This window comes from Bacteroidales bacterium, assembly GCA_035342335.1.
GTDB lineage: Bacteria > Bacteroidota > Bacteroidia > Bacteroidales > JAGONC01 > JAGONC01.
The window spans coordinates 60562-116790 of the sequence record DAOQWY010000010.1; the positions used below are offsets into that span (position 1 = coordinate 60562).

The window sequence follows — 56229 nt, forward strand, 5'->3', positions numbered from 1 at the left end:
TTTTGTATTTCTGCCTACTACAATACTTGAACCCCTTCGGGGTAATTGAATTTTTTGTATTTCTGCCTACTACAATACTTGAACCCCTTCGGGGTAATTGAATTTTTATTCATGCTGACTGTCAACCGTCAACCGCCAACTGATTACCGCGGCGGCCAGCAGGTCTTCAAAAATTCCTTCTGCACAAGTTTAGGATCATCAATGATCTCGTAAAACCTGTCTAAGTAGCTCAATGACCAGTTCAGGCTGCGTTCATCCAGGTAGGGAAGATCCCGGTAAAGTGCATAGATTTCTTCCTTTTTGGATCTGAACAGGTCGAAACACGCATTAAACTCTTCTTTTGTCCGGCAAAAACCCAAAAACACACGCTGGGTGACCGAGGCAATGTCGAGCTCATCCGCCGGTGCAGCGTAGGAAGTGTTGACAATGCCGCAGTAATCAAAATCGTAGGGAATGGCCATGGGTTCGAGGAACGGGCTGGTCTGGATGATCTTTACGTTATGCTGAACGGAAACCGACCAGTCGGGATTGCCCACCAGGTACATATACACCTCCAGAAGATCCGTGTGCTTTTGATCCGTCCGGTCCTGGTGGATGTTTTTTACTTCAATGACCTTCCCCCCTACCCGTTCCGCCATCTGGTCATCGTTTTCGATGAAAAAGGCGAATCGCTGCAAAGTATCCATCTCCCCTTCCGTGTCAACGTAGGTGATCCTTGCCAGCCTGACCCGGAAAGCTGTGTCGGTCAGTACGTTAAAGATCCTGTACACCAGGTATTCACGCAGGACGTACTGTTCGAATATCTTTTCCGTATTGCTGCAATGTGTGACCAGTTTCAGGCGTTTCAAGTCCTCAAAAGGCGTATTTTTGGATTGCTTTTTATTGAATTTCACGGATAACGGCGGAAATACACAATGTGAGGGATCACGGCGGTAGTTGCCTCTGGGCCTTATTTCAACGCCCAGGGTGTCCCAGGATCCGTCAGGCCTCTTATAGACGGCGGTGCCATCGTGATTGACCGTATCCGCATTCGTCCTGATTTCCCTGAACATGCTCCTAAAATCCGTGAATAGCTTCATTTCAATAAGGTCGTGGGAAGAGAAAAGTGAGCTCCTGTCATATTTGAGGAGCTTAACTTCCTTTGGTTCAACATTCTGGCTAAGTGTCACCAGCGGAAAAGCAAGGAAGAGGACCAGGGCGAAAAGAAAGAAATAAATGATCGCTCGATTTTTCATTATGATCGTTTTACAATCAGTTCATCCTGACAGTTTAACAAAAATAAACAAAAAATGTTTGGGACAGAAGTTTCTTCCGTCGATTAGAGGTTCTCAGGTCTTCGGGTTCTCGGGTCTTCGGGTTCTCGGGTCTTCGGGTTCTCAGGTCTTCGGGTTCTCAGGTCTTCGGGTTCTCAGGTCTTCGGGTTCTTATGCAGACCTGCAGACCTGTAGACCTGCAGACCTGCAGACCTTTAGACCTGCAGACCTGTAGACCTTTAGACCTGTAGACCTGCAGACCTTTAGACCTGCAACTCAAAGGCAAATCCTGGTCATTTCTGTAAATATTTTATTTTTGCCGGACATCTTTTACACTTCATGGCAACAAATACATTCGAAAAAGCATATACTCCCATTCGCATCCGGGGACTGGAGCTTCGCAACCGTTTCATTAAGTCGGCCACTTTTGAGGGGATGACCGAAGAGGGGTACTCCACAGCGCAGCTTGTGGAGCATCACCGCCGGCTGGCGCAGGGAGGAGTTGGTCTGACCACCGTAGCTTACGGTGCGGTGAGTCCGGAAGGCCGGACCAACCGCAGGCAGCTTCTTATTGATGACCGTGCTGTTCCTCCGCTGCTGGATCTGTCAGCCGCTGTTCACGCAGAGGGAGGTGCCGTCATGCTGCAGCTCACACACTGCGGTTATTTCACCAAGAACCAGGAGTTACGTTTCAAGCGGTCACTTGCTCCCAGTGCGAGGATCAACCTTTACGGGATCCTGGGGGGTATCTTTTTTTCGCGGAGTATGACCAAAGAGGACATGCATTACCTGGCGAACCGGTTTGCGAATGCTGCCCTATTATCCAGGAATGCCGGCCTGGACGCTGTGGAGATCCATATGGGACATGGGTACCTGTTGAGCCAGTTCCTGAGTCCGGGGATCAACAAAAGAATGGATGAATATGGCGGTTCAGTGGCCAACCGGTTACGGTTTCCGCTGGAGGTGGTTGAAGCTGTCCGCCGTGCGGTTGGAGAGGATTACCCCATCTTCTGCAAGATCAACCTTGAGGACGGATTTCGGAACGGGCTCACGATCAATGATGCTGTGGAGGTTGCAAAGGCCCTGGAAAAGGCAGGCGTGGATGCGCTGGTGCTGAGCGGCGGATTTACGAGCATTACGCCCTTTTACCTGATGCGGGGGGATGTGCCGATGCGGGAGATGATCAAAGCCGAGCGGGACGTTGCGCAGAAGATGGCCATGGCGCTGTTCGGCAAGTTCATCATGCGCAGGTTCGCTTTCGAGGAGAATTTCTTCATGCCAATGGCGCTCAAAATCCGGGAGGCCGTGACCATGCCGCTGGCTTACCTTGGAGGAGTATCCTCCAGGGAAGGGATTGAACGGGCGATGACAGCTGGCTTTGACCTGATCGCCCTGGCCAGGGCTGTGATCCACGATCCGGACTTCCTGCTAAAGATCAGGGATGGCAGGGTAAGCGTGTCGGAATGCAACCACTGTAATATCTGCGTGGCGGAGATGGACCGGGGAGGGGTGAGATGTGTTCTTTAGTCAGCAGTCAGCAGTCAGCAATTGACAAATGAAATCATTTCCAGTAATCATTATCGGTGGCGGGCCGGCAGGGGCGGTTTGCGGGATTGAGCTGCAGCGGGCGGGGATCAGCACGTGCATCTTCGATAAGGCCTCATTTCCCAGGAATAAAGTATGTGGCGGATTGCTGACGAAAAAGACGGTGGACTTGCTAAAAGATTATTGCCCGGAGATCGGACCTGATGAATATGTCGTTGAGGTAACTGATTCTGTGGAATTTTATTACAGGGGCGAACCTGTCATCCGTTTTAAAACACGTATACCTCTTTATTTGACAGAACGAACCGTCCTGGATGACAGACTGATTAAGCTCTACCAGAGACTGGGGGGTACCGTGTTCGAAAACACCACCGTTCGTTCCCACCATATTGATTTGGCCTCCAATACGATAAACCTGGACACAGGAATTTACCACTATGATGTGCTTGTCGGCGCCTACGGGTGCCGGAGTCTGCTGGCCAAACTGCATTCCATCGAGCTGGATCATTGCTTTTGTATGGAAGGCCACACTGACAAAGATTCGCCGGAAAAAACGGTGAAGATTTACTTTGGCTTTGTCCGTGGCGGTTATGGATGGGACTTTCCCAAAAAAGACCATACCACGGTCGGGACGCTGGAAGAAGAGAAAGGAACGAGGATCTCCGGTCCTTTTTTCAGGGACATCATCCGGAAGGAGGTTCATTCCATACAGGGAGCGCTGATCCCGTCGGGCCGAAAGGTAAAATTGAAAAAAATGCGGCAGAATGTTTTGCTGGTTGGTGATGCAGCCGGTTACACCGATCCCGTTACCGGCGAGGGGATCTATTTTGCCTTCCTGTCGGCCAAAGCAGCGGCTGACTCCATACAGAAAGCTATCCGGACGGGCGATGGCAGATACCGGGACATCTATCTGCAGAACACACGAAAAATTCGGAGAAATATCCGGGATGCCTATCTTCTGAACAAGATCCTTTACAATCCCTTCATCATAAGACACTTCATGAATTACATCCGCCGGCACCGGTCGTTTGCCCTGTTCTATGTGGAGGCAGTGGTGTCGCAATACAACTATCCGTACAGAAGTTTTATGTGGCATTATTTGAGGGAGCGGTTTGAGAGCGGGAAGGACTGATGAATGAACTCCTCTGGTTTCATTCACTGAATTCCAACCGGATCCGCCCACCTGGCTTCTGCTTGCATCGGATTTCAATGAAGTGATGCAGCAGCTAAACGCGACCTTACAGCCTTCCCTTAATTGTGAAATGTTTTGCGTCGTAATCAAGTAATTTATATATTTGTAAATCATAAACATATTTAAAATGGATATTGCACATCGCTTCCCCTCAAATCCGCTTCTGCGTCCTTCGGATCTGAAGCCCGGCATTGAAGGCATGGAAATCGTCTGCCTTCTCAATCCCGGGGTATTTATATTCAACGGAAAAATATGGCTGCTGCTGAGAGTAGCTGAAAGGCCCAAACAGATCGAAGGCAAGATCAGTTTTCCCATTTACAATGATCAGGGGAAAATCGAGATCCTGAACTTCGACAAAAATGATCCCGACCTGGATGCTTCTGATCCACGGGTAATCAATTACAAAAAGAAAGACTACCTCACCACCCTCTCCTATTTGCGCCTGGTCTGCAGCGAAGATGGTGTTCATTTTTATGAGCCGGAGGGCTATCCGCCCATTTTCGGCCAGGGGAATCTTGAGACTTTTGGCATCGAAGACTGTCGCGTTGCCACGATGAAGGATGGATTCAGCCTGTCGTTCACCGAGGTTTCTGAGTTTGGGGTTGGGGTCGGCCTGATCAGGACCACCGACTGGAAGGACTTCAGGCGGGAAGGGATGATTTTCCCGCCCCACAATAAGGATTGTGCCATTTTCGAGGAAAAGATCAACGGGAAGTATTACGCCCTGCACCGTCCGAGCAGTCCCGAACTGGGCGGTAATTACATCTGGCTGGCCGAATCGCCCGACCTGATGCACTGGGGAAGGCATACGTGCATTGCCACCACGCGGGCCGGCAGCTGGGATTCGGCGCGGGTTGGCGCCGGCGGGGCTCCCATCCAAACAGAAAAAGGATGGCTTGAAATCTACCACGGAGCCAACAGCGACCACCGTTATTGCCTTGGCCTGCTTCTGCTGGATCTTAACGATCCCTCCCGCGTGATCGCCCGGAGCAGCGAACCTGTCATGGAGCCCATCGAGGCTTACGAACAAACCGGATTCTTTGGCAATGTGGTGTTTACGAATGGCCACTATGTAAAAGGTGATGACATCTATGTATACTATGGAGCCAGCGACGAAGTGATTTGCGGCGCGCGGTTTTCAAAGGCTGAGTTACTTTCCGCCCTACTTTAATGTACCCTACCCCTGCACCCCTCCCCTGCCAGCAGGGGAGGGGACGGGGGAGGGGTAACTGTATAAACTTCCCGGGGCTTGCCCCGGAATTAAAAATACGTATATGATAAAGAAACTGACTTCCGAGTACCGCTTTTTCCTTTCACAACCGCGCAACATGCGGGTGCTGCTGATCACCAACATGCTGTACTCGCTGGTGCTGCCTGTTGTCGAGATTTTCATGGCAGCCTATATCATGCGTTCTTTCAACGACACGAGCTATGTTGCCATTTTTCAGGTCGGGATGTACTCAGGCATCATCATCACTTCCCTGACCAACGGATTCCTGCTTAAAAATTTCAAGGTCGCCCACCTCTACAGCTTCGGGATCCTGCTGAGCGGTCTGTCGATGGTCGGGATGATGTTCGTGAAAGATATTCAGCTGCCTGGTCTGATTGTAGCCGGTACGCTGATCGGGGCAGCCTCTGGCTTCTTCTGGACCAACCGTTACATGATGACCTTGAGCACCACCACGGATGAGAACCGCAACTATTTTTTCGGACTTGAATCCTTTTTCTTTACGGTTTCAAATATCGGCGTGCCGCTTGCGATTGGGGCACTGCTGACTTCGGTGGAAGGGCTGCGGATTTTCGGTAGGGTATTTGACATTTACAATGGATATCAGATCGTAACCCTCATCGTATGCGCCATAACGATCCTGGCATGCTTCTCCCTTTCCCGTGGCAAGTTTGAGAATCCCGTGCAGAAAGATTTTCTTTATTTCCGTTTCGACAGGCTCTGGAACAAGCAGATCCTATTGGCTGCCCTGAAAGGGCTGGTGCAGGGTTTCCTTGTCACCGCCCCTGCCATGCTGATCATGAAATATGTTGGCAAAGAAGGATCTCTGGGGCTTATCCAGGGAATCAGCGGTGGCTTGACGGCGATCCTCCTTTACCTGCTGGGCCGCTTTGCCAAACCCAAACACAGGATCTACATTTTTGGTGTCGGCATCACCATTTTCCTGATCGGCACCATTGTCAACGGCATTGAGCTTTCGATGGCGGGCGTGATGATCTTTGTCCTGTGCAAGGTCTTCTTCCAGCCCCTGCACGACCTTGCCTATTATCCAATCATGTTGAAAGTCATTGATGTTGTCTCCAAACGCGAAAACCGGAACCAGTATGCTTACATCCTGAACCACGAATTCGGGTTATATGCCGGCAGGGTACTGGGTCTGGGACTGTTTATCCTGCTGGCTTTTTACGCCTCCGAAACCTTTGCGCTCCGGTATGCGCTCATCATCGTGGCAACAGTACAGATGCTCTCCATTCCTCTGGCTAAAAACATCATGAAACACTCCTATCTGGCAGAAAAATGAAAAACACAGCTCTTTACATTCTTATCATTGCCGTAACGCTGGCAGTTTCCTGCACAAACGATCCGGGCAATCCCGTTTCGCAAACCTCCATCACACGCATTGACCAGATGCCTGATATGCCTGAGCCCTTTAAGATCATCGACTGGAAAAAGAAAGCACTGCAATTTGACAGCCTGGCATTCAATTTTAATGATACCGCATCTTTTGCCCCGCTGATCTGGCTCGACAGCGCCCGCCGCAATTTCGACCAGGTTACTTTCGGACTTTACACCGTTATAGGAGATGTACGTCAGGGCACTGAGCATTACAACGGGGAATTCCACGAAGCCCTTAATTCCCTCAGCGCGTTGCTGAGCGCCGGATTGCTCGGGATCGACAAAACCAGCCAGCACAGCCATAATTTTGTAAAAATGGCCCAGAATTATTTCAACAGTGATACCAGATGGAACATTGTGATGAACAACACCAATCCGGAAGTTGCCCTGGCGGGGGGCGGCTATGGACGCGACTGGTGGTATGATGTTTATCCCAATGTATTGTATTATGGCGTGGCTGCTCTCTTTCCCGGAGTGGAGAACACGGAATATATTCAGCGGACCGTTGCCGATCAGTTTTACAGGGCGGATTCGGTCCTGCAGGGAAATTACGATTACTCTTATTTCGATTATGCCCAGATGAAAGGGATGCGCAACAACATACCCTGGCAGCAGGATGCTGCCGGCGGCCACGCCTGGGTGTTGCTTTCAGCCTATCATCAATTCGGGGACGTACGGTACCTGGAAGGTGCCAAAAGTGCAACGGAGGCCTTGTTGGGCCAACAAGAAAGCCGGTTCTACGAAATCCTGCTACCTTTCGGGGCCTACGCTGCTGCACGGCTCAACGCGGAACAGGGAACCAGTTACGACGTCACAAAACTGCTGAACTGGACCTTCGACGGATGCCAGGCAAAGGATGGACGCACGGGCTGGGGAGTCATTGCTGAGCGCTGGGGCGACTATGATGTTCACGGACTTCAGGGCAGTATCACAGATGGCGGAGGGTTTGGTTTCTTTATGAATTCCGTTGCAATGGCCTGGCCACTGGTGCCGATGGTGAAATACGAGCCACAGTATGCAAAGGCCATCGGAAAGTATATGCTGAATGCGGTCAACGCCTCACGCTTGTTCTATCCTGATCAGGTGGATGATGCACATCAATGGCTCCCCGAATTAAAGGATCTCACCCATGGCATCATTGGATACGAAGGCATCCGCAAAACGGATGATTACAATAAGCCCGAACTGAAAGGGATCTCCCCCGTTTCCCTCGGGGATGGACCAAAATGGGTAGCCGGCCAGCCGGAGGAATCCATGTTCAGCCTTTACAGCACAGCCATTGCGGGCGTGTTCGGCGCCATCGTCCATACCACGGATGTGGAAGGGATCCTGGCACTCGATTGCAATGTCACTGACTTTTACGCCCCAAACATATACCCTGTTCATTTGTATTACAATCCGTATCCTGAAACAAAAACGGTCACCTATCCGTCGGCGGATGGTCTGGATCTTTTTGATCTTGTTTCAAAAAAATACCTTGCAAAAAATGCCAGGGGAACTGCGGGCATTGAGATACCATCCGGTGAAGCTGTGCTGGTTGTGGCCCTGCCGGCAGGACTGCGGCTTAAGACAGACGGCACAAAATTAAAGGCCGGTAATATGGTGATAGGATACCATTAAGCAAAGAATAATCTGAAGATCATAAAATTTTTTAAAACAAGCATAATGAAACGACTATTATTTATTGTAGTGATGCTTTCAGCAGCCGGGCTCAGTTATGCCCAGATGGTTGTGGAAGGAACCGTAACGGATGCCAAGACCAATGAAACCCTGATTGGTGTTACGGTAAGCATTAAAGGCACCACATCAGGGACAGTCACCGACCTTGACGGTCATTACCGTCTGGAATCGCCGCAGCTGACCGCTTCATCCGTAATTGTTTATTCTTATATCGGGTACACCACGGTGGAGCACATTCCGGGAACCCGGACGGTCATTGATGTTCCCCTGCAACCTGAGGCCTATGCACTTGACGAACTGGTCGTTGTCGGGTATGGCACCACAAAAAAGAGCAACGTGCTGGGGTCTGTCACCAAGGTAAGCAATACCGAGCTGACCCGGACGCCTGTTGCTACCGTTGATCAGGCGTTGCAGGGAAGGGCCGCAGGGGTGCAGGTCACACAGAACACGGGTGCTCCCGGTGAGGGAGTGGCGGTCAGGATCCGTGGCGCAGGTTCGATCAATTCGAGCAATGATCCCCTTTATATCGTGGATGGAATACCCACGGCCGATGCACTCAATATCCTGGCCCCGGGTGACATTGAAAATATTTCCGTTCTCAAGGATGCTTCGGCGGCTGCCATCTATGGGTCCCGGGCCAACAACGGCGTGATTCTGATAACCACCAAAACAGGATCCAAGGGAAAGACCAGGATTGCCTACCACGGACAGACAGGCTTCCAGCAGGCAACGGGGCTGACAAAAATGGTGAACACATCCGATTACATCACCATTTACAACGAAGCGGCCACCAACGACAATGCCTTTCTGCCGCCGACGCTGCAGCGCCCCCTGATCACTTCCGAAGATGCGGCGCGTTTTGACGACATAGACTATGTAAAGGAATTACTGAGAGCAGCTCCGGTCAACTCCCACGAACTTTCCGTTTCAGGCGGTAATGACCTGACTGATTTCATGATCTCTGTCTCGTTCTTCGACCAGAAAGGGATCATACAAAACACGGGCTACACGCGGGGGACAGCTAAGCTGAATGTGAACACAAAAGCAACGAAATGGCTCACGGTCGGGCTGAGCATGCTTACAGGTCTTTCCGACAACGATATCATTGGAAGCTCAGGCGACGGATATGGTGGCAATGGCGGGAGTGTCGTCAGGTATGCTTTTTTCCGCAATCCGGCTATACCAATACGATTCGATGATGGCACCTATGTTGACCGCCCTGCCGAATACTTCGGAAACCAGATCTACGATTCGTTCCTTGGCGATGGCTACAATCCTATCGGAATGGCCGATTATGTCGAAAACAACCGGAAAGACAACAGTTTTCTGGGCAGGACCTATTTCATTGCACAACTGACCGAAAAACTCAAATTCACGACCAATTTCGGTATTGATTTCCGGAATACGGACTCCCGTCGCTTCGACCGTACATGGGGAACAATGAATCGTATCAACGCTGTAAATAATCTGAGTGTCAGCACAGAACACATAGCAAATTGGACGGTCAACAACCTGCTGGACTATCAGACGACTTTCGGTGAATCGCATACTTTTTCGGCCCTGCTGGGATTTGAAGCGATAAAGAACAAGGGAAATGCGCTTTATGCAAGCGACATGGATTTCCCCATCCAGCAGGAAGAGCTGATCTATATTGGAAATGGCCTCGGAACAAAGCTTGCCAGCCAGAGTGAATATGCATCCACGCTGGCCTCGTTTTTCGGACGAATAAACTATGATTTCAAAGGGAAGTATTACGTGTCGGGGACCCTCCGCCGCGATGGATCGTCAAGGTTTACAGGAGACAACAAGTGGGGAACGTTCTATTCTCTTTCAGCCGGTTGGGTGATGAGCCGGGAAAATTTCCTGAAGGATGTGCCCTGGATCGAGAGCCTTAAGCTGCGTGCCGGTTATGGGGCCATCGGAAACCAGGAGGTTGGACTCTATGCTTATAGCGACAGGATCTCTCCCTATTTCAACTATCCCTTCGGCAGCATCTCCAACAGTGGCTATGCACAGACTGCGCTCGGTAATGAAGATCTGAAGTGGGAAACCAGTTACCAGTACAATGCCGGTTTTGATGCCGAACTCTGGAAAGGAGCACTGGCATTCTCTGCTGATTATTTCTATAAAGTTACGGGCGATATGCTGGTGAGCGCTCCCAATCCACCCTCGGTAGGTTATGCCGAAGCCGCCTGGATCAACAGCGGATCAGTCCTGAACACCGGAGTTGAACTTGAAGTCCTTTACCGCCAGATGAAGAAAGATTGGGGTTATTCAGTCGGTGGTAACGTAGCGTACTTAAAAAACAAAGTGCTTGAACTGGATGCCCCGCTCTTTGGCGGAAGGGTCGAGTCGGGCGTCTATGCCACTAAAACGGAAGAAGGCCAGCCCATTGGCGCTTTCTACCTGCTCGAAATGGAAGGCATCTTCCAGAACGAAACCGATATCTTGCTTTCTGCATTCCAGGGGAACGATATTGAACCCGGCGATGTCAAATTCAAGGATCAGAATAATGACGGACGTATCGACAATAACGACCGTGTGTATATAGGCAGCTCCATCCCCAGGTTCACTACCGGCATTAACCTGGCTGCCAATTATAAAAACTTCGATTTAAGCGTATTCTTACAGGGAGCTTTTGGCAATAAAATCTATGTGCAAATCCATCAGGACATCGAGGGATTCTACAGGGGGTTCACCGTAACCCAGCGCTATTTTGATGAGCGGTGGATAGGTGAAGGCACGTCCGACACCCAGCCCAGGGCTTCGTGGTCGGCCAAGTCGAACAATGCCAGGCCCTCCTCGCGTTTCCTCGAAAATGGCTCCTATATGCGGCTGAAAAACCTTCAGCTTGGCTACACTCTTCCCGAAAATGCTCTGGCAAGGCTGGGCATAACGATGGCAAGATTATATATTTCAGGGACAAACCTGTTGACATTGACCAAATTCCCGGGTCTCGATCCTGAAATGACCGTTAGCGACAACTCCAAAAATGAAGGTGACCGCGCTGCCGGAATTGACTGGGGGACCTACCCTTCGGCAATGACCATTATGTTTGGAATAGATATCACTTTTTAATAATATTCAGCCATGAAAAATAGAATAGTCGATTTCTTCTGCCCAAGCAGGCAAAGAGAACATACAGCCTCCGGGATTTCTTATCTTAAAACCTGCAGATCAGGACTTGCGCTGATGTTGATCGCACTGAGTTCCTGTACCGATTTTCTGACCGAAGACCTCAAAGGGACTTTTTCCACGGATACCTTTTATAAAAATGACAAGCAGGCCATTCAGGCAATCAACGGGGTTTACAATGCCATCACCTTTCTGAATTTCAACAATGCCATATGGGTATTTGGCGATGTTGCCTCCGATGATGCCGTTAAAGGAGGAAATCCGGGCGATCAGGCAGAAATAACCTATATTGATGAGTTCACGGCCGATGCCAACAATGGGATCATCAACAACTACTGGAGTTTTGCTTATGAAGCCATTGCCCGGGCCAACAATGTGATCGCCAGCGTTCCTGCTGTTGAGATGGATGAAGTGCTCCGGAACCGGATTGTCGGTGAAGCAAAATTCCTGAGAGCATACAGCTATTTCAACCTGGTGAACATTTTTGGGAAGGTACCCCTTAAACTGTATCCACAGCTGACCCATGAAACGATCCACGTTCCGCTGAGTGATGAATCCGCCATTTATCAGCAGATTGAGCAGGATCTGACCGATGCTGCCGCCGTTTTGCCGGAATCCTACGGAACATCGGATGCCGGACGCATAACCCGCGGTGCCGTCCTGGCCTTATTTGGAAAGGCAAGCCTGTATCAGCAGAACTGGGCAACGGCTCTCAGCTATTTTCACCAGGTTGAAGCCCTGAGCATCTACGGGTTGTTGCCTGATTATGCTGATAACTTCAAATTGGCCAATGAAAACAGCAAAGAATCCATTTTCGAGGTTCAACACCTGGCAGGTCAGAATCCCGGAACAGGAAGCGCTCTGAACCAATGGCTTGCGCCCGCTGCGGAGGGCGGGTATTATTTTGACGCTCCTACGCAAAGCCTGATCGATGCGTTTGAAAAGAGTGCAACGGGCGAGGTGGATCCGCGGCTTGACGCAACCGTCGGCCGCGATGGCCAGCCCTGGCTGAACGGTGAGATCTTCAGCGCATCCTGGTCCCCTACCGGCTACCTGACCAAAAAGCACCAGCAGCCTCTGGACGAAATACCTTCCTCCCTGAAAGGCGACGGTGACCTTAACTACATTTATCTGAGGTATGCCGATGTATTGCTTATGAAAGCAGAAGCCTTTGCTGAAACCGGCCAGGCCGATTCAGCCAGATCAAACCTGAACAAAGTAAGGCAGCGCGCCCGGGCAAGCTTTCAGGGAACACCTCCGGCTGACCTGCTGACGGATGTCACTACATCTGATCAGAATTTACTGATTACCGCCATCCGCAATGAACGCAGAGTGGAGCTCGGGCAGGAATTTCATCGCTATTTTGATCTGATGCGCTGGGGAAAAGCAGTTGCTGAAGCCGCACTGGGTCCCGACTTTAATTATGAAAGGAACAGGTATTTGCCCATACCCCAGGCGGAAATTGATGCCAATCAGGCAATAAATCCATAAGATATCAATAAATCCATTATATATAATAAATATGTTGTATATTTGTAAAAAATGCAAATCTACCTTACTGAAATGCTGAGGCAATTTATTCACCGAACTGAACGTTCTTTATGAATCTTATGATTTAAATAAATTAAGGGAATGTAACAAGGATATAAATTCGTAGTCTATAAATCAAAAAAAACAGAATGAAAATGAAAAATTTAATGAAATTGTACACGCTGCTGCTTATGGTATTAGTAAGCTCAGCTCTGACTTTTACATCGTGCAATGACGATGAAGACATCGTTGAGGGAGACAAAACCGAACTCAACGCCTTGATCGCGGAGGCCGATGCCATGTCCGCTGCCGCCACCACAGAGGATTACCCTCAGACTGCCATCACACAATTTAATACTACCCTGCAAAACATTAAAACTGCCGCTGCAGAAAAGCTCACCCAGGCTGAGATTGACAACCTGGAAATTCAATTGATTGAAGCCATGGCCACTTTTGATTCTCAGGCCTACGGCTACATTGATGAATCGTTGTACCTGAATGCCGGCTGGCATTTTGACGAAGGAAGCGGAACCACTGCTACGGCCTTTTCACCCGTAAAGCATGTTGCTACCTTTTTCAAAGGAAATACGGTCATCCTTGGCAATGAAGCCATGAATCCCAGCTGGGTCGAAGGCCTGAATGGCGGGAAAGCAATTTATTATAATAAAGGCGCACACCTTGAGGTGCCTTACACCACCAGCTTTTTGCCGGCCAACATTACGATCTCGGTATGGATAAAGCCGGAAGAACTGTATGAACACAATTACGTTGTCTCACAGAACTACTGGCAGGGATATAAATTACAGACCCAGGGAGGCGGAAAACCCTTCTTTACGTACAAGAAAGTGGATGGCAACATCATTGATGCTGATAATGAGACCGATAACTCTATCAAAGCAGGACAGTGGAACCACGTTGTCGTGTCCGTTAACGGTACTACCAAAGAGCTGAAGTTCTATGTTGACGGAACACTTACCAAGACCTGGACAGAAACCGACAAAGGCATTGGCCCCCTCACTCAGACGCTTGCTTCACCGGATCCCCAACCATTCATCATCGGTGGTGTGGCAACGGATGCAGAACTGGCTGCCAATTTCATGGCGTGGACAACGGCAGATAACCTTGGCTATTTCAAGGGTATTATCGATGAACTGAAGATCTACAACATCGCTCTTTCTGATGGCCAGGTCTCAAAACTCTATAACGACGAGAAACCGTAAGCCTTACATACGGTAATTTAAACAGAAGCAGGGAGGCTCAGGAGATCTGCCAGTGGAAGCAGGCTTTTGAGCCTCCTTTATTTTAATAAATGGGCTTTTATAACATACGTACATTTGCCTGAAATATCCATCACCGGTATAAAACGCTCCATCTTTCTGATTTTCCTGACAGCCTTCATCATTGAAATCCCGGCCAAAGGTCAGCAATTGAAGCTTAAGGTAACTGGGGATGAACAGAACGGATTCCATGTTGAGCTGTTTGATCTGAACCGGTTACTGGTCACAAATCCCGGTGAGTTCACCATGCAACTCCACAATACGGACATGAGTGCCACGGCGGAAATCAGGGACTGGAAAGGTACTCAATGGTCAGGGAACGACGAGGAGGTCATTTTGATGGGAGATACTTATCTGCAGGAATTGGATGCTAAGCTATCAGTGACCGTCCGCTATGAAGTCATCAATACGAACGTAGTGAAAAAAACCATTCGGCTTTTTCAACCCTCCATGACCGATATGTACTACATTTTGAAAGAGACAGCGCGCCCTGCCCAAAAGCCCTTGAAATATACAACATTTGAGTGTGATAGCTTTCCCGGTGGTCTTGTGCACGAAATGTATCCGGCTGCCGGCTGGGTGACTCCTGATCATCAGGTAGTCGGTTTACTGACGGACGCCGGTTATCTGAACCAGTTCACCCGCACTACCCGACGCCGGTTTAGCGGCAGGGGAGGCGGTTTTGTCGGCATGCGGAAACTTCCGGATCCGGAACTTTATGCAGTGTCAACTCAGGAAGAACAGGAAGAGCAAAATGAATATGTCAGGCTGACCTTTGGTGAAATGTACAACCTGGATGCCGGCTCCACCCGGATCATCCCTGCCGTCACCATAAGCCGGAAAGTCGGAAAGGTTGAAGTGGAGCAGAACGACAGCCTTATCACGCTCATCTGCCATCCGTGCGACAGGGCTGGCATTGAATATATTGCCCCGTTCGAAGACCAGAAGGTTTACACCATCTCTTTCGACTGCAGGGGCAACACTCCGGTAGCCCTCAAGCTGTTCAGGATACGCAATGGGATGAAGACCATCGAACTTGAAGAGGGTGTGAAATACATCGATCAGTTTCCTGCCGGCGAACAGGACTGGACCTTTTTCAAGGGCAGCATCCTGGTACCCTATACCGGACACGATTCGGTATCCCTGTTTATCGGCACACAATCCGGAATGGAATCCCGCCTGCAAATAAAAAACCTGCAGTTTACAGAGCATCAGCCTCAAAGAGAGCCTTACAATCTTCTTCCCCTGGGCCAGTCCGCAGAAAAGGTCACCTACATCTTTGCTGAACATTATACGAATCACAAAGAATTTATGATCGCATCCCAGACACGCCTGGCAGAAGGCAAAGGATTCAAAGGATCGCAGATCGAAAAAATGCTTTACGCCAACCTCCAGATGCTGACCTGGATCACCTCCGTACACGACATGACCCCCTTCAATGTGCCCAACAAGAATTATTCACCCGACATGTACAACCGGGATTCATTCTTTTCTGCGGTCGCCACCTATCAAAAGGAACTAAACCTGGCTCTCTGGGAACAATGGGGCAAAACACAGACGCCCGAAGGCGGGATTGGCACGATCATCACACCCTACATGGGTTCGGTGGAGGTCAAGGACAATGAGGCCACTATTGAATGGCTGATCTGGGCGATGCTTAACAAACGACGTTTTGGAATCAGTCTGCCACAAGACAAGATAAAGAAAGCAGTGGACTATGTCCTGAACGAATTTGACCCGGACCGCAACGCGATATGCAAGTCACGCTTCTCGCTCAGCCAGGTGGATATTGTGGATTTCGATCCCAAAACGGACCGTCTTGCGGTGAATCAGGGAATGCTGGCCGTTGCCCTGCGCACGATCAAAGAACTGGGATTTGAACTGTCAGAAGCCTATCTTGAAAAAGCAGAGCAGGCATACCGTAATTTTTACGATCCGCAGAGACGGCACCTTCTATTCGACCGGAATTATCCCGACATCATTTCCCTGACCGACCTGGAGCCCGAGTTCTTTTCCCTCTGGTTGTTCGGCCGGCCATTGCTGACCGATGAAATAGTCATCAACCACCTGGATCAGATGCCTGTCCTGAACAGGGTTCCGGATGCACCTCATCCGGAATATGGCACCACCGCACCCATTTGTGTACGTTTGATCAACGACGGAAAAAGCTTTGCTTATCTTTCAGGGGATTACCAACCCTTTGCAGAATTCGGCGAGGCCAACTACAGCGACGGGAGAAATGACGGATACTACTACAACGGGGGGAGCTGGCTGCGGGCAGAATACTCTGCCTATGCCGCCGGAATGAAACACGGCTGGGAAAAGGCAGGTAAACTTATGGAAAACAGGATCTGGGCCGAGATCAACCTGCATCCGGATTGGCCCTTCAGCAAGGAATTCATCCCTACCAAATGGACAAGCACGGATTCCTGGTGGGTTTCGACCAAAGGGCTCTGCTGGAATGTGTTCATCCTGATGGCCAATGAGCTCGTCGGTCTGCGCACGCCCGATATGGATCCTGACTATCCGAAACGATGAACAACTTCCTATACCGCTATTTTCAAAGTACACAATGAACCGACGACCTATGAACCGCAATTTACTGTTACTGCCGCTTTGCATTTTCTTCGTGCAGGCATTTGCCCAACCTGGGCAATTAAGCATTTCCCGGATCGGTCAAATGCCCGATTCACCCTCCCCTCTCCAGATCAGAGACTGGAATTCAGTGACTTTGGACTATGACAGCTTCATCTTCGATCTGAATAAAACCGGACAATACCTTCCGTTGTCGCGGCTTGGATCGCCGGGGCAGTTCAACTATCCCGACAACACTCCTGTCTTTCTTGATTCTTATGTCGGTGCAGATGATCATTCCAACCAGGCAGAAGCCATCAATATTCTGCCGGCCATTATCGGCGCCTCTCTTGCTGGTGTTGATAAAAGCAACCAGAACGGGATGAACTGGGTGGCTATGGCTAAAGATTTCTATAATAAAAAGAACGGTCAGAACGTCTATCTTAACAACTATTCAACGAAATCGGGCAGCGATTGGTGGTATGATGTCATGCCCAACGTTTACTTTTATCAGCTTAGAAACCTATATCCTGATGCGGCGCCCGAATTCGGAAGCCAGTTCATCTCTATTGCCGACCGCTGGCTGTACTGCGTAAACCAGCTGGGAGGAAGCACAACACCGTGGGCGATCCCGGACATGAATTACCGCGCCTTTAACCTGGCCACCGGACTGCCGCTTGCCACGGGGGTACCCGAGCCCGAAGCAGCAGGCAGCATCGCCTGGCTGTTGTACAACGCTTACCTTGAAACGGGAAACAGGAAATATTTCGAAGGCGCCCAGCTGGCCATGGACTTCCTGGCAGGATTTGAATCCAATCCATCCTATGAGCTCCAATTACCTTACGGAACACTTGCAGTAGCCCGGATGAATGCAGTGGAGGGAACGAGTTACCCGTTGCAGAAAATGCTGAATTGGTGCTTTGACCGGGGGGAACTCAGGGGCTGGGGTGCCATCGTGGGTACCTGGGGCGGGTATGATGTGTCGGGACTGATCGGAGAAGCTAACGATAACGGTGATGATTATGCTTTTGTGATGAATGGTTTTCAACAAGCCGCTGCGCTGGCACCGCTTCCCAAGTATGACAAGCGCTATGCACGCGCCATTGCCAAATGGTTGCTGAATGTCACGAATGCCAGCAGGCTTTTCTACTGGAACGCCCTTCCCCAGGATTTACAGGATTCGTATGCCTGGGCTTCAGTCTATGATCCGGCTGCCTGTATCCCTCACGAATCCATGAAAGAAGTATGGCAGGGAAAAACACCCTTTGCCACAGGTGATGCCATCAATGGAAGCTGGGCGGCCACCAATTTGTCCCTCTACAGTGGATCAAGTGTCGGATACCTTGCGGCTGTCGTGAAATCGACCAATGTCCCTGAGATTCTTCAGATCGATCTCAATAAAACAGATTTTTACGGGGATAATTCACTAACTTCCTGGTTATTTTATAATCCTGCTTTAAACAGCAAACAGGTTCAGGTGAACCTTCCCCCGGGAAAATTTGCTGTATACGAAGCAATTACCGAGTCCGTACTGTTTTCCGAAGCCACTGGCTCCTTCCAGTTGCCAATTCCATCAGGAGAAGTAAGGCTGATCAGGTTATTTACGGCCGGGTTGGAGCCCCAGCAGGATCAAAACCGCCTCTATGTTGGAGTAGATGTGCTTGATTATCATTATCAGTATGACTTTTCTGAGAACCTGCGCATCAAAGCACTCTCAACCGATCAAAGCCCACTTATCATCAATTCTTTATTCACTGCCTATTGTGAACCGGGAAACCATGATCCGGAAGGTCAGGTGCAGTTTGAATGGTTCCTGAATGAAGTATTGGTTGAAGGGCAGGACCAGTCACAGGCAACACTTACTGCTCCTGCACTTCCGGGACAACTTGTCCTGAAGTGCAGGGTCAGTTCCAATGGACAGGTGGCAGCAGACACCCTGCTGTTGGAGGTTGTGGAGTACATCCCTCTCCCGCCGGTTGTGAATGGCATTCTGGCAGAAACAAAATATACCGCAACAGGGGGCACCAATACGTTCACAGCGCTGGCCGAACCGGCGCCCGGTGAGGATCTGAATTATTCATGGACAGTTACCGAAGGTGTCCTTGATCCGTCAACAGGCAGTTCAGTCACCTGGCAGGCTCCTGATGTTCCGGTGGTCGGAGAAATTACGGTTCAGGTGACTAACCAGTATACGCTCTCAACCAGCGTTTCAACGCCGGTACTGGTAAAAGACACAAGCCTGGCAGCCCAGGCACCTCTGATCTGGTACCCTTTTGATTCCGATACTAAAAACGCGGCAGCCGATCGCTTCCACGCCACGGCCGTCGGTGTTGCCAAAACCCAGGATGCCAGGGGAGCACCTTCGCTGGCCTATCGCTTTACAACGGGACAGGACATCATTTATGCGGAAAACGACGCAGATCTGAATTTCAGTGGCGCCATCAGCCTGAGCTGCTGGGTTAAGTGTGAGCAGCTTCAATCAGAGCGATTCATCATCTCACACGGCTCCTGGCAGCAGCGCTACAAGCTTTCCATCACACCTGAAGGGCGGTTACGCTGGACCGTTAAAACCAGTACGGGCATTTCGGACCTGGATGGCTCCTCCCCCATCGAGTTGAACCGCTATTACCACGTTACCGCACTCTATACGGGCTATTCCATGGAATTATACGTGGATGGCATTCTGGATGCATTTAAAGGCTTCTCAGGAACGATCCTGCCCTCGACCAAGCCGTTGACCATTGGCCGGATGGATCAGGTAGAAACACTCTATGCATTGCGTGGAAGTGTGGATGAAGTCAGGATCTGGGATAAGGAAATTCCGGTTTCCCAGGTCGGGCAATTAAAAAACCAATGGGCAACGCCTTTCGGGATCATTGAAAATGAACTTATTGCACAGTTCTACCCCAATCCTACCGGCGAGGTTCTCTATATTGAATTTGCCGGAAAGGCCAGCGCCGAAAACATTTCATTGTATACGGCCGATGGCAGGAAAGTATCGGACTACCTTCCCGGATCCCGGGATCCGTTGATGAAGATCAAAATTCCTCAGTCGTTAACCGGCCTGTATGTGCTCAGGATCACCCTGGATGACGGGCGCATCATTACCCGCAAAATGATTGCCTTGTAACAGAAAATGATTCAATTAAAGCATTTCTTGAATTCCCTCCTTCAAGCGCATCTGTCCATCTCCCTTTCCATACCCGCGCCTTGCATCGTTGTAATGATCCAGGATCACATTCACCTGGTTTTCCCGGATCACTTTCTTGTATTTCTTTAGAAAATCCATTATGCTGGAGGGGGGAAGATACTGAACTTGATCAAGGATGAATTCAATAATGCCCGATGAGGAAATCTCAAGTTCATTTGCAACACTTTCCAGTTCATCCAGAGATGGAAACGAGTAAAACTTCACCCATTCATTGACTTTCTTCTGGAAGCCCGACTCAATCTCGGCGGGACTTCTTCCTTTTTTCCATTTATCTGCTTCCTGTTCCAACCTTGAGATCAAGGCATCTATCAGTGGCCACAAGTCAATATTGCTTAGCATCCGGAAAGCATCCTGCGGGCTGGTCGCAGGATTGGAAAATAAAACCTTCGCCAGCCTGAATCGATCTTTTTTCCCGGCAGGAAATTCACTGGTAAACCTTATCCCAAAATATGTCTGCGTGTTCTGCATACGATGCTTGCTAAATATTACGGCATGGCAATCTTTGTACGTAGTCATTACGTAGATCCAGTTGATAAAACTCAACATTCGTATCCAGACAATCCACATACGTAACTGAAGTTTCCCCCGATGGATCTCCGGTCACCATTATCCCTGATCGTGTCTTTGTATGCCCCACGATCTGGTGATACCCGTGCATTGGATCATCGCTGGTCTCCGCACGATGCGCCCAGAAAATTCCTCCATCCTCGTACAATCCCCCACGAAGAGCACTGACGTGAAATAACGGCTGAAAATACTCCCTGAACAGACGATTGAACGTATAGGCCAGGTTTTCATCCGTTGGCTTCACCTGCTCCTGAATATACGTGTCATACCACCGCTGCACAACCCCGGCATGTGTCCACAGGTGATTACCTACCTGAGAAGCAGCCTGAAAAAGGTTACGATTGGAAGTGAATAGGGAATATAGCGCTGATAACATGCTCATTTTAAAGCCTGAACAGTAATGCCGCCCGTGCCCTCCATAAAAATAAGCAAGGTCATGGTTTCCCATCAACAGGACGATCTTGTCCGGAAGTTTCTTCTTCAGGTCAATGATCTCCATCAAATTCAGGATGATCTCATCACGAGTGAAATCCCCTGAATCAACATAATCTCCGATAAAGACCATCCGGTCCCACTCCTCCGGTTGGATCTGTTTCCAAACCGGCGAACCGTGCAGATCACCAATGGTTATGATTCTCATTTAACACGTCCGGTCAACCGTCATGTAGTTCCAACTTGTCCTTCCAGTAAAAATTTCCACACAGGCTTGATCATAATATGCCTGCCTTGAATGTCTTCCGATCCGTCCTGATCAAATGTCAGCAACAGGCCTTCTTTTAAGTTAAAGTATCCCATCGCTTCGAGAAGCCCTTTGATTTCACGATCCTTGTTTGTGCGATCCAGCGTCATACTGACCTGGATTGCTGATCCTACTTTTTTATTGTTCATTAACACGAAATCACATTCTTTCTTGCCAGAATAATAAAAAACCTCCTCTGCAAATGACAAATTGTTCCTGACAAGGTTCTCAAGCAGCCACCCCTGATCAGCTCCAGGTTTAATCGACAAAACACGTATAAATCCATTGTCAGTGATGTATAGTTTTTTTTCGTTCGCAAATTGTTTTTTTACGCTGTAATCAAATTTGCTGACCAGAAGAGCCAGATAAACATCTTCTAAAAAATGAACATATCTTTTGATTGTATTAACACTTCCCAATGGTATATATTTCAATAATGAATTATAACTGAACCGCTGCGCAAAGTTGCTGATCAGGAACCGGTACAATTCTTTCCCCAAAATGACATTCTCCACTTTGTTACGGATAAAAATATCCTTGGTGACGATATCATCATAAATGTGTCTTAGTATTTCAGTATCCTTATACCTGACAAACTCAGGCATGCCACCACTGACAAAATATTCCTGAAACAGACTCTTTATACGAGCCTTTTTCTCACTTATATGTATACTTTCGGCAGTCAAAGAGAACTGATGATAATCAAGAAATTCCTTGAAAGAAAAGGGAGTCAGATAAGAATCAATATGACGACCGGTCAAACGGGTGCTGATCTCTTCCTTTAAAAGACCTGCATTCGAACCGGTTATGAAAAATTTAAATCCGTTGTCATAAAATCTTCTGATGAAGGAATCAAAATTCCTGACATGCTGAACTTCGTCAATGAGGAAAGTCTTTTTGACACCAAACAGCTCGACTAACACTTCATAAAAATCATTAAAATCCTGGGGATTAAAATTTATTAATCGTTCATCTTCAAAATTTATGTAAAAAAAAGCTTCATCATTGTAAAATTCCCTGGCTACCTGACGAAGCAATGTTGACTTCCCACAACGCCTTATGCCCGTGATCACATGAATGTGGGGTAAGTGAAGTTTCGATTCAATGGATTCGATAACCGATCTCCTGATACCAGTTTCCTTATTTAAAAACGCTAACCGCTGTTCAAGAAGTATTTGCTTGATTGATTCTCTGTTAAGCATACTTTTATTCATTAATTCATAGCAAAAATACAGAATTATGCAATCAGCTGAATAATTTATACTAAAATTATGCAATAAAATTACTATTTAATTAAACGACGCTTTCTTCACCACTCATTCCATGGATGTATATAAAAACCATCTGACAATTTAACAATTTGACCATTTGACAATTTGACAATAAAGTACCTTTGTCCCATATTTTTATACATAAAGGTATGTCACCCCAGAATTTCCGCATCCTGCAAATCGTAAAAGACGATCCCTGGCTGGAACCTGCCGCAGCCGATGTCTATGCCCGATACCAGCGTTATCAGGAACGCCTCCGGCATATCGAAAAGGCGGCTGGCAGCCTTTCTGCTTTCGCCGATGCCTACCAGTATTTCGGGATCACCCGCGATCCGGTCCGAAAGGGATGGATCTACCGGGAATGGGCACCAAAAGCCCACGCGCTGTTCCTGAAAGGGGACTTCAACAACTGGAATCCCTATTCCCACCCCCTGGCACCGGTCGGTAACGGAGTCTGGGAAATTTACATTGACGGAGATGTCTACAAACGTTCTTTTGTGCACGGAAGCCGTATCAAAATCGTTGTGGAAGGCGGCGGTCAAGTGCGCGACCGGATCCCGGCCTATATCCGGAGAGTCGTCCAGGATGACCGGACCAAGGATTTCTCCGGACAGGTATGGCTGCCGGGAAAATTCAACTGGGAAAACGATCGGTTCGACGCAGCTACGCTTCAGGAATTGTTCATTTATGAGTGCCACGTGGGTATGGCAGAGGAACGGGAAGGCATCGGGACATACAATGAATTCACGGACAACGTCCTCCCCCGTATCAAAAATGCCGGCTACAACGCCATCCAAATGATGGCCATCCAGGAACATCCCTACTACGGGTCATTCGGTTATCACGTTTCGAACTTCTTTGCCCCCTCTTCGCGCTTCGGCACACCGGAAGACCTGATGAACCTGATCAAGACCGCTCACCGGATGGGCATTGCTGTGATCATGGACATTGTCCACTCGCATACCGTGAAAAACCTCAACGAGGGGCTCAACGAATTTGACGGTTCTGATCACCAGTATTTCCACCCGGGCGGCCGCGGAGAACATCCGGGATGGGATTCCAAGCTCTTTGACTACGGCAAATGGGAGGTGCTGCAATTTTTGCTCTCAAACCTCAAATACTGGATGAAGGAGTTCCACTTCGACGGATTCCGGTTCGACGGGGTGGGATCTATGATGTACTTCCATCATGGCAACGACGTGATTGACAGCCGCGACAAGTATTTCAACGAAGGCGTGGAATGGGACGCGGTCACCTACCTGCAACTTGCCAACAAACTCATCCATACGATCAACAAACATGCGGTGGTCATCGCTGAGGATGTCACCGGCATGCCGGGGCTCTGCAAACCGATCCCCGACGGCGGTATTGGCTTTGATTACCGGCTGGGCATGGGCATCCCCGATTTCTGGATCAAATACCTGAAAGAGAAACGTGATGAGGAATGGAACATCCATGAGATGTGGAACGTGCTCAATGACCGCGTGCCGGGCGTCAGAACGGTTTCCTATGCTGAATCACACGACCAGGCGCTGGTGGGCGACAAAACGCTGGCCTTCTGGCTGATGGATAAGGAAATGTACTGGCACATGCACAAAGATGACCCGGACCTTGTCATCGACCGGGGAATGGCCCTGCACAAAATGATCCGGCTGTTCACGATTGCGCTTGGCGGGCAGGCTTACCTGAACTTCATGGGAAATGAATTCGGACACCCGGAATGGATCGACTTTCCGAGGGAAGGAAACAACTGGAGCTATCGGTATGCGCGCAGACAATGGTCGCTGGTGGACGACCCGAACCTGAAATACCAGTTCCTGGCCAGCTTCGACAGGGAAATGATCCGGATCATCAGGGAAAACCGTGTCCTGAACTGGGAATTCGCCCGGGAGTTGCATATGGATGACGAAAACAGGACGATCGTCTTTGAACGAAACGGACTGGTCTTTGTCTTCAACTGGCATCCCTCCAATTCAATCACCGATTATACTTTTACGGTTCCCGAACCGGGAAAATACAGGATCATTCTCAACACGGACAACCAGTTCTTCGGAGGGCACGGAAGAATAGACGAAAGCGTGGAGCACTTCTCTTATTTTGACGGGATATGGAACGTAAACCGGCTGAAGATCTACATCACGAACCGGACGGCGGTGGTTTTGAAAAAATTATAGTTCTTAGAGTTTGTATCCTGTGTCCCTAACCACTAAGGAACACGAAGGATTTCACAAAGGTGCACGAAGGTGTTAATTGATTATCAATTACTTAGTGTTCCTTGGTGATGTACTTTGTGTACCTTTGTGGTTAATTAAAAGACTCTTGAAACGACCTCGCAGGAAATATGTAGCAGGAGAGTTATGCTATCCCAATATATTTTGCGATGGCCTGTTCATAAGCTTCCCTGATCTGCACAAGGACAGGATGAGCAGCATTGAATTCCCAATCACCAACATACCTGACGGGCAAAACCTTTGAGGTGGTTCCCGTAAGGAAAACAGCATCCATATCTTTAAGCTCCTGGTGCGTGACACATTTCTCCCGGATTGGAATATGCAGTTCTTTGCAGATCTCAATGATGTGCTTGCGCGTCACCCCGGGCAACACCAGCTCTACCGGAGCCGTAATGACCTCACGGTCCTTGATCATGAAAACGTTGGAGCGGCTCGCTTCGGTGATGTAATCGTTCTTGTCCACCAGGATGACCTCCCAGAGGTCATGCTCCCGGATGACCTTCCCTGCTCTCTCCCTGAAATCCTGCAGAAAGAACTTGATGTTCGGAGTCGTACGTATATCAAAATGCAACTCCGTTCTGATCCCGTCCAGATAATCCTCTTTCGAGGGATCATGCGGTTTGTTGACATACGTCACAAAGGTGTTGGGCTGATTAGTATAATTGAAGACCAGGTTGATACTCCCATCCTTTATATCATTGATCTCCAGCAGATTAAGCAACCTGGCCCGAACTTCACTGATGGGAATCCAGAGCGGGAGCCTGGCAAGCTTTGAAGAAGATTCAAGGCGCTGCAGGTGATCCTCCAGGTAAAGGTATTTTTTATTGTAAAATGCAATCACCTCATACAAAATAATGCCCGACATGAAGGAGGTCTTGTTAAAAAGATCCTTCGAAAGGACCTGGTCATTGAAAATTAGTTTACATCCGATGCAGTCCCTCATAATAGTCATGTTTTAAGTTACCCCGGTCTTAAGACCGGGGTTCTTTAAGGTCAATAAGAAGCAGGGCTTTAGCCCGAAACAAAAGTAACAAATGTATCCTTCTGTTTTTCACCTTCCTTACTCAAGACAAATTTTGGGCTAAAGCCCTGACTTACAACAGTTTACTTGACACCCCAGGCTAAAGCCTGGGGTGATTCATAATTAGAAGGTTATTTCAATCTCTTGATTTTTTTTACGCCGCTTACTTTTTTGATCTGGCTAATGACAAAGTTAAGCTGCCCGATGTCTTTCACAAGGATCTGAATATTTCCCTCAAATTTATTATGTTTCGATTCAAAAGAAAATGACCGTATGTTGATTCTCATGGTATCGGAAAGCAGGTGGGTGACCTGGTTCACGATCCCGATCCGGTCATCGCCCGATAGGAGCAGATCTACCCAGAACGGTCCTTTGTCATCCGCTTTCACCCATTTTGCATGGATGATCCTGTAGCCGTACCGCATTTTCATCTGGGCAGCGTTGGGACAGGATTCACGATGGATCTTGATCCCTTTTCCCACGGTCACAAAGCCAAAGATCTCATCCCCAAACACAGGATTGCAGCATTTGGCAAATTTATAGATACCGATATCGGATTGCCCGTCAATTAACAAAAGGTCACCGGGTTGGACAGTCTGCTGAATCTCGGATTCGATCCGCTCCATCAAGCCTGCATCGGCCGGTTTACCTTTTTCCGTTTCAGGTTCGACCGTGGCAAAGCAATTCTTGATCTCCATCGGATCGATCTTGCCGATGGCAAGATTATGATAGAGCTCAAGGGGGTCCGACAGTTTGAAAAAATCCACCAGCCTGTCAATTTTCTCATTGTCAAAGGTCAGCCGCAGCTGACTGAATTTCCGTTTCAGGATCTCTTTGCCCTGGTCCGCTTCTTTAAATTGCAGTTCTTTTATCGCGCGCTTGATCCTGGATTTAGCCTTGGCCGACACGACAATGTTGATCCAGTGGGGCTTGGGTTTTTGCGTTTTGGATGTGATGATCTCAACCACGTCACCATTTTGCAGAATATGCCGCAGGGGGACGATCTTATGGTTGACTTTTCCGCCCGTACAGGAATTTCCAATGCTGGAGTGGACTTCATAGGCAAAATCAAGCACCGAAGCACCCATTTGAAGTTTCTTGATATCCCCTTTGGGCGTAAAAACAAAAATATCTTTGGTATAAAGTTCCAGCTTTGCCTTTTGCGAATCTTCCGCTTCCGGAAGATTCGGTTTCTCAAGGGTTTGCCGTATTTTCGACACCCATGTGTCCTGATCTTTCTCCAGGGCGGACTCTTTGTATTTCCAATGGGCAGCACCGCCCTGTTCAGCAATTTCATCCATCCGCTTTGTCCTGATCTGAACTTCAACCCATTTTCCCTCAGGTCCCATCACCGTAGTGTGCAACGATTCATATCCGCTGACTTTCGGTGTGGTGAGCCAGTCGCGCAGGCGCTTTGGATTGGGCTGGTACAAATTGGTCACGATGGAATAGATCCTCCAGCAGTCGGCTTTTTCACCTTCTCGGATCTGGTTGATGATGATACGGACTGCAAATAGATCGTAGACCTCGTCAAAATCAACTCCCTGCTTTTTCATCTTGTTCCAGATGGAGGAAACCGACTTTGAACGCCCCTTGATCTCAAACTGAAACCCCTGGCGGGTCAGTTCTTTTTCGATGGGCTCAATGAAATTCCTGATGTATGCCTGCCTTGATTCCTGAGTCTCTTCCAGTCGTTTCAACAGGTCGAAATAGATTTCCGGGTAGGCGTACTGCATGGAAAGTTCTTCCAGCTCGGTCTTTAGATGATAAAGTCCCAGCCGGTGAGCGATGGGGGCGTACAGCAGGGATGTTTCAGAGGCAAGCTGGGGGCGCAGTGTCTGTGGAAGAAGATCGATCTTCCGCATAAACTCAAGCCGGTCGGCCAGTTTGATCAAAATGACGTGAACGTCAGGAGAGAGTGTAAGCAGCAGTTTGATGAAGTTTTCCGAGTTGAGGGAGGAGCGTTGCGTGGAGATGCCGGCGATTTTGGTCAGCCCCTGCAGAATGAAAGCCACCCTTGGACCGAACCTTTCGCTGACGGTTTCCTGAGTGACATTTGCTTTGTAAAGCACATTATGAAGAAGGGCGCCCACGATAGAGTCGGTTCCAAGACCGATCTCTCCGGCTACGATCTTGGCCACATTCACCCCATGGACAAAATAGTACTCGCCGGATTCCATCCTTTTATCCCGGTAGGTTTCCAGAACCAGCTCAAAGGCCCTGCGAATCATTATCCTGTCATCAGGTACTATATCCGGATGGCAAGCCCTCAGGAGATCGCGATACTGAGATCGAAACTCGGAACTGTATTTGGCCGTGATGTCCATTCGAGAGGAGAGAGGAGATTGGAGACAGGAGAAATGAGAGATGAAGGAATATTTTTATTTCTCCTCTCTCCTCTCTCCTTTCTCCTCTCTCCTCTCAATAACCGCTATTTCCTCCCCTTATCCTCGTCCAGTCTTTCTTTTGGCTTGGCGGGCGGTTCAGAGATGGATTCCCTCATATGGGTGTCGGCCTGGATGTTTTGCAGGCGGTAATAATCCATGATCCCCAGGTTGCCTTTCCGGAAGGAGTCGGCGATAGCCAGAGGAATTTCAGCTTCGGCCTGAATCACGTTGGCGCGTGCTTCCTGCGATTTGGCTTTCATTTCCTGTTCTTTGGCCACAGCCATGGCCCGGCGCTCTTCGGCCTTGGCCTGTGCAATGTTCTTATCCGCATTAGCCTGGTCCATCTGAAGCACGGCACCAATATTCTTCCCAACGTCAATATCGGCAATATCGATGGATAAGATCTCGAAGGCGGTACCCGCATCAAGTCCTTTTCCCAGAACCACTTTAGAGATCGAATCGGGATTTTCAAGAACGGATTTATGTGAGTCGGCAGAACCGATGGAGGATACCACACCTTCACCCACACGGGCAAGCACTGTTTCCTCTCCTGCTCCTCCGACCAATTGCTTGATATTCGTCCTGACAGTTACCCTTGCTTTGGCAATAAGCTGGATACCATCCTTAGCCACAGCAGCAACAGGGGGAGTATCGATCACCTTGGGATTGACCGACATCTGGACGGCCTGCAATACATCCCGACCGGCCAGATCGATGGCTGTTGCCGTTTTAAAATCCAGATTTATATTGGCTTTGTCTGCTGAAATCAGTGCTTTGACCACTGCCTGAACGTTACCTCCGGCAAGGTAATGGGCTTCCATTTCATTCCTGTTCAGCTTCAGGCCTGCTTTTGTTGAAGCGATCAGGTTACGGACGATGACCTGAGGGGGAACCTTTCTCCATCGCATCAGGATGAGCTGGATCAGGGATATCCTGACATCCGACAATAGAGCTGTAAACCATAAGCCGACAGGAACAAAGTAAAAAATGATCCAGAGGCCTACAAGGGCAGCAATTCCAATGGCGACGATGATAAACATATTCGATCCTGCTGCCTGCAGCATGATTAGCAAATTATTTCCCATGATTAAGTGTTTTTAGGTTTTACGGTAATTTGATTGAAGTCAACTTTTGTAACAACGATCTCTGATCCGGGATCAATGAACTCCCCGATGGTATGCACTTCGTAGTATTCGCCGTTGATCAGGGCTTTTCCGGACGGAGCCAGACGGGACACCGTTTTGCCCGTATCTCCTGACCGTACAGCTGCTTCCCCGATCACATTGACCTTACCATCTATGGATGACTTCAGGGCAAACCTGTTCCAGGTTTTGGCTTTCAGGGCGACGATAAGCAAAACAACAGACCCCAGTATGCCCGTTGTAAGCGTTATGAAACCGGCAGTCGTGCCATAGGATGCGAAAGCTCCCCAGACGGCCAGGGCAATGGAAACAAAACCAAGTACGGCTGCTACGGTGATGCCGGGTATCACCAACATTTCCAGCAGCAGTAGTACAAATCCAACCAACAGAAGGATAACGATCAGTGTCCAGGTCATATAATATTAAAATGAAGGATGTAAAATAAATTTTTAATTATTCATTCTTCATACTACATTATTACTCTTAAAGTTTTATCGTTCCGCCTCCGGTGCTTTTTGTACCACTGCCTTTCGTTCCGCTACCTTTGGCCTGGCCTGTATAATACTTCAGGGCAGTGGGAAGATATTCCTGCATGGCTGCAATACGGTTCTGGTCACTGGGGTGCGTGCTCAGGAATTCAGGTAATTGGGATGAACCACTCTGTTGTGACATTTTTTGCCAGAACGTGATACAGTTGGAAGGATCGTATCCACCCAGGGCCATGAAGACCATCCCCAGTTTATCCGCTTCGTATTCGTGTTTGCGTGAAAAGGCGAGCTGGCCTAGTTGTGATCCTATTCCAAAGGCCGTGAGGAAAATATCATTCGTGGTCTGCGGTTCGTTTCTCAGGGCATACTCCAGTCCAAGCCCACCTACCAGAATGGCAAGCTGCTGGGTCATCCTCTCCTCTCCATGTTTGGCAAACGCATGCGCGATCTCATGCCCCATGATCGTGGCAATTCCATTGGCATCGCCCGCAACGGGCAGAATGCCGGTATAAAAAACGATTTTACCTCCGGGCATACACCAGGCATTGACGGTTTCTTCATTCACCACATTGAATTCCCACTGGAACTTTTCAGCTTCCTTTTTCATGTCATTGTCGTACATAAACTGCATCACCGCGTTACTTATGTTGTTGCCAACAGTTTTAACGGGGATAACGCGCTCGTCGGTTGCAGGCAAAGCAGGGTTGGCCTGCAAAAATGCTGAATATTCTTGCAGAGCCATCGGGATCATCAGTTCAGAGGGAATGAGGTTGACACGTTTCCTTCCGGTAATTGGAACAGTTGTACAGCCCACTAACAGCAGTAAGGTCATCCAGAAAAATGCGGATTTTACAGAATGAGTTTTCATTTTTTTAAATTGAATAAAGATTAAAGATTTTTCAATCAATCAAAAATACTAAAAAAATGGGAGATTATCATATTTTATACCAAAGCACAAAAATAACATATATTTGAATGATCACTGAATTCAATTCCTTTTCAGCTTAACTTTGATCAAAACTTCGCCGAAAAATGCTTTTCAATGATCTCATAGAGCATATCAGCAAAAGGCTGAAAGAGCCTTTACCCGGACTGAGTGCTCAACGGAGAATGGCTTCTGAATCGCGACTGAAATGGATCACGGAGGGAATGGACATTTCTAAGGCAAAAAAGAGCGGTGTCCTCATTCTGCTCTATCCTGACCACGGAACACCCAAGCTTGTCCTGATACAGCGTCCTGATTATGAGGGAACGCACGGTGGTCAGGTCAGCCTGCCCGGAGGAAAACAGGAAAAGTCGGATCAAACACTGATCGAAACGGCATTACGCGAAACACGCGAGGAACTGGGTATTCCTTCCTCCTCCATCAGGATCATCGGAACACTGTCGGAACTCTATATCCCCCCGAGTAACTTTCTGGTTCATCCGGTGGTTGGCTATCTCATTGAAAAAACTGATTTTCATCCGGATCCCGTTGAAGTAAAGGATATCGTTGAGGTGGAGATCTCCAGTTTACTGGACCCGGGGTGCATAACCATCCGGGAAATTCACGTCAGCGGGATCACCCTTACTGCACCGTGTTACACGATCAATGGAGCGACGATCTGGGGAGCAACGGCGATGATCCTTGCGGAACTGGCGGAAGTTATTAATTCATGATCGGCAATCAGCTATCTGCCGACCGCCGCCCACCCCCTGCAGACCTGTGAACCCGAAGACCCGAAGACCTTAACACCCGAAGACCCGAAGACCCGAAGACCCGAAGACCTGAAGACCTGTAGACCTAAACACCCGCCGACTGCCTACCGGCTACTGGCTACTAACCACCGTGATCTCATACGTTAACTCCGCCGCCTTGCGCAGCATTGCTGAAACACCGCAATATCGTTCCTGCGACAGATTTACGGCTTTTTCAAGTTTATCCATCGGCAGGTCTTTGCCTTTGAAGATATAGACCAAATGGATCTTGCGATACACTTTGGGATGTTCTTCCGTTTCCTCCGCTTCGATCTGCATGTCAAATGCCTCAACAGACACGCGCATCTTTTCCAGGATCGAGACCACGTCCATCCCCGTGCATCCTCCAAGCGCCGCAAGCGTAAGCGGTTTGGGGCGCGGCCCTTTGCCCTTGCCCCCTACTTCCCGGGAAGCATCCAACTGGACCGCAAAACCATTCACCTCGGCAACAAAAGCCATGTCGCCGCTCCAATTGATCGTTACTTTGGTACTCATGGGATTTATCGTTAAATTGTTAGTTCATTAAATCGTTATATCGCTCCATCGCTACATCTTCAGGTTCACCCCACCGGTGAACGATCGTCCGGGATTGGGGTAATATTGAACTACCTGATAATCAACATTAAATAGATTATCGATCCGGAAATGGAAATCCAGGATGCACTTTGTCAGGCTCCAGGCATAGCCAACCCTCAGTCTGCCAATGCTGTACGGAGGCAATGCATTGGAATGATCCTCGACCGTGGCCCTGGAGCCTGCGAACGACTGAGTATATTCCAGGAAAGCACTGCCATACCTTATTCCAGCGTTGATCGTTCCGGTATGCTCGGCAACATAGGGAAGCTGCTTCTTATAGTTGGATGCCTCTTTGTTTTCATTGACCGACCGGGTGAATGAATATGATGCCTGAAGGTGTGTAGTCATTTTACGAACTGACCATTCAATACCTGCCCTGCCTTCCAGTCCCGCAGCACGTACTTTCTGAACATTTTGGGGCGACCACAAGTAGGGGTCATCCGGCTCAGGCACCCAGCGAATCCAATCGTTGATCATCGAATGAAATGCGGTGACCGACAATGTGTTGATGACCGGTAAATCCTCGTTATCCTTATTCAAGCATAGGGTGATTTCTTCGTTCCAGCTTTTTTCCGGTTTCAAATCCGGATTTCCTCCGGGTTGCCAGTAGCGCTCATTCAGGGTCGGACTTCGGAAGTTATGCGAAACATTCATCTTCATAAGGAGGAAACGGCCCAGGGAGCCCTCTGCTCCAAAGGACGGCGTGAAAGGCTCGTCATAATACTCTGTCCATCCCTGATGCAGATTCATATCCACCTTCCATCCGGCTTTTGAGAATTTATAGATGGCAGCCAGCAGAATGCTGCCCTGCAGCTGATCCTTCATTTCGGGAAAGTATCCGGATCGAACCTTTGCATACCTTACGACGCCTGCACTGTGCAATTCAATTCTATCCGACAACCCATACTTGCCACTAATTTCTCCCGTCCAGGTTTGCATCCTGCTTTCTACATCCAGATCATATTCAGGAAAATCCTCATAGCATTCCGTATATTGAAGATAATCATTAAAATAAGCTGCTTTAAAATGCAAGACGGAACTGCTGAATGTTTTTCGCCAGGTGATCATCCCACGCAGAAACCGGTCATACTGGTCGGCATTTTCCATGGTGTAAACCAGGCTTCCGGGGATCTCCCGATCCATGAACTGGTACCAGAGATCAAGAATGAGCACGTTGTTCTTCTTCAAATTGCCGGAAAATGTCCCGATGAAACCCATCCCATCCTGGCTCGCATTGTCCAGTGTATCCGTCGGTTTATCCGGTTTTGTATCATTGACATAAGGAAACGCATTGTTCGCCGAGATCAGAAAGCCTCCCGCCCGCAGGCTCCATTTCGGACCGGAGAATGCCGCTGTCAGACTTGAACGGAATGACTGGAAGCTGCCATATTCAATGGCTGCGTTCAATGTCTTTCTTTTCAGAAAGTCCGGTTCATTCACCAGGTGAATTCCTCCGCCAATGTTCCCTTCACCAAATACGCTACTGGCACCTCCGTGAAGAATGTAGATCCTGTCGAAGAGCGCAACTGGCAGAAGGGAAAGATCGGTCAGGCCATTGATGACCGGATTCAGGGAGATCCCGTTCCACAAAAAACCCGTATGGTTGGATGACGTGCCCCGGAATGTCAATGTCGATAGGTTTCCCGGATTATAGGATTGCACCTGAATGGAAGTTTGCTGAGTCAGAAGATCCGTCAGCATCCGGTTTTGATAACTCGACAAAACAGCGGAATCAATCATCCTGACAGTCAACCCGGTAGTATTATCAAATAGCCGGGAAGCATTGATCGAGACCTCTGGCAGCATGATTGCTGTATCCGCTCCTTGCCCCTTCTGTGCATAGGCAGGAGCAAAAAGTGCAAGGATTACCCAAACCAAAAGCACCCTTTTCAAGGTATAAATACTCATTTAAATCCTTTAAAATACCGAAAAACAGTTAATCACTGGTATGAACCCCAAGGCAAGCCCCGGGGAATTTACCCCTTTACCCCTCCCCCGTCCCCTCCCCTGCCAGCTGGGGAGGGGTACATTAATAGTCGCTTAGCGCACGCTAAAATATTTAAATTAAACATTCGTTTTAAAGGAAAATCATTATTTTTGCAATTACTGTCAATTACCGGAATGATGTCACGGTCAATGAAATTCAATAAAATCAGTCTGTTCCTGATAGCGATTTTTTCGTTAACGCTTCTATTATCAGGAGGGTGTGCCTCTTCGAAATATTCTCCTGAAAAAGTCAGGTTTACGACAAAACCAGCAATGTCGTCCAAGTCCAAAAAGGTCAGCAGGAATTACTCCAGGCCAATGGCCAAGCAAACTTATCCTCTTGAAAAGAATTACATCATCCCAAATTCACGCAAAACATCCCCGCCCTGGTGATCTGTTGACCTGTGCCTATGGAACCTATCCACCTGAGTCGTTTTATATTTTGGAATTTTGCCGGAGTTGATGATTTATGGAGATTCCCCTATCACCGTATTGAAAAAGGCACAGCTTCATTTCACTTTAAAGATTCACCCCAGCCGGTTCACTTATCCGTTCCGGACAGTTATCCTACCAGGGACGGAATGCCTTTTGAAAAATTCCTGCAGAATCATAAGACCACTTGCTTTCTTATCATCCGCGATGACAGCATCATTTATGAAAAATACTTCTACGGCTACACGGCTGAAACGATCTTTCCTTCCTTTTCGGTAACAAAAACCTTTGTTTCTGCCCTTACGGGCATAGCCATTGGTGAAGGGATCATCAAAAGCACCGACCAGAAAGTGACCGATTTCCTGCCCTGGATGAAAAGAGACGGGTTTCAGCATATTTCCATTGAGCACCTGTTGAATATGCGCTCCGGCATCCGGTTCAATGAAAGTTATTCAAATCCCTTCGGTGATGCCGCCCAATTCTATTACGGTACAAACCTCCGCAAATATGTCAGGCATCTGAAAATCAAAGAGCCTCCTGGCCTTCGTTACCATTACAACAGCGCCAACCAGCAGATCCTGGGTTATATCCTGGAGGCTGCCACAGGAAAAAGAATATCCAAGTACCTTGAGGAAAAGCTATGGAAGCCCCTTGGGATGGAACAAAATGCTACCTGGAACACTGATTCGGAAAAACACGATGACATTAAAATGTTTGGATGCCTGAACGCCACACCGAGGGATTTTGCCAGGTTCGGACGTTTGTATCTGAAAAATGGCCTGTGGAATGGAAAACAGATCATTCCACAGGAATGGATCATCCGCTCAACCCGTGTTATCAATGATTCACTTGATGGGGACGGTTACCCGTTCACTTACAACTGGCGTGTCCTGGATGATGGAGCATCCTTCTTCGCCAAGGGTATGCTGGGTCAGTATATCTTCGTCAACCGGCCCAAAAATCTAATCCTGCTTCGTTTCGGTAAAGCGTACAGTGGGATAGACTGGGCAAATTTCTGCAACAGGCTGACAGAAATGCTCTGAACGAATTATTTCTCCAATCCCCCGACGTATTTGGTTTCTTTGACCAGTTTCCCATTTTCATCAAATTCCAGCCATTTCCCCTCTTTTTTGCCATCCCTGTTACTACCGGATAATTTGATGTTCCCATTGTCGTGATATTCTTTATAAATACCTGAAGGAATTCCATTTACGTATTCTTCCTCCGTAAGCAGTTTCCTCTGCGGTAAATATGTCCGCTGGATCCCGTCGAGCACTCCGTGAAGGTAATTGTATTCAGCCACCAGGTTCCCTTCCTTGTCGAACCACTTCGAGGGGCCCTGTTTGTACCCCTCGGCATAAGTGGTCTCTTCCATGATCTTCCCGGGTAGATGATCATAATAGACTGTTCTGGTCCCGTGATAGATTCCATTTTTATAATTCTCGATCAGTTGTTTTTGGCCGCCCCTGAGATACCTGACCGCTGTTCCGTCCAACAATCCATTTTTATAGCATTCTTCTCTGAAGACATAACCCCTGGAATCAATCTCGATAAGCAGACCATCCTTCTCGCCATTCAAATAATGTTCGATTTTGGCGATCAACCCATCATCACCCCGTGTAACCCAGGTTCCTTCCCTCATTCCGTTCACATAACGCCCTTTACTTGATTTATCAGCGTACTTCTCGGTCCAGGTGCCCTGTTTAAGGCCGTTATCATCCGTTTGATTCAACAAGGTATCAAGTCCGGAAAGTGGCTGTGCGATTGCGAGGATGCCTGTTCCCAGAAACAGGATCAAAATGCAGACTTTTTTGAACATAGCGTAAATTTTAATGAATATATTACCCCTGTCTCCCTTCATAGGGAAACGGACAGGGGATGGGGTACAATTTTACCAAATATATCAAAGCTTTCAACATCCGTTATCAGAACCCTGTAGAAATTTCCAGGTACGGCCGTGGTTTGATCTTTTTCGATCAGAACCTCGTTGTCGACCTCCGGTGAGTCAAACTCAGTCCTCCCGATAAAATACCCTCCTTCTTCCCTGTCGACAATGACCGGGAGTGTCTTATTCAATTTAAGTACATTCAGTTCATAGGAAATATCTTCCTGAATGTGCATGATCTCATCTGCACGTTGCGTTTTCACCTTCAATGGAATATCATCACGGAGCCTGTGCGCAGGTGTTCCCTCCTCGTGGGAATAAACAAAAACACCCAGCCGGTCGAATCTGAACTGTTCGATGAAACGCGTCAGCTCGCTGAACTCCTGTTCCGTTTCGCCCGGGTATCCTGCGATCACGGTGGTTCGGATGGCTGCACCGGGAAGTTCTTTCCTGATGGTTTCCAGCAGGGCGATGGTCTGCCCGGCCGTGATGCCTCGCTTCATCGAACGAAGCACACGGTCGCTGATATGCTGGATGGGAATATCCAGGTAATTACATACATTGGGAAATTGCTTCATGACCCTCAGAAGATCCAGCGGAAAACCTGCAGGGTAGGTGTAATGAAGCCGGATCCATTCAAGTCCTGAAATGCAGGCCATACTCTCCAAAAGCGAGGGCAGCGATCTGCGCCTGTCAAGATCCATGCCGTACCAGGTGAGATCCTGGGCAATCAGGATCAATTCTTTGGTACCATTTTTCACCAGGTACTCCGCCTCTGAAAGGATATCATCCTGATGCCTGGATACATTCTTTCCCCGGATGAGCGGAATGGCGCAGAACGAACAACCATGGCTGCATCCCTCCGATATCTTGAGATAAGCATAATGCGAAGGTGTTGTCAGGATGCGTTCTCCTGTGAGTTCGTACTTCAAATTACCCCCGAGAGACTGAAGAAGCTCCGTTGTTTCATTCACCCCAAAAATGCCATCCATCTCCGGGATCTCTTCAAGAAGCTCCTCTCTGTAACGCTTTGCCAGACAACCCATTACAATGACCTTACCCACATTCCCTTTTTTCTTCTCATTGATAAAATAAAGAATGGTATCAATGGACTCTTCTTTGGCATCATCAATAAAACCACAGGTATTGATCACCACAACAGATGCATTTTTGTTGCCGCTGTCGGCTGACACATCAAAACCATTCTCCCTGAACTGCTTCAGCAATTTTTCGGAATCAACTGTGTTTTTCGAACAGCCGAGCGTTATCAACGTCAGTGTCTTTTCCGGTTTGGTACGCATAAAAGGCAATCAGAGTGCAAAAGTAATTGAAAACAGGGTCAGTGGCTTCAGGATCTACCTAATTCACGATAAGTGAAGGATTCAGAAACAAAATTTCTGTTTACCTTAGCTGTTTGATTTAATCCTGAAAAAAACATCGATGAAAACATTGATCCTCCCGTTGTTACTCACAGCAATCCTGTTCTGCAAAACATTGCCGCTGCAAGCTTTTCCCGGTGAAGTGATCCGCTCACTGGCAACTCCCGGAGAATATCCGACCGGGCTGACCTTTGATGATCGGCACCTCTGGGTGGCTGACAGGTACCTTGATCGGCTTTTTTGCCTGGACCCTGCCACCGGTGAGGTGACCGGGTCGATCCCATCTCCCGGTTACTGGCCGGTTGGGTTGGCGTGGGATGGAGCCTGTTTATGGAACGTGGATCTGCAGGGAGGCCTACCGGTATCAGAAAACTACGAAGCCAGAGTGTATAAGATTGATCCGGTCACAGGAAACATTCTTCATACGGTTCAGTCGCCTGCCGGGATCACGGGCGGGCTGACGTGGGACGGAGCCTACCTTTGGTGTACCGACAGCGGTGCCGAAGAGATCATTCAGTTCAGCCCGGAAGACGGGACCACCATCCGGGCATTCCCTTCCCCTGCGGCCGATCCGCGTGGAATCACCTGGGACGGGATGTATCTATGGGTTTCCGACAGGATCACCAACGAGATCTATATGATGGACCCGGTCACCGGCTCAGTCCTGCTGATCACCGATGCACCGGGTGCATTTGCCATGGATATGTGTCACGATGGCATTTCCCTCTGGGTGGTTGATGATCAGGATAATAAGATCTATGAGCTGAAGGCACGGGACGAAGAAAAATTCATCCGTTACAATGAGCGTCATTCCCGGGTCACGTACCGCCACTTCACGACCAATTTCGGTCCTGGCCGCATCCTGACATCCGATGTTCACCTGGCAGTTCCGGAAAACAGGGATAACCAGGATATCATCGGGGAAATCCAATACTCACCCGAACCCGGAGGATATGTCACTGACCGTTGGGGTCAGCGCACAGCGCTGTTCCACATGGAGAACATTCACGCCGGTGAACGTATCGAGGTCAAAATGGTGACGGAAGTCAAAACCTATGCGGTCCGATACTTTATTTTTCCTGAACACGTTGGTGGCATAACCGACATTCCAGCTGACATCGCAGAAAAATACCTGGAAGACAACGAGAAATATCAGATCCATCATCCGGTGATCCAGCAGGCGCTGAAGGAGGCGGTGATTGTGCCGGGCAATGTTTACTGGACCGTACGCCAGATCTATCATTACATACATGCGCACATGTATTACGAGATGACCGGCGGGTGGAACACAGCGCCGACTGTTCTGAGCCGGGGCAACGGTTCCTGCTCTGAGTACACGTTTGTGTTCATTTCCATGTGCCGTGCTGCTGGTATTCCGGCGCGTTACGTCGGATCGGTGGTCGTGCGCGGTGATGACACCTGCATGGACGATGTTTTTCATCGCTGGGTAGAAGTTTACCTGCCCGGATATGGTTGGATCCCCGTTGATCCTTCCGGCGGTGACAGTGATTCGCCTCGAAACCAGGCACTTGGAATAGGAAACCTATCGAACCGGTTCCTGATCACCACTCAAAGCGGAGGCGGCTCTGAAACCATGGAATGGACCTATAACTCGAACGAGTTCCGTACAACCGAACCAAAAACGCACGTAGCGACTGAACATTTCGGGGATTGGGAAAAGATGAAATAGTTACAAGCTGCAAGCCCCAAGCTCCCAGCTTGTAGCTCACAACAACACTAAACACATAACCGTATATGAAGCTATCCGTCGTCATTGTCAACTACAACGTGAAATACTTCCTTGAGCAGTGTCTGTTATCGGTCAGAAAAGCCATCTCAGATATTGAGGCAGAAGTGTTTGTTGTTGACAATAACTCGGTGGACAGTTCAGTTCAAATGGTCAGGGAGAAATTTCCGGAGGTCATCCTGATTGAAAACGACGAGAACAAGGGATTTGCCAGGGCCAACAACCAAGCCATCAGCCGGTCACAGGGAAACTATGTTCTTTTGCTCAATCCCGACACGGTTGTGGAGGATGACACCTTCTCAAAGATCATCGCTTTTATGGATGAGCATCGCGAGGCAGGCGGGCTGGGAGTGAAGATGGTGGACGGGAAGGGCAAATTCCTGCCCGAATCCAAAAGAGGGCTTCCCACACCTTCCGTTGCCTTTTACAAGATCTTTGGCCTTTCGCGCCTTTTTCCCAAATCCCGCCGTTTCGGGCAGTATCACCTGAGTTACCTTGACAAGGAGCAGGTCCATCAGGTAGACATATTATCCGGAGCCTGCATGCTTCTCCGAAGGGAGGTTCTGGACCGGATCGGGCTGCTGGATGAGACATTTTTCATGTACGGCGAGGACATCGACCTGTCGTACAGGATTACGAAGGCCGGGTACAGGAACTACTATTATCCCAAAGCCCGTATCATACATTATAAAGGGGAAAGCACAAAAAAAAGCAGTGTAAATTACGTGCGGGTATTCTACCATGCCATGGTCATTTTTGCCAAAAAACATTTCTCACCCCAGAATGCAAGTCTGTTCTCATTTTTAATTAACCTGGCCGTCTATTTCAGAGCATTCCTTGCCGTTCTTTCCAGGTTCCTGAAAGCCATTTTCCTTCCGGTTGTGGATGCTGGACTCATCTATCTTGGCATCTATGTCATTAAAACTTACTGGGAGGAAAACATTATCTACCTGGATGGAGGCCACTATCCCATCGAGCTGGTGGCTGTTGCCATACCGGCTTATGTTCTGATATGGCTCGTGGCTGTTTACCTTAGCGGCGGATACGACCGGCCCATTCGCCTTAACCGTATTTACCGGGGAATATTCTTCGGAACGATCACCATCCTGGTCCTGTACGGTCTGCTGCCTGAAACCTACAGGTATTCCCGTGCACTGATCCTTCTCGGGGCGCTCTGGGCCATGATCATCATGACGCTGACAAGGTACCTGCTTCATCTGTCCGGGGCAAAAAACTCCCAGATCAAGCAATACACCGGCCGGCGCTATGTCATCATTGGCGAAAAAGATGAAGCAAACCGCGTTGCTGACCTTCTGAGGAGAGCCACCCCTGATCCCGGATTCATCGGACTGGTCAACGTGAAAAAAGAGATCAATGCCGAACAGGGATTCATTGGTAACATCCACCAGATCAACGACATCATTTCAATTTACAAGATCGAAGAGGTCATCTTCTGTGCCAAGGACATTTCCGCACAGGAGATCATTGATAAAATGACAGAGCTACACAACGCCCAGGTGGAATATAAAATTGCCCCACCCGAATCCCTGGCCATCATAGGCAGCAACTCCATCAGTACTTCCGGAGATCCCTATATCATTGACATAAATTCGCTGGATAAACCCGGGAACAGGAGGAGCAAACGTGTAATTGACCTGCTGGCCAGCCTCCTGCTGCTGGCCAGTCTGCCGGTCAGCATCTTCCTTGTCAGGAATCCTCTTCTCTTCATCAGAAACTGTTTTCTGGTCTTATTGGGCAAATGCACCTGGGTTGGTTATTCAACCGACAAAAACGCAGTTACGATCCATCTGCCCCACCTGAAGCGAGGAATCCTCAATCCGACAGACATCTTCAAGAATCCATCCTTTGACACACAGACGATCAACCGCCTGAACCTGCTCTACGCACGGAATTTTTCCCTGGCCAATGAATTTACGATCCTTTACAGAGGATACAGGAACCTCGGCAGACGTTGAGTCAGGGTTCCGCCTGAACAATATTAAGATGTAATTTGTTTACCGGATTGATTACTTTTGCATTTCATCATCTGTTCTGCATTTAAAACAAGATACTATGGCCAGGTTTGAGTTGGTGATGCCAAAAATGGGAGAAAGCATCATTGAAGCGACGATCATCCGGTGGGTAAAAAATGTTGGAGATACGATTGAAGAAGAAGATGTCATCGTAGAGATTGCCACCGACAAGGTCGACTCGGAGATCCCTTCACCGGTTGACGGCAAACTGTCGGAGGTTCTCTACAAGGAAGGCGACGTGGTGCCTGTGGGACAAGTCATTGCCGTTATCAGCATGGATGAAGAATCTGAAATAGCCGGCCAGGCTGTCAGCGAGTCCGGGGTGCCTCAGCAGGAAGCACCCGTTGAACCCGCTGCAGAAATCATAAAGCCGGCGGAAGAAAAATCCTCCTTTACCAGGTTCTATTCGCCGCTGGTCAGAAGCATTTCCCGACAGGAGAACATTCCGGCTGAAGAACTGGAAAAGATACCCGGTTCGGGGAAAGATGGCCGGCTTACACGGGATGATCTCCTCAGGTACATCTCCAGACGATCACTTCCAGCTGCAAAAGAGACCCCCGTCACCGCCATCCTGCCAAAACCGATCGTTTCGGAAGGACCAAAAGTGCTGGCAAGTCCGGGTGACGAACTGGTGGAAATGGACAGGATGCGGCGCCTGATCGCCGACCACATGGTCATGTCGAAAAAGACTTCCCCGCATGTCACCTCGTTCATTGAGGTTGACATGTCCCGCGTGGTCAGGTGGCGGGATAAGGTGAAAGACGAATTTTTACGCAGGGAAAAAGAAAAGCTGACTTACATGCCCATCATTGTCGAAGCTGCTGCCCGGGCGCTGAAGGATTTTCCGGGGGTCAACGCATCGGTGGACGGGTATACCATCATCCTTAAAAAAAATATCAACATTGGAATGGCAACGGCTCTTCCAAACGGGAACCTGATCGTGCCGGTCATCAAAAATGCTGATCAGAAGAACCTGCTGGGACTGGCCAAGACGGTCAATGACCTGGCAAACAGGGCACGGAACAACAAACTCGACCCGGATGACATTCAGGGAGGCACCTTTACGATCACCAACCTTGGCACATTTGCAAGCCTGACCGGCGCCCCGGTCATCAACCAGCCCCAGGTGGCCATACTCGGGATCGGGGTCATCAAAAAAAAGCCGGTGGTGATTGAAACCGAAGAGGGAGACATGATCGGGATCCGAAGCATCTGTATCCTGTCGCTCGCATATGATCACCGCGCCGTGGATGGCGCCCTGGGAGGCATGTACCTCCAGCGCGTGGCTGAATACCTCGAAAATTACGATATGAACCGGACTGTCTGATACATGCATCATGGAACTGAAACTGACACGGCCCATTGCTTTTTTCGACCTGGAAACGACAGGGACAGATATTGCCGCGGACAGGATTGTCGAGATCAGCATCATTAAACTGTCACCCGATGGCTCCGAAAAGATCCGGACCCACCTGGTCAACCCGACGATTCCCATCCCGGAATCATCCTCGCGGATTCACAACATAACAGATGAGATGGTCAGCGACAAGCCCACCTTTGCCGAGCTGGCAGGGGATCTCGCTGCCTTTATTGCTGGCTGTGACCTGGGCGGCTATAACATCATCAAATTTGACATACCGCTCCTGGCCGAAGAATTTCTCAGGGCCGATGTGGATTTCGACCTGAAGAACCGGCGCATCATCGACGTCCAGAACATTTTTCATAAAATGGAACCCCGTACACTGCGGGCAGCTTATAAATTTTACTGCTCAAAGGAACATTCCGGGGCCCACAGCGCTGAAGCCGACACCCTGGTTTCGCTGGAAGTGCTTAAAGCACAACTGGATCTCTACCAGGATGCACCCTACATCGACATGAACGGGAATAAATCGTTCCCCATCATCAACGATGTGGAAGCCCTGAGCAGATTCTCCTTTTATACCCGTTATGCCGACCTGGCAGGGCAAATCATTTTCAATGAGCAGGGAAAGGAAATCTTCAACTTCGGAAAATACAAAGGCAAAACTGTTGAAGAAGTTTTTCAGGTTGAACCTCAGTATTACGACTGGATGATGAAGAGTGCTTTCCCGCTGTATACCAAGAAGATCATCACCGCCATCAAAATGAGGGAGTTCAATAAGGGAAACGCGCGGGGGGACTGATATCTGATGAACGATGAACCGATATGGGATTTATGATTTAGAATGTAAGTAATCAGGGATTTTCGATAGATTACACTCAACTGCCCACTTTAATAAGATAATCATCCGTGAAGATCATTTGCATTGGGAGGAATTACCGTGAGCATGCCAGGGAGCTGAACAATCCGGTGCCGGAGAATCCTGTCTTTTTCCTCAAACCCGAAACTGCGCTGCTCCGGCGCAACAGGCCTTTTCATTATCCTGATTTCAGTCAGGATATTCACTATGAGACCGAGATCGTGGTGAGAATAGGCAAAGCCGGAAAAAACATTGACCTGAAGGATGCACACAACTATTTTGACGGAGTGGGGATCGGACTGGATCTTACCGCACGCGACATACAGCAAAAGGCAAAAGAGAAAGGCCTTCCGTGGACACAGGCAAAAGGGTTTGACGGTGCTGCCCCCCTGAGCCGCTTTTTGCCTAAAAATGAATTCCCCGAGCTGAATGACATCCGTTTTCACCTGAATAAGAACGGTGAAACCGTGCAGAAAGGAAACACAGCAGAAATGATCTTTCCTTTTTGTGAGCTGATCTCCCATATTTCCAGATTCATCACGCTGAAACCCGGAGATCTTATCTTTACAGGAACTCCTGCCGGTGTCGGGGCCATCCGGAAAGGCGATTGCCTGGAAGCTTATCTTGAGAATAAACGGATGCTTCGGTGTGTGGTGAAGTAAACCAAGGGTGCAGATGTCCTGTCAGATCAAAGCAATACGATCTCTTCGATCACATCTCCTCCTGCCTTCTGATTGAGGAGTTCCACCAGCTTCTGCCGGTTGTAAAAAAGTTCATTCTTAATGGCAGGTGAATCCATCCTGACAAAAAGTTTCTTTTTGCTGATGTACAGATTCCGGGTGTGCCTGGTGATCATTTTTCCTGTTACCGTGCCCCATGCTTCGATGACACGCATCTCAGCCAGTTTTCCTTCCAAATGGTACCTCTTGAGCATTTCTTCCAGTGCCTGCCTGAGTGTCTGTTCATTCGAGCGTTTCATAACTGCCTGTTTTATCATCCCGCCAGCCGGCTGATCGTGCCATTATCTACCCGAAAGATCCTGTGCTCAATGCGAAGATGGTCCATGATGTTCATGATCCGGTCCTGCTGGGTATCTGTAATGAAAACCTGGCCAAAACTATTCTCACTGACCAGCCGGACGATCTGCTCCACCCTGGTTTCGTCGAGCTTGTCAAAAATATCATCCAGCAACAGAATGGGCTTGAATCCTTTGATGTCCCTGGTATAATCAAACTGTGCCAGCTTAATGGCCACAACGAAGGATTTCTGCTGACCCTGCGACCCGAATTTCTTGAGTGGATGATCCCCAATGGTAAAATTCAGATCATCCTTGTGGACGCCGGCTGTCGTAAAGCGGGCCGCCAGATCCTTGTCACGGCTGGCTCTCAGAAGTTCCCTGGAATCACGGCCGTGAAGCTGAGAATCATATCCAATATCCACCTTCTCATTGCCACGGCTGATGAACTCAAAATAGTGACGGAAAATGGGAATGAAATGATCAATGAACTCTTTTCTGCGTATATAGATCCGTCGGCCCAGGTTGATCAGCTGCTCATCCCATATTTCAAGTGACTTCCCGTCAAAATACCGTTGTTCGGCAAAAGTCTTCAAAAGCGTATTTCGCTGCAGCAATGCTTTGTTGTACTGTATCAGATCATCCAGGTAAACACGGTCAAACTGCGATATGACGCTATCGGTGTATTTTCGCCTGATCTCGCTCCCGTCGTTGATGAGATCCCGGTCATAAGGCGAAACCATGACAAGGGGAAAAAGGCCGATGTGATCCGCCAGCCGGCCATAGGTTTTCTTATTCATCCTGAACACTTTCTTCTGATCGCGTTCCTGGATGCAGCTCACCAGGTCCTGTTGGTTACCATTTTTAAAATAGGTACCGTGAAGGGTGAATAAAAGGGCATTGTGCCGGATATTCTGTTGATCGATCGGATTGAAATAGCTTTTGCAAAACGATAAATAATGGATCGCATCCAGTAGGTTTGTTTTCCCGGCTCCGTTGCGCCCTACGAAGCAATTGATCTTGTCGCAAAATTCAAGCTCAGCTTCGCTATAATTCTTGAAGTCAGTGATATATACTTTTTGCAGGAACATAGGTCAATCCTGCTGCGAAGATACGATTTCGGTGAGTTTTGCAGCAACACTTTGCAACAACCACAGGGGAGTTGAGGTAGCACCCGTAATGCCGACCGATCTGGCCTCTGTAAACCATTCCGCCTGAATTTCGTCTGGCCCGGTGATGAAAAAGATGGATGGGTTATCATTCTGGCAGATGCTGAAAAGATAGTTGCCATTGGAGCTCTTCGGATCGCTGACGAAAAGGATGACATCGTGATCCCTGCAAAATGTGCCCAAAGATTTCTCCCTTTGCTTGACCTGTTTGCACATCGTATCATAGATCATCAATACTCCCCGTTCCTGTTCAGGGATTCCCTGAGATAGCCGCACCACTTTCCTCATGAGCGAATCAAACCGATGCTGATTGAATGTAGTCTGAACGTAGATCAGTACAGGCTTTCTGAAGTCAATTTGCTGCAGGTCAGATTCCAGGGATATGATCAGCGCGGTTCCTCTGACTTGTCCGTTCAGCCCCACGATTTCAGGATGATCCTGTTTGCCAAAGATCACCACCTGTGCGCCTTCATTAAGCATCCGGGCGTAATTTTCCCGGATCTGTTTCTGAAGGTTGGAAACCACGTGGCAGGTGGTGTCGATGAGGGTAATGTTATTTTCGCTTGCAATCCGGTACGTTTCGGGTGGTTCGCCGTGAGCACGGATGAGAACACGTGCATTTTTCAACTGCCGGAACGTGTCGTAGCCGATCGTCTGAAGACCCCTGTTACGAAGCAGGTTCAATGCCTGCTCGTTATGGATGATTTCTCCAAGACAATAAAGTTGTTTTCCTTTATCAAGTTCTTGCTGGGCAATACGAACGGATCGTTCTACTCCCGTACAAAAGCCCGCATTCTGATCGATGGTGATCTGCATGACAAAGGAATGGGTTACTTGTTGTTCTTATGAAATCCGGAAAGGTTGGTCGTAAGTGTGAAAAAATTCGGGGAGCCTGTCAGGTGATAGGCAGAACGTGCATAACTGAATTCGAAGTTTGAAATTTTCAGTCCAATGCCCCATGAGATTCCCACCGTTGCGGGCTTTTCGTACACTTTCAGTTCCTGGCGGCGCTGGTAATTGTATCCAAGCCGCAGGCTTAAAAACTTTGCTGGCATGATCTCCCCTCCCACGACAATATGGCGGATAAGCTTGTCGGCAAAATCAGCAATTCCTTTCTGGTCCTTCACCTCCCCCGTCAAAGGATCAATGATTCCCGGGTCGTTTGGATCCAGATAGGTGAGATCCCATTTTTCGATGTGATTATAGTTGATGAAATAACGAAAGGGAAGATGCTTCAGCCGTTTCGACATTCCCACGTTGATCTCGAAGGGAAGGGGTTCGGGATGTCCCGAATAATAGGATTGTACCTGCGTTCCTATGTTCCTGAAAATGAGCGACACGACAAAGTTACGACCCGGCGGAGCATAGGTTCCGGCCACATCCACTGCAATTCCAAAGGAATTATAAGTCTCCAGTGAAGAATAGATCCCTTTAAGTGTTGCACCGATGGAAAAAGCAGAATCAAGTGATCGTCCCCATCCAAGGTTAAATGCATATTCAGAAGCCCCAAAGGTACCGGCAGTCTGGCCTGTCGCATCAGCGTAAGTAAACGTTCCGTAGTCAATGAATTGGATTGCTCCCACGAAGCTCCCGACCTTGTTGAAGGAACGGGAATACATCGCAAAGCCATAGTTGATGTCGGAGAAATAATCGACAAAGCTGAGGGAAAGAAAATTATTCATTTCCCGGGTGATCAGCGAAGGATTATTAAGCGTCAGCGTGATATCATGATCTTTCGCCACAAGGTACTTATCCCCAATGGAGGCTATGCGGGCCGAGTTGGTCAGGTTCAGAAACTCATACGTATTATCGCCCCCGGTCTGAGCATCAATCTTTGAGAATGAAGAGCTCGCAACGATGAAGATCAAGCAAACAATGAGACGATACTTTTTCACAGGCTACAGTTTAATTTTAACTCACCTTTCTGTTTTTTGAAGGCTATGACATTAAACGTAAATCCCTGAGCGAATATTTTACCGGCAACCATTTTCGGCCGTACGTTCATTTTTGCTCCTTTCTGATGAGGTTCAGGGCGCTTCCTGCTTTGAACCATTCGATTTGCATCCTGTTGCAGGAATGGTTTGCATTGAACTCCTCCACGGTACCGTCAGAATGATTCAGGCGGATGAGCAGCGGTCTGCCCGGAGTGAATCCCTCTAATCCAATCACTGCGATAATGTCGTCTTCACGGATCTTGTCGTAGTCATTCTTATCTGCGAAGGTCAAGGCGAGCATTCCCTGTTTCTTCAGGTTGGTTTCGTGGATCCTTGCAAAGGATTTCACCAGCACGGCCCGCACGTTCAGATGACGGGGTTCCATCGCAGCATGTTCGCGTGAAGAACCCTCGCCATAATTCTCATCTCCGACGATTATGGATTCAACCCGATGTGCCTTGTAATACCTTGCCACCAGGCTCACCTTGTCGTAGCTTTCTGTTAGCTGGTTCTTGACAAGATTGGTTTGTCCGTTGAAATAATTCAGCGCACCCATCATCAGGTTACCGGAAATATTGTCAAGGTGCCCGCGGTACCTTAACCAGGGACCTGCCATGGATATATGATCGGTGGTACATTTACCTTTAACCTTGATGAGCAGCCGAAGGCCGGTGAGATCGCCGCCGTGCCAGGGCTTGAAGGGCGCCAGGACCTGCAGGCGTTCAGAGTCGGGTTTGATGATCACTTCAGCATCAGCATCTCCGGAAGAAGGGGAAACATAACCTGCATCCTTTACGTCGAAACCAGAAGGAGGAAGCTCAATACCTTCAGGTTCATCCAGTTGCACCGGTACACCTTTATCGTTGATCAACGAATCGGTCAGCGGATTGAATGTGAGTGTGCCTGCAATGCTCAGCGCGGTCACGATTTCGGGTGAAGCAACGAAACTGTGGGTATTTGGATTCCCGTCGTTGCGTTTGGCAAAATTCCGGTTGAACGAATTTATGATCGTATTGATCCGGTCCGGCTCTTCACCGGGGCGTTTCCATTGCCCGATACAGGGTCCGCAGGCATTCGAAAGAACCACTCCGCCAATGCTTTCGAAAATTTTCAGAAGGCCGTCCCTTTCAGCCGTGAAACGGATCTGCTCCGATCCAGGAGTGACCGTGAATTCGGATTGTACCTTCAAACCCTTTTCTTTTGCCTGTTTTGCGACAGAAGCTGCCCTGGTAAGATCCTCATAGGATGAATTGGTGCAGGAACCGATCAGCCCGACATCGATCTTCAGGGGATATCCTTTTTCGACGGCCACTTTCCCGAATTCAGAAATCGGGTAAGCGGCATCCGGCGTAAAGGGACCGTTGATATGGGGTTCCAGTTTGGAGAGGTCGATCTCGATGAGCTCATCATAAAATGCAACCGGATTCTCATAAACCTCTGCGTCGGAGCGCAGATGCTGCCTGACAGGATCAGCAAGGTCAGCTATGGCTTCCCTGCCCGTCATCCTAAGGTAGGAAGCCATTTTATCATCGTAACCAAACAAGGAAGTCGTCGCACCGATCTCAGCACCCATGTTGCAGATGGTACCTTTTCCTGTAGCCGAAAGGCTATCGGCTCCCTCACCAAAATATTCAAGGATGCACCCGGTCCCGCCTTTGACGGTCAGAATGCCTGCAACCTTCAGAATGACATCTTTCGGGGATGTCCAGCCGCCAAGACGGCCCGTAAGTTTCACACCGATGAGCCGTGGCATTTTGAGTTCCCATGCCATTCCCGCCATCACATCCACCGCATCGGCACCTCCCACGCCAATGGCGATCATGCCGAGGCCTCCTGCATTCACCGTATGGGAATCTGTCCCGATCATCATTCCCCCTGGAAAAGCATAGTTCTCCAGGACTACCTGATGAATGATCCCGGCACCGGGTTTCCAGTAGCCAATGCCGTACTTCGCTGAAACCGACTGCAGGAAATCATACACTTCTTTATTCTGTTGCAGGGCGACATCCAGGTCTGCCTGCGCCCCGGTGTGTGCCTGTATCAAATGGTCGCAATGGACCGTAGCCGGCACTGCCGTCTTTTTCCTTCCGGCATTCATAAACTGCAACAGGGCCATCTGGGCCGTCGCATCCTGCATGGCTACACGGTCAGGGGCAAAATTGACATAATCCATCCCCCTCGTATGAGGCTGCACGGGATATTCATCGAACAGATGGCTGTACAGAATTTTTTCGGTAATGGTCAACGGCCGGTTGAAGATCCGTCTGACCATCTTAACCTTACCAGGAAGGTCGTGGTAAATCCCGGAAACCAGTTCAAGATCAAATAACATAGTGATTTGTGATGGTTTTATGATATGACACCGTCGTACAAATGAACAGTCATGCTGCACATTTGTTCACTGATCGTTCGCAGATCGTTGCTTAGAACCTGATCTTCCGAAGGTCTTCTTTCAATCGCTCCAGGTCGGTCAGCCAATCCTCGATATCCTGCTCGTGTTCAATCTCTTCCGCAAGTATGGTGGTTGCCAGCTGGTGTGTTGAATGATCCTTTCCGGCTGTGTAGTCGGCAATCTCCTGATATCTTTTTATGGCGCATCGTTCGCCTGTCAGGTTCTGGTTTAAGATCTCCTCGACATAGGGATCGGTAGGTGTTTCGTAAGCGCACCGGCTCAGTTTTGTCCATTGGTCAGGATTGAGCACCGGGGTACCGCCCAGTTGTGTGATGCGTTCAACGACCATCACCGCGTGGTTCAATTCCTGATCGGCATGAAGGAGCAATTCAGGCTCAACTTCACTTCTCATCGGCCCTTCCATGACGCGGGCACCAATCCAGTATTGATAATAAGCCAGCCACTCCTCGCTCAGGGCAGCGTTCAGCATCTCCAGTAACTTTTCGACATCCAGATTCAGGATCTCAATTCCATGTTTTCCCATAGTGATAAATTATTTTGTGTTTATGATTCGTGTGGCAAAGTTACGAATTATCGGACTTTCTCAGAGAATTATCGTAACGAATGCCGGTAAATGATCCGAGTACCCCCCATGGTAGTCGTTACCCGAATAGGTCTTGTTCGGCATTTTTTCGCGGTATTTTGGATGGGTGAACAACAGCCAGCTGGCGTCAAAGATCCGGAAGCTGCCGGCCGGGATATGGATTCCGGAATCAGGATTCACGAAAGAACGGCTCACGATGATCTGGTCGAAGAGGAGCCACCGGCCCCGGTGGTTGATGGTTCCCAGGCGTTTGCGAAACAACGGATAGGCCAGATTGAAGAGGTTGCCGGATTTATTGGCGGGGCCTGCCAGAAGGACCTTTTTCAGGCTGTAACTTTCAGGAGGATCATTGAAATCACCCATCAGAAGGATCCTGGCATCGGGTTCTTCGAAAAAAATGCCGTTAATGAACTGCCTGACGGTTTTGGCAGCATGAACGCGCCTGGGTTCCGATGCCATCACCCCTTCCCTCCTGGATGGCCAGTGATTCACGAACAAATGAACCGCATGCTGCCCTGAAAACATCCCCCTGACGTAGAGAACATCCCTTGTTTTGTCGTCCCTATCAAATGGAAAATGCAAGGAAATAGGCTGTGAGAAAACAGGAGTAAAATAATCTTTTCTGTAAAGAAGGGCTACATCCATGCCCCGCTCATCGCCGGAGTCATAATGGACGAAACCATAATTACCTGGCTTAAGCCATTTTGCATTGATCAGATCGTTAAGGACTGTGTCATTTTCAATCTCGGTCAGACCAGCGATCACGGGAAGGTCGCCACCGGCTGAACCGATCACCTTGGCGATATGGTTGATCTTTGTGGCATAACGTGATCTGTCCCACTTTTTTGCTGAGAAAGGAAGGTATTCATTGTCGAATGTTTCCGGATCATCCTTTGTATCAAACAGATTCTCGACATTGTAAAAAAGAATGTGTTTACCGCTGGTGTTGGAATTCTCTTGCATCATCCTTTTGACCAGGCTGGACAACAATCCAGAACGGCCTATTTATTTACCTTCTCAGTTTAATACCCAGTGTTCCCAGTATTCCCCTGGTCAGTTCTCTCATTACCGTTCTTCCCAGCTGACGCACCATGGTATTCTTGCTGAGTTTTTCAACGACCGAGGGCGACTCTTTTTGCTTTTTCAGGCTTTTTCTTGCCTTCTCAACCTCAGCTTCCTTTGCTTTCCGGTACTCCTCTTCTGATGCCCTTTCGAGCTTTTGGGTAATGATCTCATAGGCGCTCTGGCGGTCCAGCGGCTGGTTATATTTTCTGACCAGCTGGGAGTCACTCACCAGTGCATCAATTTCATTTTGCCGGAGGACATCCATGCGTGTCAGAGGTGCACGGAGAAGCGTCGCCGTAAGGGGTGTCGGCACACCTTTTTCGTTCAGCACGGTGACCAGCGCCTCCCCTGTCCCCAGCGACGTCAGAAGATCCTCTGTCTCATAGTATTCTGAAATGGGGAAGTTCTGGGCCACTCGCTTGATCATCTGCCGGTCCTTGGCGGTGAAGGCTCTTAACGCATGCTGCACCTTCAGTCCAAGCTGCGCCAGAACAGAATCGGGAACATCATTGGGATCCTGCGTGCAAAAGTACACACCCACGCCCTTGGATCTGATCAGCTTGATAATGGCATCCAGCTGGTCGAGCAGTGCACTGGTGGCTTCCTTGAAGATCAGGTGAGCTTCATCGATGAACAGCACAAGCTTGGGCCGGTCAACATCCCCCAGCTCAGGGAACGTATTGTAGATCTCTGCCAGGAGGCAAAGCATGAATGTTGAAAAAAGCTTCGGCTTATCCTGGATGTCGGTCAGGCGGATGATGGATATGACACCCCGTCCGTCTTTATCCATAAGCAGCAGATCCTCCGGTTCAAAGCTGGGTTCTCCGAAAAAGCGGTCCGCTTCCTGTTCCTCAATCTCGATGATCTTCCGGATGATCGTGGAAACCGTTGTTCCGGAAACAGCTCCGTATTCCTTCTGAAGCTCTGCCTTGCCTTCATTGCTGACGAACTGGAGCATTTTCCGGAAATCTTTCAGATCGATAAGTGGCAGTTTATGATCATCGCAATACTTGAAGATCATGGAGATGACACTGGACTGGGTATCATTCAATCCCAGTATTTTGGAGAACAATACCGGACCGAATTCTGAAATGGTGGAACGCAGCCTGACGCCGTGCTCTCCTGAAATGGACATCAGCTCCACGGGCATGGGCAAGGGCTCGTAAGTCTCTCCTATCATCTTCTGCCGCCAGATCACGTGATCGTTAATCTGCCCGGGCTGAGCCAATCCACTCAGGTCGCCTTTGATATCCATCAACACGACCGGGATCCCTTTGAGTGAAAGCTGCTCTGCGATGACCTGAAGGGTTTTCGTCTTGCCGGTTCCCGTTGCTCCGGAAATCAATCCATGCCGGGTAATGGTCTTAAGTGGTATTTTTATCTGAGTTCCTTCAATGGGTTCACGGTTGAACATGGCCCCCCCCAGCACAAAGTAATCCTTTTTAAATGTGTAGCCTGCCTGGATGTCGCTGATGAATTTTTCTTTCTGTCCCATGATGACTAAGTTTAACGGAAATGCAGAGTTTGCTGAAGATGTTAACGAATATAATTTCTACAAAAGTAATAAATGTTGTTATTTTGTCAGAAATTTATGACCTGCATTCGCAAAATAGGCACTTTGCCTGAAGGTGAAGGGTAAATGGTGCGAAATTTGCTAAGTGGGTGCAATTATTCATTTAAAAAATTAAAATTATGATTGGTGCATATATTATCGGGGCCATTTTTGCCGTTGTGGGACTGATCGTCGGGCAGGTGCTTCAGGCAAAATTCAAAAAATATTCACGGATTCCATTGCGAAATGGGATGTCCGGAAAGGAAATCGCAGAGAAAATGCTGGCTGATAATGGCATTACCGATGTGAAGGTGACTTCGGTAAAAGGTCATTTATCGGATCATTACAATCCAACGAATAAGACCATTAACCTGAGCGAGCCGGTTTACAGTCAGCGCAGTGCTGCCGCAGCTGCGGTAGCGGCCCATGAGACCGGTCATGCACTTCAGCATGCGACCGCTTACCGTTGGCTGACCATGCGCTCCAAAATGGTGCCCGTGGTCAGTTTCAGCAGCCAGCTCGTTCAATGGGTGATTTTGGGGGGTATCATTCTGATCAATACCTTCCCCAGCCTTCTGCTGATAGGGATCCTGCTTTTTGCCGTGATAACGATGTTTTCAATCATCACCCTGCCTGTGGAGTACAATGCCAGCAAAAGAGCACTGGCCTGGATGCAAACCCGGAACGTAGTCTCCTCCCAGGAATACGACGGGGCAAAAGATTCTTTGAGATGGGCAGCACGTACGTACCTCGTGGCAGCCCTTGGCTCGATTGCTTCACTGCTGTACTACCTGATGATCTATATGGGAAGAAGAGACTGAATCCCGAATTTCGAAGAAATAGCTGCAGCTCATCGCCAAATAAGGCGATTCCGGTAAGTTGATCAATCAGCGCGAAGAATGGAATAGATACAGCTGTCGAGCAGGACGTTGTTCTTGATGACATACTTTTTCAGCACTGCTTCACAGGTAAATCCATTTTTTTCCAGCACTCTTCGCGAGGCAGTATTATGGGCATAGGGCTCGGCATAAATGCGTTCGATGTCAAAATGCTGAAAGATATAGGTTACAACCAGCCCGATCGCTTTTGTGGCAATGCCTTTTCCCCAGTACTTTTTGCCGACGAAATAACCGATCTCGGCATTTTTCCGGTAAACATTGTCCTTAGGGACAATCCCAATACTGCCGGCCAGCTGACCGTGGAACTCAATGGCAAAATAAAGGGTAGGATTACGCCGAAATTTCTTTGTAAGTCGAAGCCAGTTCTCGGCATCAATCACATGGTAAGGATGCGGGAATCCGTCACGCAAATTGCCGGCAGTCTCCTTGCAGTCAGCAATGGCTGCAAGCGAAGGTGCATCACAATCCCTCCAGGGTCTCAGTGTGATGGATCCGTCGGTGAGGCGTGCCATTATTTTCGCTGAGAATAAAGGGCGACGAAAAGAACATAGAGCAGGCAGAACAGCAGCAGGAACAAACTCGCCACAACGCCAATGCTGTCGCTGACCAATCCCATCAGGGGAGGGATCAGTGCACCGCCTGAAATGGCCATCACCATCAATCCTGAAATTTCATTGGCCCGCTCAGGCATCTTGTCGATGGTGATGGCAAAAATCAACGGGAACAGGTTCCCGGAACCCAGTCCGGTGATGAAGATCCCGATCCGTGCCACCAGGACCGATGGTGCGATGATCATCATCAGGATGCCGACCAATGCCAGGATGGCGGAGCCCAGCAGGAACTTTTTGGAAGGCAAAAAGTTCAGTCCGACCGCACCCAGGAACCTGCCGGCCATCAGGGCGAAAAAATACAGGCTGATGCCAAGGGAGGCCTGCTCCAGCGAAAGGCCAAACCGGCGGCTCAGGTAATTGGCAATGTTGGAGTTCATTCCAACATCCGCACCGACAATAAACAGGATGGCCAGGACCATCAGGAGGATGAACCTGCGGTTGAGCAGGCTGAAGCACGATTTGAACGTGGCCGGCGCCCGTTCCGGTTTCAGTTCCTGTATCCTGGTAAGATAGAGCCAGGCGACTGCAATGAAGGAGGTAATGGCGTACACCAGGAAAACGATCTTCCAGTTACCGAACCTGACAGCCACCGCTGTGGTTATGATTGGTCCCATCAATGAGCAGATCGCTTTGATGAATTGCGACAGGCTCATGAAGCTGGAGAATTTCTCCCGCGGGACGACATCCATCAAGAGCGGATTCGCTGAAACCTGTACGACCGTGTTTCCGATCCCCAGGAAGATGATGCCGATCAGCAGGGAAGCGAAGGAGTAGGTGATCAGGGGAACGACCATGCCGATCCCTGTCAGTACCATTCCGATGTTCAGCATGAATCTTTTTCCGAACTTATCCTGGAGAATGCCCGTGGGCGTTGAGAAAACCAGGAACCAGATGAAGGCCAGGCTGGGTATCAGTTGTGCCACACCGTCGCTCAGGTGAAAATCATTCTTGGCATAACCTGTGGCGACACCCACGATATCCACAAATCCCATCACGATGTACGCCAGCAGAACAGGAGGCAATTTTGCGTACTGGAGTTTTTTCATGCAGCGTGTTTTTTAGTCAGCAGCTATCTTGTGCCTTTGTGCCTTTGTGCCTTTGTGCCTTTGTGCCTTTGTGCCTTTGTGC

The 56229-nt window shown here is 48.8% G+C and carries 42 protein-coding genes; 19 read left to right on the plus strand and 23 right to left on the minus strand.

Going from position 1 to position 56229, the window contains the following annotated elements; genetic code table 11:
• Positions 1-143: 143 nt before the first annotated feature.
• A complete protein-coding gene (locus PKI34_06835) occupies positions 144-1235 on the minus strand; it encodes a hypothetical protein (protein ID HNS17516.1) in 1092 nt (363 codons plus the stop codon).
• 357 nt (positions 1236-1592) lie between these two features.
• Between PKI34_06835 and PKI34_06840 the strand changes: the two genes are divergently transcribed.
• The 10 genes from PKI34_06840 (at position 1593) to PKI34_06885 (ending at position 19939) form a co-directional block, all read left to right on the plus strand.
• Positions 1593-2780 carry an NADH:flavin oxidoreductase gene (locus PKI34_06840; GenBank protein ID HNS17517.1) on the plus strand — a complete coding sequence of 396 codons (1188 nt, stop codon included), beginning with the start codon at positions 1593-1595 and terminating at the stop codon, positions 2778-2780.
• A 28-nt stretch (positions 2781-2808) separates the two neighbouring features.
• On the plus strand, positions 2809-3930 hold the full coding sequence (locus tag PKI34_06845; GenBank protein ID HNS17518.1) for an NAD(P)/FAD-dependent oxidoreductase: 1122 nt from the start codon (positions 2809-2811) through the stop codon (positions 3928-3930).
• 187 nt (positions 3931-4117) lie between these two features.
• Complete coding sequence (locus PKI34_06850; protein ID HNS17519.1) at positions 4118-5161, plus strand: glycoside hydrolase family 130 protein; 1044 nt, start codon at positions 4118-4120, stop codon at positions 5159-5161.
• Between the two features lie 106 nt (positions 5162-5267).
• Positions 5268-6518, plus strand: coding sequence for an MFS transporter (locus tag PKI34_06855; GenBank protein HNS17520.1), 1251 nt, complete (start codon positions 5268-5270; stop codon positions 6516-6518).
• A complete protein-coding gene (locus PKI34_06860; protein ID HNS17521.1) occupies positions 6515-8233 on the plus strand; it encodes a hypothetical protein in 1719 nt (572 codons plus the stop codon). The genes PKI34_06855 and PKI34_06860 overlap by 4 nt, the downstream gene beginning before the upstream one ends.
• Before the next feature lie 45 nt (positions 8234-8278).
• Positions 8279-11371, plus strand: a complete 3093-nt coding sequence (locus tag PKI34_06865; protein HNS17522.1) for a TonB-dependent receptor — start codon at positions 8279-8281, stop codon at positions 11369-11371.
• A 12-nt stretch (positions 11372-11383) separates the two neighbouring features.
• On the plus strand, positions 11384-12919 hold the full coding sequence (locus PKI34_06870) for a RagB/SusD family nutrient uptake outer membrane protein (protein HNS17523.1): 1536 nt from the start codon (positions 11384-11386) through the stop codon (positions 12917-12919).
• Positions 12920-13113: 194 nt separating this feature from the next.
• Positions 13114-14178 (plus strand): LamG domain-containing protein, encoded by a 1065-nt coding sequence (locus PKI34_06875; protein HNS17524.1) that lies wholly within the window; start codon positions 13114-13116, stop codon positions 14176-14178.
• A gap of 114 nt (positions 14179-14292) precedes the next feature.
• Positions 14293-16773, plus strand: coding sequence for a hypothetical protein (locus PKI34_06880; GenBank protein ID HNS17525.1), 2481 nt, complete (start codon positions 14293-14295; stop codon positions 16771-16773).
• A gap of 49 nt (positions 16774-16822) precedes the next feature.
• Entirely contained in the window at positions 16823-19939 is a 3117-nt protein-coding gene (locus PKI34_06885) for a T9SS type A sorting domain-containing protein (GenBank protein HNS17526.1), read from the plus strand.
• A 15-nt stretch (positions 19940-19954) separates the two neighbouring features.
• Here the strand turns inward: PKI34_06885 and PKI34_06890 are convergent, their stop codons facing one another.
• Genes PKI34_06890 through PKI34_06900 form a run of 3 tightly spaced genes read right to left on the minus strand, consistent with a single transcriptional unit; the run spans position 19955 to position 22540 of the window.
• Positions 19955-20488, minus strand: coding sequence for a hypothetical protein (locus PKI34_06890; GenBank protein HNS17527.1), 534 nt, complete (start codon positions 20486-20488; stop codon positions 19955-19957).
• A 10-nt stretch (positions 20489-20498) separates the two neighbouring features.
• A complete protein-coding gene (locus tag PKI34_06895; GenBank protein HNS17528.1) occupies positions 20499-21227 on the minus strand; it encodes a metallophosphoesterase in 729 nt (242 codons plus the stop codon).
• 20 nt (positions 21228-21247) lie between these two features.
• The gene (locus PKI34_06900; protein ID HNS17529.1) at positions 21248-22540 is read right to left on the minus strand and encodes an ATP-binding protein; all 1293 of its coding nucleotides are present in this window, start codon (positions 22538-22540) and stop codon (positions 21248-21250) included.
• Between the two features lie 206 nt (positions 22541-22746).
• Between PKI34_06900 and PKI34_06905 the strand changes: the two genes are divergently transcribed.
• On the plus strand, positions 22747-24771 hold the full coding sequence (locus PKI34_06905; GenBank protein ID HNS17530.1) for an alpha amylase C-terminal domain-containing protein: 2025 nt from the start codon (positions 22747-22749) through the stop codon (positions 24769-24771).
• A 181-nt stretch (positions 24772-24952) separates the two neighbouring features.
• Here the strand turns inward: PKI34_06905 and PKI34_06910 are convergent, their stop codons facing one another.
• From PKI34_06910 to PKI34_06930, 5 genes are all read right to left on the minus strand, one after another.
• On the minus strand, positions 24953-25771 hold the full coding sequence (locus PKI34_06910; GenBank protein ID HNS17531.1) for an aminotransferase class IV: 819 nt from the start codon (positions 25769-25771) through the stop codon (positions 24953-24955).
• A 209-nt stretch (positions 25772-25980) separates the two neighbouring features.
• Positions 25981-28080 carry a RelA/SpoT family protein gene (locus PKI34_06915; GenBank protein HNS17532.1) on the minus strand — a complete coding sequence of 700 codons (2100 nt, stop codon included), beginning with the start codon at positions 28078-28080 and terminating at the stop codon, positions 25981-25983.
• Positions 28081-28280: 200 nt separating this feature from the next.
• A complete protein-coding gene (gene floA, locus PKI34_06920) occupies positions 28281-29276 on the minus strand; it encodes a flotillin-like protein FloA (GenBank protein ID HNS17533.1) in 996 nt (331 codons plus the stop codon).
• A gap of 47 nt (positions 29277-29323) precedes the next feature.
• The gene (locus PKI34_06925; GenBank protein HNS17534.1) at positions 29324-29794 is read right to left on the minus strand and encodes an NfeD family protein; all 471 of its coding nucleotides are present in this window, start codon (positions 29792-29794) and stop codon (positions 29324-29326) included.
• A gap of 67 nt (positions 29795-29861) precedes the next feature.
• Positions 29862-30734, minus strand: a complete 873-nt coding sequence (locus PKI34_06930) for a M48 family metallopeptidase (protein HNS17535.1) — start codon at positions 30732-30734, stop codon at positions 29862-29864.
• Positions 30735-30898: 164 nt separating this feature from the next.
• On the opposite strand from PKI34_06930, the gene PKI34_06935 reads away from it, so the two are divergent.
• Positions 30899-31525 (plus strand): CoA pyrophosphatase, encoded by a 627-nt coding sequence (locus PKI34_06935; GenBank protein HNS17536.1) that lies wholly within the window; start codon positions 30899-30901, stop codon positions 31523-31525.
• A gap of 150 nt (positions 31526-31675) precedes the next feature.
• Here the strand turns inward: PKI34_06935 and PKI34_06940 are convergent, their stop codons facing one another.
• Both PKI34_06940 and PKI34_06945 read right to left on the minus strand, forming a co-directional pair.
• The gene (locus PKI34_06940; GenBank protein HNS17537.1) at positions 31676-32098 is read right to left on the minus strand and encodes an OsmC family protein; all 423 of its coding nucleotides are present in this window, start codon (positions 32096-32098) and stop codon (positions 31676-31678) included.
• A gap of 51 nt (positions 32099-32149) precedes the next feature.
• Positions 32150-34087: a TonB-dependent receptor gene (locus tag PKI34_06945; protein ID HNS17538.1), complete on the minus strand. Its 1938-nt coding sequence runs from the start codon at positions 34085-34087 to the stop codon at positions 32150-32152.
• 488 nt (positions 34088-34575) lie between these two features.
• Between PKI34_06945 and PKI34_06950 the strand changes: the two genes are divergently transcribed.
• Entirely contained in the window at positions 34576-35640 is a 1065-nt protein-coding gene (locus tag PKI34_06950; protein HNS17539.1) for a serine hydrolase domain-containing protein, read from the plus strand.
• Positions 35641-35645: 5 nt separating this feature from the next.
• On the opposite strand, the gene PKI34_06955 is transcribed toward PKI34_06950, so the two are convergent.
• Positions 35646-36416 carry a hypothetical protein gene (locus PKI34_06955; protein ID HNS17540.1) on the minus strand — a complete coding sequence of 257 codons (771 nt, stop codon included), beginning with the start codon at positions 36414-36416 and terminating at the stop codon, positions 35646-35648.
• A 38-nt stretch (positions 36417-36454) separates the two neighbouring features.
• Positions 36455-37783: a 30S ribosomal protein S12 methylthiotransferase RimO gene (gene rimO / locus PKI34_06960; protein HNS17541.1), complete on the minus strand. Its 1329-nt coding sequence runs from the start codon at positions 37781-37783 to the stop codon at positions 36455-36457.
• A 139-nt stretch (positions 37784-37922) separates the two neighbouring features.
• Here rimO and PKI34_06965 point away from each other — a divergent pair, with 139 nt between their 5' ends.
• From PKI34_06965 to PKI34_06985, 5 genes are all read left to right on the plus strand, one after another.
• Positions 37923-39551, plus strand: coding sequence for a transglutaminase domain-containing protein (locus PKI34_06965; protein HNS17542.1), 1629 nt, complete (start codon positions 37923-37925; stop codon positions 39549-39551).
• 65 nt (positions 39552-39616) lie between these two features.
• A complete protein-coding gene (locus PKI34_06970) occupies positions 39617-41584 on the plus strand; it encodes a glycosyltransferase (protein HNS17543.1) in 1968 nt (655 codons plus the stop codon).
• Positions 41585-41681: 97 nt separating this feature from the next.
• Positions 41682-42968, plus strand: a complete 1287-nt coding sequence (locus PKI34_06975) for a dihydrolipoamide acetyltransferase family protein (protein HNS17544.1) — start codon at positions 41682-41684, stop codon at positions 42966-42968.
• Between the two features lie 10 nt (positions 42969-42978).
• Positions 42979-43803: a 3'-5' exonuclease gene (locus tag PKI34_06980; protein HNS17545.1), complete on the plus strand. Its 825-nt coding sequence runs from the start codon at positions 42979-42981 to the stop codon at positions 43801-43803.
• 107 nt (positions 43804-43910) lie between these two features.
• Positions 43911-44522 carry a fumarylacetoacetate hydrolase family protein gene (locus PKI34_06985; GenBank protein HNS17546.1) on the plus strand — a complete coding sequence of 204 codons (612 nt, stop codon included), beginning with the start codon at positions 43911-43913 and terminating at the stop codon, positions 44520-44522.
• A 26-nt stretch (positions 44523-44548) separates the two neighbouring features.
• Here the strand turns inward: PKI34_06985 and PKI34_06990 are convergent, their stop codons facing one another.
• The 8 genes from PKI34_06990 to PKI34_07025 all read right to left on the minus strand — a co-directional run bounded on the left by PKI34_06990 (position 44549) and on the right by PKI34_07025 (position 53534).
• Entirely contained in the window at positions 44549-44839 is a 291-nt protein-coding gene (locus PKI34_06990) for a DUF721 domain-containing protein (GenBank protein ID HNS17547.1), read from the minus strand.
• A gap of 14 nt (positions 44840-44853) precedes the next feature.
• On the minus strand, positions 44854-45966 hold the full coding sequence (locus PKI34_06995) for a DNA replication/repair protein RecF (protein HNS17548.1): 1113 nt from the start codon (positions 45964-45966) through the stop codon (positions 44854-44856).
• 3 nt (positions 45967-45969) lie between these two features.
• Entirely contained in the window at positions 45970-46860 is an 891-nt protein-coding gene (locus tag PKI34_07000) for a 4-hydroxy-3-methylbut-2-enyl diphosphate reductase (protein HNS17549.1), read from the minus strand.
• A 14-nt stretch (positions 46861-46874) separates the two neighbouring features.
• The gene (gene porQ / locus PKI34_07005) at positions 46875-47939 is read right to left on the minus strand and encodes a type IX secretion system protein PorQ (protein ID HNS17550.1); all 1065 of its coding nucleotides are present in this window, start codon (positions 47937-47939) and stop codon (positions 46875-46877) included.
• A 106-nt stretch (positions 47940-48045) separates the two neighbouring features.
• Positions 48046-50310: an aconitate hydratase gene (locus tag PKI34_07010; protein HNS17551.1), complete on the minus strand. Its 2265-nt coding sequence runs from the start codon at positions 50308-50310 to the stop codon at positions 48046-48048.
• Between the two features lie 91 nt (positions 50311-50401).
• The gene (locus PKI34_07015) at positions 50402-50914 is read right to left on the minus strand and encodes a ferritin-like domain-containing protein (protein HNS17552.1); all 513 of its coding nucleotides are present in this window, start codon (positions 50912-50914) and stop codon (positions 50402-50404) included.
• Between the two features lie 60 nt (positions 50915-50974).
• On the minus strand, positions 50975-51940 hold the full coding sequence (locus tag PKI34_07020) for an endonuclease (protein ID HNS17553.1): 966 nt from the start codon (positions 51938-51940) through the stop codon (positions 50975-50977).
• Positions 51941-51983: 43 nt separating this feature from the next.
• Positions 51984-53534, minus strand: a complete 1551-nt coding sequence (locus tag PKI34_07025; GenBank protein HNS17554.1) for a DUF853 family protein — start codon at positions 53532-53534, stop codon at positions 51984-51986.
• A 197-nt stretch (positions 53535-53731) separates the two neighbouring features.
• On the opposite strand from PKI34_07025, the gene PKI34_07030 reads away from it, so the two are divergent.
• Positions 53732-54412 carry a zinc metallopeptidase gene (locus PKI34_07030; protein ID HNS17555.1) on the plus strand — a complete coding sequence of 227 codons (681 nt, stop codon included), beginning with the start codon at positions 53732-53734 and terminating at the stop codon, positions 54410-54412.
• Positions 54413-54474: 62 nt separating this feature from the next.
• Here the strand turns inward: PKI34_07030 and PKI34_07035 are convergent, their stop codons facing one another.
• Both PKI34_07035 and PKI34_07040 read right to left on the minus strand, forming a co-directional pair.
• A complete protein-coding gene (locus tag PKI34_07035; GenBank protein HNS17556.1) occupies positions 54475-55002 on the minus strand; it encodes a GNAT family protein in 528 nt (175 codons plus the stop codon).
• Positions 55002-56147, minus strand: coding sequence for an MFS transporter (locus tag PKI34_07040; GenBank protein ID HNS17557.1), 1146 nt, complete (start codon positions 56145-56147; stop codon positions 55002-55004). The genes PKI34_07035 and PKI34_07040 overlap by 1 nt, the downstream gene beginning before the upstream one ends.
• Between the last annotated feature and the right edge of the window lie 82 nt (positions 56148-56229).

Coding starts and splice junctions, on each gene's coding strand:
- PKI34_06835 (HNS17516.1), bottom strand. CDS start 1,235: ATGAAAAATCGAGCGATCATTTATTTCTTTCTTTTCGCCCTGGTCCTC.
- PKI34_06840 (HNS17517.1), top strand. CDS start 1,593: ATGGCAACAAATACATTCGAAAAAGCATATACTCCCATTCGCATCCGG.
- PKI34_06845 (HNS17518.1), top strand. CDS start 2,809: ATGAAATCATTTCCAGTAATCATTATCGGTGGCGGGCCGGCAGGGGCG.
- PKI34_06850 (HNS17519.1), top strand. CDS start 4,118: ATGGATATTGCACATCGCTTCCCCTCAAATCCGCTTCTGCGTCCTTCG.
- PKI34_06860 (HNS17521.1), top strand. CDS start 6,515: ATGAAAAACACAGCTCTTTACATTCTTATCATTGCCGTAACGCTGGCA.
- PKI34_06865 (HNS17522.1), top strand. CDS start 8,279: ATGAAACGACTATTATTTATTGTAGTGATGCTTTCAGCAGCCGGGCTC.
- PKI34_06870 (HNS17523.1), top strand. CDS start 11,384: ATGAAAAATAGAATAGTCGATTTCTTCTGCCCAAGCAGGCAAAGAGAA.
- PKI34_06875 (HNS17524.1), top strand. CDS start 13,114: ATGAAAAATTTAATGAAATTGTACACGCTGCTGCTTATGGTATTAGTA.
- PKI34_06885 (HNS17526.1), top strand. CDS start 16,823: ATGAACCGCAATTTACTGTTACTGCCGCTTTGCATTTTCTTCGTGCAG.
- PKI34_06890 (HNS17527.1), bottom strand. CDS start 20,488: ATGCAGAACACGCAGACATATTTTGGGATAAGGTTTACCAGTGAATTT.
- PKI34_06895 (HNS17528.1), bottom strand. CDS start 21,227: ATGAGAATCATAACCATTGGTGATCTGCACGGTTCGCCGGTTTGGAAA.
- PKI34_06900 (HNS17529.1), bottom strand. CDS start 22,540: ATGAATAAAAGTATGCTTAACAGAGAATCAATCAAGCAAATACTTCTT.
- PKI34_06905 (HNS17530.1), top strand. CDS start 22,747: ATGTCACCCCAGAATTTCCGCATCCTGCAAATCGTAAAAGACGATCCC.
- PKI34_06910 (HNS17531.1), bottom strand. CDS start 25,771: ATGAGGGACTGCATCGGATGTAAACTAATTTTCAATGACCAGGTCCTT.
- PKI34_06915 (HNS17532.1), bottom strand. CDS start 28,080: ATGATTCGCAGGGCCTTTGAGCTGGTTCTGGAAACCTACCGGGATAAA.
- floA (HNS17533.1), bottom strand. CDS start 29,276: ATGTTTATCATCGTCGCCATTGGAATTGCTGCCCTTGTAGGCCTCTGG.
- PKI34_06925 (HNS17534.1), bottom strand. CDS start 29,794: ATGACCTGGACACTGATCGTTATCCTTCTGTTGGTTGGATTTGTACTA.
- PKI34_06930 (HNS17535.1), bottom strand. CDS start 30,734: ATGAAAACTCATTCTGTAAAATCCGCATTTTTCTGGATGACCTTACTG.
- PKI34_06935 (HNS17536.1), top strand. CDS start 30,899: ATGCTTTTCAATGATCTCATAGAGCATATCAGCAAAAGGCTGAAAGAG.
- PKI34_06940 (HNS17537.1), bottom strand. CDS start 32,098: ATGAGTACCAAAGTAACGATCAATTGGAGCGGCGACATGGCTTTTGTT.
- PKI34_06945 (HNS17538.1), bottom strand. CDS start 34,087: ATGAGTATTTATACCTTGAAAAGGGTGCTTTTGGTTTGGGTAATCCTT.
- PKI34_06950 (HNS17539.1), top strand. CDS start 34,576: ATGGAACCTATCCACCTGAGTCGTTTTATATTTTGGAATTTTGCCGGA.
- PKI34_06955 (HNS17540.1), bottom strand. CDS start 36,416: ATGTTCAAAAAAGTCTGCATTTTGATCCTGTTTCTGGGAACAGGCATC.
- rimO (HNS17541.1), bottom strand. CDS start 37,783: ATGCGTACCAAACCGGAAAAGACACTGACGTTGATAACGCTCGGCTGT.
- PKI34_06965 (HNS17542.1), top strand. CDS start 37,923: ATGAAAACATTGATCCTCCCGTTGTTACTCACAGCAATCCTGTTCTGC.
- PKI34_06970 (HNS17543.1), top strand. CDS start 39,617: ATGAAGCTATCCGTCGTCATTGTCAACTACAACGTGAAATACTTCCTT.
- PKI34_06975 (HNS17544.1), top strand. CDS start 41,682: ATGGCCAGGTTTGAGTTGGTGATGCCAAAAATGGGAGAAAGCATCATT.
- PKI34_06980 (HNS17545.1), top strand. CDS start 42,979: ATGGAACTGAAACTGACACGGCCCATTGCTTTTTTCGACCTGGAAACG.
- PKI34_06990 (HNS17547.1), bottom strand. CDS start 44,839: ATGAAACGCTCGAATGAACAGACACTCAGGCAGGCACTGGAAGAAATG.
- PKI34_06995 (HNS17548.1), bottom strand. CDS start 45,966: ATGTTCCTGCAAAAAGTATATATCACTGACTTCAAGAATTATAGCGAA.
- PKI34_07000 (HNS17549.1), bottom strand. CDS start 46,860: ATGCAGATCACCATCGATCAGAATGCGGGCTTTTGTACGGGAGTAGAA.
- PKI34_07010 (HNS17551.1), bottom strand. CDS start 50,310: ATGTTATTTGATCTTGAACTGGTTTCCGGGATTTACCACGACCTTCCT.
- PKI34_07015 (HNS17552.1), bottom strand. CDS start 50,914: ATGGGAAAACATGGAATTGAGATCCTGAATCTGGATGTCGAAAAGTTA.
- PKI34_07020 (HNS17553.1), bottom strand. CDS start 51,940: ATGATGCAAGAGAATTCCAACACCAGCGGTAAACACATTCTTTTTTAC.
- PKI34_07025 (HNS17554.1), bottom strand. CDS start 53,534: ATGGGACAGAAAGAAAAATTCATCAGCGACATCCAGGCAGGCTACACA.
- PKI34_07030 (HNS17555.1), top strand. CDS start 53,732: ATGATTGGTGCATATATTATCGGGGCCATTTTTGCCGTTGTGGGACTG.
- PKI34_07035 (HNS17556.1), bottom strand. CDS start 55,002: ATGGCACGCCTCACCGACGGATCCATCACACTGAGACCCTGGAGGGAT.
- PKI34_07040 (HNS17557.1), bottom strand. CDS start 56,147: ATGAAAAAACTCCAGTACGCAAAATTGCCTCCTGTTCTGCTGGCGTAC.